The sequence below is a fragment of the Allocoprococcus similis genome, from assembly GCF_054660775.1.
On sequence record NZ_BAAHSG010000046.1, the window covers coordinates 1 to 46869 of the forward strand.

46 protein-coding genes are annotated in these 46869 nt (G+C 41.1%); all 46 read right to left on the reverse strand.

Annotation, left to right across the window (positions count from 1 at the left end; genetic code table 11):
• Positions 1 to 191: 191 nt before the first annotated feature.
• On the reverse strand, positions 192 to 848 hold the full coding sequence (locus ACYQ5K_RS15565; RefSeq protein ID WP_459777891.1) for a hypothetical protein: 657 nt from the start codon (positions 846 to 848) through the stop codon (positions 192 to 194).
• 10 nt (positions 849 to 858) lie between these two features.
• Entirely contained in the window at positions 859 to 1311 is a 453-nt protein-coding gene (locus ACYQ5K_RS15570; RefSeq protein ID WP_459777892.1) for a hypothetical protein, read from the reverse strand.
• Between the two features lie 4 nt (positions 1312 to 1315).
• Positions 1316 to 5737 (reverse strand): AAA family ATPase, encoded by a 4422-nt coding sequence (locus ACYQ5K_RS15575; protein WP_459777893.1) that lies wholly within the window; start codon positions 5735 to 5737, stop codon positions 1316 to 1318.
• Positions 5738 to 5759: 22 nt separating this feature from the next.
• Positions 5760 to 7271 carry a DUF4236 domain-containing protein gene (locus ACYQ5K_RS15580; RefSeq protein WP_459777894.1) on the reverse strand — a complete coding sequence of 504 codons (1512 nt, stop codon included), beginning with the start codon at positions 7269 to 7271 and terminating at the stop codon, positions 5760 to 5762.
• A 1-nt stretch (position 7272) separates the two neighbouring features.
• Positions 7273 to 7491, reverse strand: a complete 219-nt coding sequence (locus ACYQ5K_RS15585; RefSeq protein ID WP_459777895.1) for a DNA-binding protein — start codon at positions 7489 to 7491, stop codon at positions 7273 to 7275.
• 169 nt (positions 7492 to 7660) lie between these two features.
• The gene (locus tag ACYQ5K_RS15590) at positions 7661 to 9160 is read right to left on the reverse strand and encodes a glucosaminidase domain-containing protein (RefSeq protein WP_459777896.1); all 1500 of its coding nucleotides are present in this window, start codon (positions 9158 to 9160) and stop codon (positions 7661 to 7663) included.
• On the reverse strand, positions 9147 to 9575 hold the full coding sequence (locus tag ACYQ5K_RS15595; RefSeq protein WP_459777897.1) for a phage holin family protein: 429 nt from the start codon (positions 9573 to 9575) through the stop codon (positions 9147 to 9149). Before ACYQ5K_RS15595 ends, ACYQ5K_RS15590 begins: the two co-directional genes overlap by 14 nt.
• Before the next feature lie 77 nt (positions 9576 to 9652).
• Positions 9653 to 11050, reverse strand: a complete 1398-nt coding sequence (locus ACYQ5K_RS15600; protein WP_459777898.1) for a hypothetical protein — start codon at positions 11048 to 11050, stop codon at positions 9653 to 9655.
• Positions 11051 to 12949: a hypothetical protein gene (locus tag ACYQ5K_RS15605; protein WP_459777899.1), complete on the reverse strand. Its 1899-nt coding sequence runs from the start codon at positions 12947 to 12949 to the stop codon at positions 11051 to 11053.
• A 15-nt stretch (positions 12950 to 12964) separates the two neighbouring features.
• On the reverse strand, positions 12965 to 13327 hold the full coding sequence (locus ACYQ5K_RS15610; RefSeq protein WP_459777900.1) for a DUF6711 family protein: 363 nt from the start codon (positions 13325 to 13327) through the stop codon (positions 12965 to 12967).
• A 1-nt stretch (position 13328) separates the two neighbouring features.
• Positions 13329 to 15998 (reverse strand): phage tail tape measure protein, encoded by a 2670-nt coding sequence (locus ACYQ5K_RS15615; RefSeq protein WP_459777901.1) that lies wholly within the window; start codon positions 15996 to 15998, stop codon positions 13329 to 13331.
• Between the two features lie 53 nt (positions 15999 to 16051).
• Entirely contained in the window at positions 16052 to 16657 is a 606-nt protein-coding gene (locus tag ACYQ5K_RS15620) for a class I SAM-dependent methyltransferase (RefSeq protein ID WP_459777902.1), read from the reverse strand.
• A 143-nt stretch (positions 16658 to 16800) separates the two neighbouring features.
• Positions 16801 to 17295, reverse strand: a complete 495-nt coding sequence (locus tag ACYQ5K_RS15625) for an AAA family ATPase (protein ID WP_459777903.1) — start codon at positions 17293 to 17295, stop codon at positions 16801 to 16803.
• Between the two features lie 241 nt (positions 17296 to 17536).
• Positions 17537 to 17914, reverse strand: coding sequence for a hypothetical protein (locus tag ACYQ5K_RS15630; RefSeq protein ID WP_459777904.1), 378 nt, complete (start codon positions 17912 to 17914; stop codon positions 17537 to 17539).
• Entirely contained in the window at positions 17914 to 18507 is a 594-nt protein-coding gene (locus tag ACYQ5K_RS15635) for a major tail protein (protein WP_459777905.1), read from the reverse strand. The genes ACYQ5K_RS15630 and ACYQ5K_RS15635 overlap by 1 nt, the downstream gene beginning before the upstream one ends.
• Positions 18508 to 18511: 4 nt before the next feature.
• Positions 18512 to 18829, reverse strand: a complete 318-nt coding sequence (locus ACYQ5K_RS15640; RefSeq protein WP_459777906.1) for a hypothetical protein — start codon at positions 18827 to 18829, stop codon at positions 18512 to 18514.
• Positions 18830 to 18832: 3 nt separating this feature from the next.
• Positions 18833 to 19213 (reverse strand): HK97 gp10 family phage protein, encoded by a 381-nt coding sequence (locus ACYQ5K_RS15645; protein ID WP_459777907.1) that lies wholly within the window; start codon positions 19211 to 19213, stop codon positions 18833 to 18835.
• A 2-nt stretch (positions 19214 to 19215) separates the two neighbouring features.
• Positions 19216 to 19548: a phage head closure protein gene (locus ACYQ5K_RS15650; RefSeq protein WP_459777908.1), complete on the reverse strand. Its 333-nt coding sequence runs from the start codon at positions 19546 to 19548 to the stop codon at positions 19216 to 19218.
• Positions 19548 to 19823 (reverse strand): head-tail connector protein, encoded by a 276-nt coding sequence (locus ACYQ5K_RS15655; RefSeq protein WP_459777909.1) that lies wholly within the window; start codon positions 19821 to 19823, stop codon positions 19548 to 19550. The genes ACYQ5K_RS15650 and ACYQ5K_RS15655 overlap by 1 nt, the downstream gene beginning before the upstream one ends.
• Positions 19824 to 19967: 144 nt before the next feature.
• Complete coding sequence (locus ACYQ5K_RS15660) at positions 19968 to 21161, reverse strand: phage major capsid protein (protein WP_459777910.1); 1194 nt, start codon at positions 21159 to 21161, stop codon at positions 19968 to 19970.
• Between the two features lie 6 nt (positions 21162 to 21167).
• On the reverse strand, positions 21168 to 21920 hold the full coding sequence (locus ACYQ5K_RS15665; protein ID WP_459777911.1) for a head maturation protease, ClpP-related: 753 nt from the start codon (positions 21918 to 21920) through the stop codon (positions 21168 to 21170).
• On the reverse strand, positions 21814 to 23163 hold the full coding sequence (locus tag ACYQ5K_RS15670) for a phage portal protein (protein WP_459777912.1): 1350 nt from the start codon (positions 23161 to 23163) through the stop codon (positions 21814 to 21816). Before ACYQ5K_RS15670 ends, ACYQ5K_RS15665 begins: the two co-directional genes overlap by 107 nt.
• Before the next feature lie 90 nt (positions 23164 to 23253).
• Positions 23254 to 23625, reverse strand: coding sequence for a DUF4180 domain-containing protein (locus ACYQ5K_RS15675; RefSeq protein WP_459777913.1), 372 nt, complete (start codon positions 23623 to 23625; stop codon positions 23254 to 23256).
• Positions 23626 to 23640: 15 nt separating this feature from the next.
• Positions 23641 to 24063 (reverse strand): helix-turn-helix domain-containing protein, encoded by a 423-nt coding sequence (locus tag ACYQ5K_RS15680; RefSeq protein WP_459777914.1) that lies wholly within the window; start codon positions 24061 to 24063, stop codon positions 23641 to 23643.
• A gap of 96 nt (positions 24064 to 24159) precedes the next feature.
• Entirely contained in the window at positions 24160 to 25761 is a 1602-nt protein-coding gene (locus tag ACYQ5K_RS15685) for a terminase large subunit (protein ID WP_459777915.1), read from the reverse strand.
• The gene (locus tag ACYQ5K_RS15690) at positions 25739 to 26842 is read right to left on the reverse strand and encodes a DNA cytosine methyltransferase (protein ID WP_459777916.1); all 1104 of its coding nucleotides are present in this window, start codon (positions 26840 to 26842) and stop codon (positions 25739 to 25741) included. The genes ACYQ5K_RS15685 and ACYQ5K_RS15690 overlap by 23 nt, the downstream gene beginning before the upstream one ends.
• The gene (locus ACYQ5K_RS15695) at positions 26793 to 27308 is read right to left on the reverse strand and encodes a ParB/Srx family N-terminal domain-containing protein (RefSeq protein ID WP_459777917.1); all 516 of its coding nucleotides are present in this window, start codon (positions 27306 to 27308) and stop codon (positions 26793 to 26795) included. Before ACYQ5K_RS15695 ends, ACYQ5K_RS15690 begins: the two co-directional genes overlap by 50 nt.
• 15 nt (positions 27309 to 27323) lie before the next feature.
• Positions 27324 to 27863 carry a P27 family phage terminase small subunit gene (locus ACYQ5K_RS15700; RefSeq protein WP_459777918.1) on the reverse strand — a complete coding sequence of 180 codons (540 nt, stop codon included), beginning with the start codon at positions 27861 to 27863 and terminating at the stop codon, positions 27324 to 27326.
• A gap of 159 nt (positions 27864 to 28022) precedes the next feature.
• Positions 28023 to 28397, reverse strand: a complete 375-nt coding sequence (locus tag ACYQ5K_RS15705) for an HNH endonuclease signature motif containing protein (RefSeq protein ID WP_459777919.1) — start codon at positions 28395 to 28397, stop codon at positions 28023 to 28025.
• A 131-nt stretch (positions 28398 to 28528) separates the two neighbouring features.
• Entirely contained in the window at positions 28529 to 28951 is a 423-nt protein-coding gene (locus ACYQ5K_RS15710) for a DUF1492 domain-containing protein (RefSeq protein WP_459777920.1), read from the reverse strand.
• A 2-nt stretch (positions 28952 to 28953) separates the two neighbouring features.
• Positions 28954 to 29196 carry a hypothetical protein gene (locus ACYQ5K_RS15715; RefSeq protein ID WP_459777921.1) on the reverse strand — a complete coding sequence of 81 codons (243 nt, stop codon included), beginning with the start codon at positions 29194 to 29196 and terminating at the stop codon, positions 28954 to 28956.
• Complete coding sequence (locus ACYQ5K_RS15720; RefSeq protein ID WP_459777922.1) at positions 29189 to 30541, reverse strand: SNF2-related protein; 1353 nt, start codon at positions 30539 to 30541, stop codon at positions 29189 to 29191. Before ACYQ5K_RS15720 ends, ACYQ5K_RS15715 begins: the two co-directional genes overlap by 8 nt.
• Complete coding sequence (locus tag ACYQ5K_RS15725; RefSeq protein ID WP_349143142.1) at positions 30522 to 30803, reverse strand: PDDEXK family nuclease; 282 nt, start codon at positions 30801 to 30803, stop codon at positions 30522 to 30524. The genes ACYQ5K_RS15720 and ACYQ5K_RS15725 overlap by 20 nt, the downstream gene beginning before the upstream one ends.
• A gap of 144 nt (positions 30804 to 30947) precedes the next feature.
• Positions 30948 to 33194, reverse strand: coding sequence for a phage/plasmid primase, P4 family (locus ACYQ5K_RS15730; RefSeq protein WP_459777923.1), 2247 nt, complete (start codon positions 33192 to 33194; stop codon positions 30948 to 30950).
• Positions 33184 to 33615, reverse strand: a complete 432-nt coding sequence (locus ACYQ5K_RS15735; RefSeq protein ID WP_459777924.1) for a DUF7768 domain-containing protein — start codon at positions 33613 to 33615, stop codon at positions 33184 to 33186. Before ACYQ5K_RS15735 ends, ACYQ5K_RS15730 begins: the two co-directional genes overlap by 11 nt.
• Before the next feature lie 151 nt (positions 33616 to 33766).
• Complete coding sequence (locus ACYQ5K_RS15740) at positions 33767 to 35707, reverse strand: DNA polymerase (RefSeq protein ID WP_459777925.1); 1941 nt, start codon at positions 35705 to 35707, stop codon at positions 33767 to 33769.
• Between the two features lie 59 nt (positions 35708 to 35766).
• A complete protein-coding gene (locus ACYQ5K_RS15745; protein ID WP_459777926.1) occupies positions 35767 to 35958 on the reverse strand; it encodes a hypothetical protein in 192 nt (63 codons plus the stop codon).
• Positions 35959 to 36032: 74 nt separating this feature from the next.
• Positions 36033 to 36581 carry a DUF2815 family protein gene (locus ACYQ5K_RS15750; RefSeq protein WP_349143147.1) on the reverse strand — a complete coding sequence of 183 codons (549 nt, stop codon included), beginning with the start codon at positions 36579 to 36581 and terminating at the stop codon, positions 36033 to 36035.
• Between the two features lie 5 nt (positions 36582 to 36586).
• Positions 36587 to 37717, reverse strand: coding sequence for a DUF2800 domain-containing protein (locus ACYQ5K_RS15755; protein WP_459777927.1), 1131 nt, complete (start codon positions 37715 to 37717; stop codon positions 36587 to 36589).
• Complete coding sequence (locus ACYQ5K_RS15760; RefSeq protein WP_459777928.1) at positions 37710 to 38042, reverse strand: hypothetical protein; 333 nt, start codon at positions 38040 to 38042, stop codon at positions 37710 to 37712. Before ACYQ5K_RS15760 ends, ACYQ5K_RS15755 begins: the two co-directional genes overlap by 8 nt.
• On the reverse strand, positions 38035 to 38247 hold the full coding sequence (locus tag ACYQ5K_RS15765; protein ID WP_349143150.1) for a hypothetical protein: 213 nt from the start codon (positions 38245 to 38247) through the stop codon (positions 38035 to 38037). The genes ACYQ5K_RS15760 and ACYQ5K_RS15765 overlap by 8 nt, the downstream gene beginning before the upstream one ends.
• 87 nt (positions 38248 to 38334) lie before the next feature.
• Positions 38335 to 38973 carry a sigma factor-like helix-turn-helix DNA-binding protein gene (locus tag ACYQ5K_RS15770; protein ID WP_459777929.1) on the reverse strand — a complete coding sequence of 213 codons (639 nt, stop codon included), beginning with the start codon at positions 38971 to 38973 and terminating at the stop codon, positions 38335 to 38337.
• Positions 38974 to 39596: 623 nt separating this feature from the next.
• Positions 39597 to 39836, reverse strand: a complete 240-nt coding sequence (locus tag ACYQ5K_RS15775) for a hypothetical protein (protein ID WP_459777930.1) — start codon at positions 39834 to 39836, stop codon at positions 39597 to 39599.
• A 408-nt stretch (positions 39837 to 40244) separates the two neighbouring features.
• Positions 40245 to 44228 carry a type I restriction endonuclease subunit R gene (locus ACYQ5K_RS15780; protein WP_459777931.1) on the reverse strand — a complete coding sequence of 1328 codons (3984 nt, stop codon included), beginning with the start codon at positions 44226 to 44228 and terminating at the stop codon, positions 40245 to 40247.
• A gap of 15 nt (positions 44229 to 44243) precedes the next feature.
• On the reverse strand, positions 44244 to 45473 hold the full coding sequence (locus ACYQ5K_RS15785) for a restriction endonuclease subunit S (protein ID WP_459777932.1): 1230 nt from the start codon (positions 45471 to 45473) through the stop codon (positions 44244 to 44246).
• Positions 45473 to 46774, reverse strand: coding sequence for a hypothetical protein (locus tag ACYQ5K_RS15790; protein WP_459777933.1), 1302 nt, complete (start codon positions 46772 to 46774; stop codon positions 45473 to 45475). Before ACYQ5K_RS15790 ends, ACYQ5K_RS15785 begins: the two co-directional genes overlap by 1 nt.
• Between the last annotated feature and the right edge of the window lie 95 nt (positions 46775 to 46869).

A 46869-nucleotide genomic window follows, 5' to 3' on the forward strand; every position in this document is an offset into this window, starting at 1 on the left:
CTTCATATTATCTATCCATTTCCCTGTCATACTTTTCTACAACTTCTTCCGAAACCATAGCCAGTACCTCCATAACATAGTAAGGAGTTCTCTCCTTCTATGTTACAGGCAAAGGAAATGATACGAATTTAAACCTCAAAATAAAAAATAGAGAAATCGTCGCATTGTACGTTTTCTCTATTTTTTATATCTTATTCTCTTATTAGCGTATATATATTACTTCCATTTTCATCTACGCCATTAAAGTATGTAGTGTGATTCATTTCATAATACACCGCATAAGTGATTCCACCGCCACCATCTCTTGTTCCAATAACTTCCACTTCACCAACTGTAGGAACCGTAAATGTAGCTGGAGTGTTTGTAATCATAAAAGGATCACCTAATGGTGTTCCATTCACAACAACCTGTACATAATCTCCGTCCTCTGCTGCATAATCCCACACATAAAGTGTAGTTTCTTCATCATCTGAATCATGGGTGATTGTCATATCCCCGCCGATATAATTATCATCGGAAGCAAGTAATTTAGTTCCTGCTGCCAATGAAGTTGAAACATGACTTTCCAATGCATTTGCAGCTTCATCACTTGTATCAACGGACGAACTTGTTGCTCCCATGCTATAAATAATCATGGAAATAACACCTACAGCAAATACCAGCCAAGCACTTTTCTTTATCCTTTTTGTAAAAGCTGATTGCTCTTTTTTTACATTTCCGCCACCTTGCTGGTTAATGTTCGGAATATACTCCCTTTGGTCTTCTAATGGAACATATTGATTGGATGCATCTCCTTGTGGCACATTCATGCCAGCTGTAGTCTTTGATTCTTCTCTTATTTCTTTCATTGCAACACCCCTATTCTACTCTATCATACTTGTGGAGAATCATCGGATTCTTCTTTAGGTATACACACATCACAGCACGGCAGATTATCACCTGAAGTATCATAATAATAATCGTTGCCATATGTCTAGGTGCGCTAATCACTTGAAATCCTTTTGCTAATATTGCCTCTGCAATAGAAATAATCAAAAGATCCATTGTCAACATCATGCTTAATGGATAAAGCCAAGGCAATTTATAATAACATCTTCTGAATGCCGGTACCCACCCCGTAATTCCAAATACTAGTCCAGTTAAAAAGAGAAATACAAAGCCAATAGTAGATGATGAAAAACCAGTTTTTAACATAACGACAATATCGCCAAAGATAATCCCCAATATCACGAAAACCATCAGAAGCAGCGTCCATATAACTACACCAAAGAACCATAAGACTGCAAATAAATTCGCTATTTTATTCTTCATTTTCCTATGCCTCCTTTATATCTGCTTCAGTGATAACAGTCAAATCTTCTCTGGTTAATTCCGTTACACTACTCAATCTCAATGCCTGGTTATTTAAGGAACGTTCAAAAACGTTACGCACATAACGACCATTTCCAAACTGTTTATCCATTTTAGCAATATCAATCTTGTCTCTAAGAGCCGACTTAGCTTTATCACTTAGAACATAACCCTGTTCCGAATATAATCCATCTGCAATTTGCAGAAGTTCATTCGTTGTATAATCTGGAAATTCAATGATATTGGCAAATCTTGATTGCAATCCAGCATTTGAGTCTAGGAATCGCTGCATATCGTCGCTATACCCTGCAAGAATAACAACTAATCTTTCTCTGTTATCATCCATCATTTTTACAAGAGTATCTATAGCTTCTTGCCCAAAATCATTTTCTCCGCCCTGCGCAAGTGCATAAGCTTCATCAATAAACAAGACTCCACCCAAAGCAGTTTCAATTACACCCTTAGTTTTTATTGCAGTTTGTCCAACGTATCCCGCAACAAGACCTGACCTGTCTGTCTCAATCAGCTTGTTGGTCTGAATAACATTCATATTGTACAGAACATCTGCTACTGTTCTAGCCATCATTGTCTTTCCGGTACCCGGATTACCTGCAAATATCATATGCATAGTTTGTGTTGTATCCGTTTTTAAGCCGGCTTTTTTTCTTTCTGACTGCAACTTTAACCTTGCATTCAGGCTTCTGATATATCTCTTAACCGATTCCAGACCTATTACCTTCGACAGTTCTTTCTCTAAATCAAATGCTGTTGTATGGGTAACATCAGATTTGATGTCAGCTGGAATTATTAACGTTAAATCTTTTTCTTCTACATCAGATGTCGCTATTCTAGAACTTTGTCGGCGTATGATTTCCTCAACAAAGTTACGCACCATACGTCCATTTCCAGATGATGCATTTGCATGACGTTTCAATCTAATAATTTCCTCGTCCAGCAATCTATCCGAACCCTCTGCCAGAGAAAATCCACGTCCAGAAATCATCTGTTTACTTATCTCAAATAATTCTGTAGAAGTATAATCTGGAAAATCAATTCTTAAAGGGAATCTGGATTCTAATCCAGAATTAGCTTTCATAAAATCACTCATTTCCTTGCTATATCCCGCAAGGATTACTATAATTTCCCCCTTATGATCTTCAATAAGTTTAACCAATGTATCAATACATTCCTGCCCAAAACTTCCGCCAGCATTTGTTATTGAATACGCTTCATCAATGAACAAGACTCCACCAATTGCAGATTTAAATACCTCTTCTGTTTTCTTAGCAGTTTGTCCTACATATTCAGCAACTAATCCAGCCTTATCAGTTTCTACCAGCTGACCTTTTTTCAAAATGCCCATAGACTTAAACATGTCTGCTACAACTCTGGCAATCGTCGTTTTACCAGTACCCGGATTACCCGCAAATATCATATTTAATGACTGAGTTGTATCAACCTTAAGATCTGCTTTTCTTCTTTTTTCTGTGGCAAGACACATCCTGTATTGCGTACGTACAAAGTCTTTAACAGACTTCAATCCGATTATACCTTCTAATTCTTTCTCAAGATCAAAGTTTTTCAGCTTATCCTCTCCCTGAATATCTTCCGGAATAATTAAGTTAGTATTTTCTTGCTGTACATCTTGCTCAACTACTCGCACTGATTGTCTTCTGATAATTTCATCAATTAGATTACGAACCATACGACCATTACCCGCATTTATAGAAGCATATTGTTTCTGGTCTGCAACCTCATTTCTAAAAGCACGAACTCCATCATCTTCTAATCGGAATCCCCTTGCATCAATCATCTTGAGACCAATCTGATACAATTCGTCGGCTGTATAATCAGCAAATTCAACAAACAAAGGGAATCTGGATTCAAGCCCTGAATTAGACTTCATAAATCCCTTCATTTCTTTACTATAGCCCGCTAGGATTACTACTATTTCACCTCTATAATCTTCAATAAGTTTAACAAGTGTATCAATACATTCCTGTCCATAGCTACTTCCATCATTGGTAATTGCATATGCTTCATCAATAAACAATACACCACCTAAAGCGGATTTAAAAACTTCTTCGGTTTTCCTTGCTGTTTGTCCAACATATTCTGCTATAAGACCGCCTTTATCCACTTCAACTAACTGACCAGATTTCAAAATATCCATCGAGTGGAACATTTCCGCTACAACTCTCGCCATTGTTGTCTTTCCCGTTCCCGGATTGCCCGCAAATATCATATTAAGAGACTGGGTTGTATCAACATTGATATTAGCATTTTTACGTCTCTTGTTTGCCTGAAGCATTGTATATTGAGTACGTATGAACTTTTTAACTTCTTCCATTCCAATAATCTTGGACAAACTTTCTTCCAAATCAAATTCAACGATTTGATCGAAACCAAAATCAGAATCAATAAGTTCTTCCATATCTGCTGATGCATTATTAACAATTCTTTTTGACTGATTTAAAACAGCGGCTTCTATTAAATTTCTCACTAATCTACCATTACCGCCGTCATTTTTTCCTTTTATCTGGTGTTTTTCAAATTGATGACGCAAGCCTTCTTCACAACTGCTATGAAGCTTATAGCCCTTATAGGAAGCTGTTATTTTTGCAATTTCATACATTTCGTCAACGGTATAATCTTCAAAATGCACAAGGTTTGGAAATCTTGATTTAAGACCAGAGTTGGCTTTCAAGAAATCCTGCATTTCGTCTTCATAACCTGCAAGAATCACAACCAAATCATCTCTATTGTCTTCCATCCCCTTTACTAACGCATCTATAGCTTCTAAGCCAAATGCATCATTCTTATCACGACACAATGAATATGCCTCGTCAATAAATAACACACCGCCAAGCGCAGCCTTGATTACATCTGTCGTTTTTACAGCTGTATGACCTGCATACTGTCCAACTAAATCTGCTCGTGTCACTTCGTTTAAATGCCCAGATGATAATACACCTATTGCTTTCAGATATTTTGCAACAATGCGGGCGATTGTAGTTTTACCTGTTCCGGGATTACCAACAAAAATCATATGCATAGAAACATCTGATTTTTTTAATCCTTTCCCTTCTCGCATCTTCTGTACTTTGAAATTGGTTTCCAAATTCCAAACGTACTCTTTTACTTTTGCCAACCCAACAACTTTTTCAAGTTCTTTGCGTGCCTCTTCCAACTCCATTGCGTTGTAATTCTTCAGATACTGCGAAGTTTTTATTATTTCTCCGCCTTTAAGAACAACACAATATCCGTCATTGTAAGTTAAATTTGCACTTTCATCATCCCACAATATCTCTTGCAACTTCATCTCTGCTAGAGTTCCATATATGTGTTCATCAATATGATCTTCTAATCCTTTTACACCTTGAACCGGACTATATTTGCTTCCCAATGCTTCTATTATCAAATCATCAAATTCTATCTCCACTCGAAGATTCTTCTTACACTTAGCAACTAAATTTACACAGAGTGTGTATGCTAAATCTTTCACTTGACTGCTTGCAATCGTATCCAACTCAATTATATCGCCAATTTCTTTCACTATTTTATTACCAAGTACCGACACAATTTTTGCCTGTGATACTGTAGATGTGAAAACCAAAAACTTTCCATTGGTTGATATCTCAGAAATCAATTCTGTATTCAATACGCCTGTAGCTTCCATTAAGCTACCATTGCTTACCATATATCGCTTTGATAACTTATAGACACCCTCTGTTAGCAACTGATAAATAATATCCAGCTGTGTCAAAGATGCCTTCTCGATATTCTCAAATACTACACTTTCTGTATTGGTATTTAATGATTTATATAAATCACTTAAAAACAACGCATTGGATGAATCGGTCGCATAATCAACCATGTCCATATTTGCTATTTGATTATAGCGAAACACCTTCTTCTCTTTTAACAATTCTGTAATGCAACGTACCGCATATACCTTACCCCTGCTTTCTGAACCAAGTATCAAGATTGCATTCTTAGGTTTTGCATTATCAAACCCACGAACATAAGGTCTCTGAAATGCCTTACATAGGGCAACCTTATCTTTATCAGAACCAACCCAATATTTTGTCAACTCACCTGGCAGATTTTCAAACGCATTATTAGCTCGATTTACCACTTTTACATCTTCCTTAGAAGGTGTATAATTTTTCACTGGGGTTCTAGCAGTTTGTTGAGGTGAAGTTTGTACTGTTTGCATCACTGGAGCAGTCTGCTGTTGCATCGTTCCTTGTGTATGGACTTGCGATGTGACAGATGCATAATTTCGCTTTTCAGATTTTGCAATAAACCCTCTCTCATCAACGCATGCCTTTATTTGATATTCCGGAAATAAAAATTTCAATAATTCTTTTGCCTTGTTTGTCATGTTTTCTCCTTTTAGAACAGAACTACAAGTAATTTATTATATATCTTAGCCAATTACTTACCTTGCCACTCAATTCTTCTGCTGTTCCTTCTACCTTTTTAAATTTCCCACTATTACCCATAAGGTAACACATCCATGAATTACCATTTCTGAAGTTAAAACTTCCAATCAGTATTCCTTTATATTCCACATTAACGGTACCTGTGCTAAGACGCTGAATCTTACATGCTGTCGATAATTTATTTTCTAATAGCCCATTTCTAAAGTTTTCCAACAACATTCTTTCCTGAGAATTTGCATCATCTGGAATAAAAGATTCCTCACCACTTAACTCCTCGTCCTCTTTTGTTTCCCTTTCCACTTTTTCCTGAACTTTTTGCAAAACCGAAGTGATAACATTATGTTTCTCAGATTTAACTATTTCTTCGTTTATCGGAGCTGACTCTATCTGTTTACGCTCTTGCTCAGCAATAGCTCTAGCCTCAGCAGCTTCTGAAATCATCTTCTGTACCACAGTTGAGAATTGTTGTGCATTCTTTATATTGGATATGTAAAGTATCACATCTAAACCTGTTGGCGATTTAAAATTCAATGTTCCATAATGACATTTTGGCAACTGTCGATTATTACTGTATCTTTTATCAGGTGAACCATTTTTATTAACATACTGCCACGTATGCCCCACTACTTCTGCATCCCTTGGTGTCACTCCACTCTCAATAAACACAACACTCCCAACATCTATATGCATCTCTGAGTATTCAACACACCCCCAACTTTTTTTGCCTTTAACAATCAATCTATCAGGAAGGATGTACACTTCATCATTCAGAAGTTTTATATAATAGCAAGTTGCATCCGTCTTCAAAAAGAAAGGTTTCTTTTTCAAGAACTTAACCGGTTTCTTTTCAACACTTCTTGCTGCCCCTGCATTAACTTTTGTTGAACTGTTTGCCTGAATAGTATTTACTTGCCACACACCGTTATTATTTATAAGAGAAGCCATTGCTTGATCCATCATTTGGATTCTGCGCATTCCGTATTCATCAAATTCATATTCTACATTTATTTTTTTAGCCGTAGATAAATAAATCAACCCTGCGATTCCTGCCATAAAGAATACGACAAAAAATGGTGTACCCGGAGTAAGCAGTAAAAATATAACACTACTCCAAATTAATAATTTCCTGATTTTGGAATACTTTTTTATTGCCTCAATAAAATCTTGAGAATTATCTGTCACAAGCTGATTAACATCCGTTTCAGAAGCTTGATACAACAGATTGTGACTTTCTACTGTCACAGCTTGTGCCGGAGTAACACCTCTATTGGATGTACCTCTTTTCTTACTGCTACTGTCATCAACCCATGACAAACCGGTTCCTGGAATAGAATAAGTCTTTCTTACTCCACCACCAGCCTTCTTAGTTACACGATATCCTTTAGTTCCCCAACTATAACCAACGCCTGATTTACTAAAATTCACTCTAAAACCGCCACCAAGATTGATACTTTTCCTATACCTTAAAGCCATATTATTTCACCTCGTCATTATTTTTCTTCCGCCAATTTTTATATACACCAGAAACCACGCGGTTGTCTGTCGGCTTTTCTGCATTTACTGGAATAGCCCACACGTTACCAAATTTTGTAACACCCTCTATTTTTCCTTCTGCACACATAATTTGTACTGTCCGTATAGATATTCCCCATTTATCTGCAATATTCTTTACTGTTGTATATCCTTCTATCATGCATACCTCTCTACATCTCTTATAACTACTAGTTAAATTGTCATACAATTTATTATACTCGTTCTTGCGAAAAATGTCAATTTGCACCATTCACGTGATGCGTTATTTCTAGAAATAAAAAAAGACCTGCGAGCACCTTATCAGTACCCACAGGTCAATCCGCTACATCTTAAATTTTTTTCGCATAATCCAAACTAATCCATCCGACTCCGCTTTTCAGCTTGCCCCACTTCGTTGCACCCATGCCATCAGCTTCTGCAACAATAGTGAACACGCCGATATCGGTATATTTTCCAACCTTATCATAATTCGTTCCAGGTCCTTTTCTGATATTCAGATTCTTGATACTGACACGCACACGATAAGAAACCTTTTTCTGCTCCGGCTCAGATGATTTTGATGGTGTGTACACCACATTACCATTCCAGTCATAAACAGAATATCCCTCATTCTTATCTGCACATGCCTTTGCATTCTTGAGTACCTTATAAGCGCCCTTCTGGCTCTTAGCATCTGCCCAACTCTTACGGACTCTGTACCATTTCTCCGGTTCTGCATCCGTCTCTTTCACATCATACTGCGTCAGGTTCCACTTCTCGATGATGGAACACAGTTTCTCAACATAAGTAAGGGAAGTCGCATATCCACTATCCTTGATAATCTGTACCACCTTCTTGTAATCCGTCATTCCTGCAATGCCCTCATACCTCTTCTTACTACCATTCATGGCACCAAGAAGATAAGCACTGTGGTCTGCAATGGAATCTTCCACACACGCATATTTACGAAAATCTGCTGTGATGGTCTCATAGGAACCATCCGGATTCTGTTCTTTCGTTTGTTTTGTGTACACCGACTTTCCATCCCAGACAGAACCACTCCATGTGTTACCGGATAAGGATTTCTTCATTCCAAAACAGTTATTGGCATTCTGGGCAAGTTCACTCTTACCATATCCACTCTCCAGAATAAATTGTGCCAGAGAAACAGATGCCAGAATACCGCTTTTCTTCTGATCAGCAGTAAACAGCGCCCCTACCTTTGCAATCACATCTTTTTCAGAAAGATTTGCAAATACCGTTGCCTGTGTTCCTGATACCTTTTCTTTCATGGCAGCTTTTACATCCTTACGAAATCCATCCATAGTATAACCCATACTAAGCTGTCTCCAGAGATGTTCTGGGTCTCCGTGATTGCTTGCAATCCCCCTCTTGTGACCCTCTGCATGGCTGATGATGACTCCATCCGCTGTCGGATTCAGGTCATACTCCTTACAAAGCATTGCAAACAGTTCCACAGCCGCCTCATAGGTTCTCTTCGCCACAGCTTTTGCAGTCACCTTATCGGAACAGGTAAACGTAGAACCACCGGTGTATTTGATACAAGCCGGTTCGCACATCTCCACTCCGATATGGGTATTGTTGCATGAACCGCCACCATGCCAACCTCTGTAATTCCACGGAAGTGTCTGGTACACAGTACCATCATTGCCATCAATGAACGCATGAACACAGGCATTGTCATAATCTGCCCTGTTCCAACTGTTAATAAAAACGGATGCCCTCGGCTGAGGACACCCTACACTATGGAGCATAAGCCCCTTTACTGTAATTTTTTTCCCTGCTGTATAGCAAGGGTTCTTTGTCATAATCGAATTAACCAGCTTCATTTCCACCATCCTCACTTTCCGCTTTCTTGTGAAGCTGTGCCAGAACTGCCTTTAACTTCTCTGGAATTGGCAAGCCAAGATGTGCCGCATTCTCCAGTAAAGACACACCCTCATTGGACAGATAGAAGAAAATAACCGCAGTTCTTAATACTGCTCCTGTTCCAATCACTTCCACATCCAACAGATTGGCAATCCCCACAAGCATTAAAATAAGTACCTTCCTGCAAATTCCTTTAAATCCCACCGCACTGGATAACTTCTTATCAGAAATGGCACACATCACTCCTGTGATATAATCTGCTACCATAAACACAACCAGTGCATAGAGAAGACCATCATAACCGCCCAGAAAATATCCGAGCCATCCACCCACCGCAGTGAACACCATCTGAATCACATTCCAAAATTCTTTCATAACCTTTTACCTCGCTTTCTTTTTTGTGCATATGAAAAGGAGCCTTAGCACCATTGCCAAAGCTCCCTGTGATTAAATTATTCTGTTACCTCTGTCAGTTCATAGGTAATCTTCATTGTCTTATCCGTATTCTTGATGACCGCCGAATCCAGATTGTTGATACTTGCCAGATATGGAGTCATCAGAAATGTACTGTGGTAATCTGAACCATAGTTTCCGCCCCATGTGGTCACAAATTCCTTATACTGGAACAAAGGTGTTCCCGCATAGAGAAATCTCTTACTTCCGGCTGTCTGTATCACTGTATCATCCGGCTTAATCTGATAATCCCAACCGATAATCAGGTCATTTACCAATACAATATATGTTGCAGCGGTACTGGAACCGGACAACGCTGTCCCGGCTGATGTAAAACCAAAATCAATAAAAGTCACATCCGCTGAATTATTCAGATTGATCTTATAAATTCCGGTAAGTTCATAAGCCGGAACATACAGATAACCATTTCGGATGACACCCCTGTTTGTCCTTTCCACATAAGTATCCACCTTAAAACTTCCCACAGCCTGTAAGTGTGCATTGGATAATGTCCATACACCTTCCGTAATGGAATAATCATCTTTTTTAATCTTAATCCAGTACATGGTAGCATCACCGGAAGAATTACCCTGATTGGCAAATCCATACCAGTATCCGTCATGACCATCAAAGAAATTTCCGTATGGAGTGTAAGTTCCAAGAAAAGCAAAGGTCTTACAAGTAATAACCTTTTCTTCAATCAGCGTACAGGTCATGTCATTCAGCCTGTCATTGATGCCCAACGTAAACACCGGAAGTTTTTTCTTACGGACAATGACGGATGCATCCTGAAAACGGATACTGTACATCACATTATTCTCAAAATCCACTTCTACGGCACTGTAAATACTGGCCATTTCCTCTTGCTCCATAGCATCCAGAGTTACCCTCTTAAGTACAAGAAATGAATCCGCTGACCCTTCCATGTCTCCGTACACGTTCTTTCCACCCTGGGCAGAAGTCAGTGCCACCGCTGCAATCGTTCCATTTCCCTGGCTCGGTGTAAACTCCCAGACAAAACGATACCCATTATCAAGCACCTTGCTCTCCGTCAGGTTCATGCTTCCCCTTGCCACACTGGCGGTGGCATTGACATCATTGCTGGCATACGCCACTGGCAGTTTAGCCGTGGTCGGATATATATTTTCCACATCTTCTGTCAGTCGTTCAGAATAAAGAAGAATACCGCCGATCATGTTCGGGCAGATGGGCAAGAGTACATCATTCCACAACACATGTTCATCATATTCATCACTGGCCGCATAAAAAATCCCCATTGGATTTAACCCCAAAATATGGTTTACCGCATTGGTAAGCATGTTGGTTTCTTCCACACGCTCCACATCTCCTGTATTCGTATCGGTCAGTTCCAATACCATAGTTCCTTTTAACTTCATTTAGACCTCCGTTTCTATCGGCATTGCAAAAGCACCGATTTTAATTCTTTCCGTAAGCACATCTGCGTATGCTCTTCTCATAGTTTCATCAATCTTGAAGCTGACGCTATCGCTAAGACCAACCGCCTTTGTAACCGTTCCCACAGAGAATGCAGTAATCTTTTCTTCAATCCTGATTTCTCCATCCCATGCTTCTCCGGCTCCCATCGACTGTCCGGTAATGGCTGCCAGACAATTTCCTGTCTCCACACTCCCCGTACCGCATTCCATCCTCATGTAAACATTAAAGATGTTCCTGTAATTGGCGATTACATGGTCAATGGGATAATAAAGCATGATGGTGTGTCTCCCGGAATGCCATGTTTCTTCCGGCTGATGGATGTCAATGACCACATCATTGAGTTCAAATACAAAATGGGCAACTGCCATACCATCCTCATTCCACGCCACAGGCACTTCCAATTCTATGGTCTGCTCTTTCGTGTTTCCAATAACATCCGGTTCTGTACCTTCTTCCGTTATACCCTCTTCTGCTTCTTCGCCCTCGGTCTGTGTAACAACTACTGTTACATCTACAGCCGGAATCACCAGACTGGTCTTTGCTGTCACGCTTTTTTCCACAGGATCTGCTTTCACATCCACGATTACCGACCCGAAGAACTGCGCCATGACTTCCTCACTGGTTGCAAATTCAATGGAAATAATCTTTGTATCTGTATCAGAGATAGAAAAGGCACTGGCATTGGTAAAAGTATGGATGCCGATTTTTCCCGCTGTCTTATTTTCTTCAATCTGATTCAAAAGCCCAGAGATATTCTTGTCGTTCTTACTCTTTGCCCTTGCCAATCTCGGATTCTTACCGACACCTTTCAGTGTCTGTTTTCCTCCAATCTTTATCTGCATGGACATCACCGCAGATAGCTTTGCCCCGTCCGCATGACCTCCGGAAAATTTCAGTACATCCCCAAGGTCTAATGCCGGATTGCCAATGGTTTCAGAATCAAATGGTACATAATTGATAACTGCAAGGTCATTCAGGATATTGGTACAAAGTTCCTTTCTGGTCTCATCCACACCAAACTGTAACAGGGGATTTGTCCCCAGATTCATGGTAAGACCATCATCCGGCTCCAGTGCATAATACTCTGACATCTCCGTTTTTAAATTCGTAGAACTTACCGCTGTATATCTGGTAATGAAATCAGAAAAACTGGAAGTGAATCTGTGTCTGCTGCCAATCTCCATGACCGGCTCTGCACCGTACTTTCGTAGTTCCAGTTTCCCAAATCTGTTGATGCAGAAAAATCCACCAAGCACCTGCCCAATGTAATAGAGCATGTCACGGTAAGTTTCAATGTCATTTTCCGTATAAACAGAAAGCACCTCTGCCCCATTTGGCATTGCTTCTATTTCTTCCCTTGTCTGGGCGAGTTCCACACGACACGCTTTACTGCAAAGTTCCATAAAATCATAAGCATTACCAACTGTTTCAAAACCATTGAATGCCTCATCAAATCGGAGCATGTAATCATACGCCTTTATCTCCAAGCACTTGATTTTCCGGTTCGCTTCGCTGATTTCAAAAATCCCCATCGGTACTTCTTCCCATGAGCCATCATCCAATTCCAGATGATAGAACAATTCCACCAATGCATCTTCCAGTGTATACCTGTCTACATCCAAAAATAAGGTAATCCCCATCTCTGCAGCATACACCGTACCAAGTTCCATTTCCGTACTGCCACAGCACTGGGCGGAAATATATCCGCTTCCTTTTACAATCTCTTTTTCGGAAAACTCATGTACCACGCCTACCTTTGTGGTAATCTTTCCCGTCCAGTAATATCTCCTTGTGTTCTCCTGCACCGCTGACAGGAATGCTTCACTTACCGGGTACATTCAAACACCGCCTCCCTAAAATTCTTTCAAAGTAAAAGAAACTGTCCAAAGACCTTTGTAAGAAGTGTCTTTTTCCAGTTTCACCTTAAATCCTTCCACATACATTTCCGTATTCTTCATGTCCGCTGTCTCTGTATCAAAATAGTCCACCGACAACTTATCCCGTTTGGAATAAGCAGTCAGTGCTTTCAACCACTTTGCAGTCACAGAGAAAGAGACAGAAATGTTTACCACACCCTGACGTACAACATCCCTCTGTGTAGTTCCCGCTTCTGTCTCTCCGCTGCTGTCCGCTTCCACCGCCGTCAAGGACACATCATAAGAATCCGGCAGAGGAAGGACAGTTCCGTCAAATTTCAAATATTCAAAAAATGCCATCCTACCTTCCTCCACTTCTTAAATTCATTCTCTGCTGGGCATTTACAATGATTTCATCCAGCATGGTTCCGCCCAGATAAATCGGAATCACGATATCCCCATTCTGCCCATTTATCTGCGAAAGTGCATCTGTGATTGCAGACATAATACCGGATAGATTTTCCTGTGGAATAGTCGTACTACGACTATTCTCATATCCAACTCCGACCATAGCCATCTGTGGACTAATAACCATATCCCCGGCAACACCTTCCACAGCTTTTGTAACCATTGCCTTACTCTGCTCAATTCCCTTTGCCAGACCACTCATAAAGTCAGGCATCCAACTTTCATAATCTGTAAGTGGTCCTTCATCCGGAACAGAGAAATGCAAGAATGAACGGATTGTCTCCGCCACATTTGTTACCGCATCTTTTACCTTTCCAATGCAACTCTTAATACCATTCACAATGCCCTGAATAATATCAGCTCCCCACTGGAATGCGGAAGATGCCAGGTTCTTGATGAAGCTGACGGCATTGTTGAATCCGGTCTTGATGCTTTCGACAATCTTCGACACTGTACTTTTAATGCCACTCCACATGGAATTGAATGCACCTGATACCACCGACTTGATGGTGTTCAATACCGTAGTAAACACATTCTTAATCGTATTCCATACCGTTGTAATCACGGTCTTAATTGCATTCAGCACGGTTGTGATGACCGTCTTGATGGCATTGAACACCGTTGTAACAATGGTTTTATAGATATTGAAATAGGTGGTCACTATCGTACTGATCACATTCAGCACTGTGATAAATATGGTTTTGATGCCCTCCCAGATTGCAGAGAAGAAATTCTTGATTCCGTTCCAAATGGTCTGTGCCGCATTGCTGATTGCTTCCCATGCAGAGACAAAGAACTCTTTAATCGCAGTCCATACCGCAATGGCAACTTCTTTGATGTTCTCCCACAAGTCAATCCAAAACTGCCTGAACTCCTCATTAGTATTCCACAGATAAATAAAAGCCGCTACCAGTGCGGTAATGGCTGCAATAACCAGGAATATCGGATTGGCAAGCATGGTTGTATTCAGTGCTGCAAAAGCAGTCTTTATCGTATTGATAACTCCGGCAAGTTTTGGAACAACCGTCATAATAGTACCCACTGCACCCATAATCTTACCCACAATAATGAGCACGGGACCAACTGCTGCCACCACCATTCCAATAATGACAATGAACCTCTTTGTTCCATCACTCAGTCCGGAAAACCAAGCGGGCAGTTTGGAAATCGTTTCCGCCAGTGACATCAAAAGCGGTGCCAGTACGGACATAATCGCATTTCCCAATTCAATGGCTGTATTTTTAAGCTGATTGATTGCCACCTGAATGGTATAGGAATTGGTCTTTAGTTTTTCAAATGCGGTATCCGTTGCACCGGTGCTGTTCTGCATTTCTGCAAGAGTTCCATTAAAGGTTTCCACACTGTCTCCCAGTAAGATAAGACCGGCTTTTGCAGCCTCGGAACTTGACCACATATCACCAAAGGCAAGCCCCTGTTCTGTAGCAGTTCCCTCAATGACTGCCAGGCATTCCGATAAACTGTAACCACTGTTCATCAACTCTGCAAAGGAACTTCCTGTCTTTTCTTTCAGAATATCCGATACCTTTGTACTGGACTTTCCAAGTTCATTCAGCATGGAGTTCATATAGGTTGTGGATTCCGCTGTGGCAACACCGTTTGCAGTCATAATCGCATAACCGGCACAAAGCTGGTCTAACTGTACCCCATAGGCATTGGCAGTCGGAATAACCTTACCCATTGCAGATGATAATTCCGCAACCGTGGTCTTACCTAAATTCTGTGTCTGGATAAGCATATCAGACACATTTGTTACCTCACTTGCCTCCATGCCATAGGCATTTAAAATGGTTGTCAGAATGTCCAGTGCATCTCCGGCTTCTGCAAAACCGGCTTTCGCAAGTTTGGTGGAATTGGAAACAAAATTGACCGCATCCCCTGTGGACTGTCCTGCTGAAATGGCATTATACACGTTATCCGCAATCTCCGTGGAACTGATACCTGTCTGATTGGATAAATCCAAGATAGCCTTTTCCAGTTCATCAATCGGAACTTCCGTGGCATCTGCAATGGTGGATACCTTTGCCATTGCATCCTCAAAATCTAACGCTGCCTTTGTACTGGCTGTGCCCGCTGCCACAATACCGGCGGATACAACGGACATCTTCTTACCCACATCCGTAACCTTATCCCCGGCAGACTTTAAAGACTCTCCGGCATTGGCAATCTTCTGTAATGCCACCGCAGACTGTTCCGCCTGTTCCTCCAAATCTTCCAATGCCTGCTCCGTGGCAATGATTTCCCTCTGGAGTGCATCATACTGGTCTTTGCTTATCGCTCCCTGTTCCAAAGCGGCATTGGCCTGTTCACTGGCAGTCTTTAAGGCTTCCAGTTTTTCCTTTGTCGCCTGAACCTCTTCATTAAGAAGTCTCTGCTTCTGGGATAAGAGTTCCGTATTGCCCGGATCTAATTTCAGCAGTTTCTCCACATCACGAAGCTGCGACTGGGTATTACGGATTTCACTGTTCACACCCTTTAATGCTGTTGTAAGTTTCGTGGTATCGCCACCGATTTCCACGGTAATACCCTGTATTCTGCTTGCCATTTATCCTCTCACCTCCCGTTTTTAAGCAAAAAAATAGAAGCATTACTGCTCCGTCAATTTATCCATTTAATTTCTGGATTTCCTTTATATCCTTTTTCCCACACAAACCAGGCATAAGCCACCGCACTGGACGGGTACTTTTCAAACTCCCCATTCATGGCACATATCAGTCTGGATGAACTGACATATACCGTCTTTGGCGGATGGTTCAAAAAGAACTGCTTTCTGCTCTTACCCTCCAAAAATTGCAGTTTCAAAAACATGGCAACCTTTCTGCCTGGTTTCACTCTCTCCAGTGCTTTCTCCACAAACAGCAATGCATACTTATATGGCGGATTTGTAATAATATCCCCATCAAAATCTGCTATCGGCTCATGCAAGAAATCTACCGGTTCCTCATTTCCGTAGCCACGATAAATCAGATCCGTACTGATGACCTGATATCCATGCTCTTCCATAACCTTTGCCATGTGACCTTCCCCACAGGCACACTCCCAAATGACAGGAGCAAAGGTTTCTTCTGCCAGAAGCAGCTCCGTTGCCTTCGGCTCAGTCGCATAATAATCATGGCTCTGTCTTTCCTTATCAGAATGATTGGACGCTCCCAGTGTGGTATAAATACTGTTCCTGTTCCCCGTCCAGTCTTTATTTACATTCAAAATTCACCACCCGCTTTCTGTTTTTGGGTATAAAAATGGCACCTGCCATTTTCTGACAGATGCCGTAAATAACTATATTTTCTTTTTTGATTGTCTCCGTAGAACTGAAATTTTCTATTTTCTACAAATGGGGCTTTGTAGCATCATAACTGCTTGATTTCATTTGCAATCATGGACACCGATTTTTCATTGGTATCGATTTTTATCGTGTTGAGTGTTTCATACATCAGTATTCTTGCTACGCTTCTCTCAATTACATCTTCAGAACGAATACCATTTTCCACATCTTTAGCTAATCTCCTACGCAAATTGGCTTCATCAGCAATAAGTGAAACACATTTCACTTCACAGTTTTTTGTATCCAGTTTTTCCAAGATAGAATCTATGATAGGCTGTTGGTGCATTACCCAGCAAAAAATCACATTCGCATAAGCAGAGCAATGCAAAAAGTTATTTAATAAGTAGCAAATATTATCTGTCACCATTGCTTTGGTTTCGTTAGTTACTTGGAATGGGTTTGCATCCCAACACCAATCCCCATCAAGAAATACGCTATTGGGCAAATCAGATTTTAGTTGCTGGCTAACAGCAGTTTTGCCGACTCCCATTGTTCCGCCGATTATATATAAGTTTTTCATATCCACTCACCTAAAAATTCAAATTCTCGTGAGCATCTACCCACGAGAATAATCATACTACAAAAAGACATTTTTCTCAATTAGAAGCGGTCAAAATCTTCCTGTGTGGCAAATTGTGTATATTGGCAGTCATCATTTCTGCTCTCCGCATACATATCATTGATAAGACCTATCGATAACAGTTCCAAATCTGCCATCGATAAGCCTAACTGTACACACCTTAACAGGAATAAGGGTGTTGTCATTTCACGGTCTGTCTGACGAAGTTTTTTTTAGCTTCCACATCCGTTTTTACATTCAGTCCCCAGAGTTCAATGAGCTGCGGCAGTACCTGATAAATGGAAAAAGTATTGAACCCATCCAGCCACTCTTCCGGCGTGTTCGGAATGGACGCATCCGCATGTTTTGCCATGACAAATGCGATATTTTCAAACATTTCCAAAGAAAACATATCCAGATTGGAACTTTCCTCACTGTTATCTCCAATGGATTTTTCCAGTGCTTTCAGGTCCTTGTAAATATCCCTCTGGAACTTCATGCGGTAAATTCTCGGAATGGCAGCAGATGCCTTAAAGGACACCTGCTTACCATCAATTTCAATCTGCTTAATCATGCTCATTATGCCACGCCTCCTTCATCTTCTTCTGCAACTACAGGCATGTACACAGCCTTATACCAGTCATTGTAAACGGTTGTGTCTGTGGTATTTCCTGTCTTTGCCTTCACAAGCCCACTGGAAAGCGGTGTTGCCTTAATGGTCAATGTTTCTGTCTGTACCTCTCTGGTATCCTCATTGGTCTTGCCCTCGATGCCCGGTCTGGATGCGGCACAATTATAAAGCACATGACGGATGTGTCTCTGGTCACCGTCAAATTCAAACAGTAATGCAAAGGACTCCAGTTCCACCTGTGCGTTCTCAATCAGAACACCATTATCATCTAACTCTTCCTTCAGGATTTCTGTACGAAAATCTTCCGGAATGAGTGCCAATTCCAAATCGCCTTCATAACCCATGTTGTTATTGATAACATAGTAGGCGATACCATCTGCATAAAAGTTTTCCGGTTCTCCATTGGCATCCAGAGAAATAGACACGGAACCCGGAATGGATTTCGGATCTCCATAAGAAACCGTTCCATCCTCTGCAATGGTAAGTAACGCATAGTGCGCATTTTTCAGATTATATTTTACTTTGTTATTCTTATCTGCCATTTTACTAAACCTCCCATTCAAATGTGTAAAGGACTTCATAGAGCTTTTCGCTCTCTATCCATGTTTCAGATTTGTTGTAAAAGATTCCGTGTTCATCAAGCACGTCCTCCAACTGCTGTTCCACCGCCAAATCTTTCAAATCGGTGTACAGTTCTATATGAACCTCATTTATCTTGTAATAGACCTTGCCATCCGCTGAGAAGTTATTGCTTCCCGGAAGCAGATAACAGATAAATGGTGGTTTCGGTGATTCCCCTTCCGCAAAGTGATGGTATGCATAGGGAATCTGTGTTTCATTTAAAATCTGCAATAATTCTTCCATCTTCTAACCTCTCAGTGCTCTTTCAATCTCTTCCTGTAGCTGTCGGATTCCGTTCTGCTCTGCCGGTGCGATATGGGCTTTTCCTTCCACTCTTCCGCCATTTCTCTTGGCATGACCAAATTCCAGAAGATGGGCAAGCTGATAACGGTTCTTTGAGTGAACCACCATATGAAGCTTCGTAGAAGTCTCACTGACCTTCTTGGTTGTCCAGCTTTTCTGATAGGCACCCGTATCCTTCGGAGCATTTGACTTAATCTCTTTCTGCACCGTCTTACTAGCACTCTTGACTGCTTCCTTCATATCATCAATGGCAAGTTCTGCATATTCCGTCAGACCTTTCATGATCACATTAGCCATGTCATCAATCCTTACTGTCGAAGCCATGATTACCGCCTCGCTTTCTCACATCGGAACTTCAAAGATTTCTTCTTCCAGTTCATGTGATCCACGGAAAGAATATTGTAAATCTCCCCACGGAACAAAATGCGGAAACCTGTGGACACGATGTCCACAAGTTGATTGCAATATCTGACGGTAAATGTAATACTCGCACCATCTACTGTCTGACTGGCTTCTGCTTTTTCACTTCCACTTTCTCCACCAATCGTGGCAAAACAGGAATAGTAGTCTTCCCAAGCATTCTTTCGATTTCCGATGCTGTCCGATTGAACCACCGATTTCTGAATCATAATCTTTTCATTCAATAATGAAATCTTCATCAGAATCCCTCCTGTCTGCATCCAAATAACAGAGAACGGAGTGATAAAGTCAATGCATGATGGTCAGCCTCTTCCCGGTGTTCATACAGGTAGGCAACTGCATACATCACCGCAATCCTCGCACAAGGCTCTTCCTCAAAAGTATCCTCATCCACAATCCTTGCCACATCCATGCATAAAGTCTGGGCGGATTCCATGATATTTCGGAGCAGAACATCATCATCCTCAAAGTCTACACGAAGATATTTTTTCATCTCATCTAACGTTACTACCACGTTTCCACCTCCGCATGATGTGTCACTTTTCGACATTTTTCGACTTTTTTATGTTCCGGTTCGGAACATTCTGCTTTGTCAAGCAACATTTCGTTGCATTGTAAGATGGTGCCGGACTAAGCCGACACCACCAAACTTTTAGGATTACGCACCCATCTTTAAAATCTGCACTGCTTCAGGAAGCACTAACTTACCATCCACACGTTCCTTGGCAACAAAGCCGACCATACCATTTCCGGCAAAGAGTTCCTTAAGTTCTGCGAAAGAACGAACCCCACGGTCACCAATGTTGTAGTAGCTGAAATCACCGAAAGCAATGACAGGCTTACCAGCTTCAATTACAGGAACATAGGCAGAAGTCATTACCTCATAGCCAAAGAGTCTGTCCGGTTCTCCAGCCTGTAAAGAAGGCTGCCATAAATACTGACCGTTTTCATCTTTCAGCTTACGGAGTGCCGCAATGGTTGCGTCATTCATAATGAATTTTGCTTTCTTACGGTAAGGTCTCTTAAGTGCATACACGAGATTGATGATCTCATCGGCTGTGATTTCTGTTGCACTTGCAGCAGTTACGCCGATTTCTCCACCACCCTGTTCCGCAAAGATACCAAGAGGCTTGCCTGTACCATCACCATTGAGGAACGCATCCTCTTCTGCATTTGCCAATGCTCTGGAAAACGCACGAATCAGATAGTTCTCAAGACCAAATGCATTGTCATAAAGCAACTCTTCTGTAACCTTTACAGCCACATGGAGTTTGTGCGCATCCAGATTGATCTGGTCGAACTTCGCATCACCAAAAGTTAATGCCTCACCCTCATCAATCCATGCTGCAGCCGGTTTAGAGCCCGCAATGTTAATTTTGCGTTCTCCACTGGTTGTGATAGTTGTACCAAGTCTACGGAAGATATTTTCCTCTTCCAGACCTTCAATCAATCTGGAATCATACTCTTCCGGCACTAAGTAACCACCGTCAGTGTCAATACCTTCAGAAAGAACATTTCTGATGTTACGGAAATTATTGCGGATTGCATGGAGCATAGCATCCTTATACTCATCGGAAGCACGGCCTGTCTTCTTCTGAGGTTCCTGACCACCATTCATAGGTTTACCGGTAAGTGGAGTATTCACAGGCTTATTAAGTTCTGCTTCCATAGCCTCCATCTCTTCCATACGTGCAATCTCAGCAGAATAGTTCTGCACTTTCTGCTCCATTTCAGCGTAAGTTGCTGCATCCTCAGCGGATAAAAGCCCATCCTTATCACGCTTTGTTTCCACGAAAGCCTTTGCAGCTTCCCATGCTTTGTTTCTCTTTTCTCTTAATTCTAAAATAGTCATTGTAGATTACCTCCAATTTTTCATTAAATTAAGCCGACTCATCAGCGAATCGGCTTTGACTTTGTTTGTTTCTGTAGTTACTTCTTTCTGCTCTATTCGACACTTTTCGACAATCTTATCCTTTAAGGAATTGACTACCGCTGTTTTTGAATACAGCATGGAAACCTGGGGAACTTCCATATCCACAGCACCATTTCTCTGGATGATTTCATCCGCAAATCCAAGCTCTATCGCTTTGTTTGCGTCCATCCAAGTTTCTGCATCCATGAGATGTGCAAGTTTCACTCTGGAAAGACCTGTCTTAATCTCATAGGCATTGATGATGGAATCTTTAACACCGGCAAGCATGTCGATTGCCTTCTGCATTTCAGAGGAATCTCCAAAAGCAATGGTCATCGGATTGTGGATCATCATCATGGACACCGGAGACATCAGCACTTTATCCCCGGCCATTGCAATGACCGAAGCGGCACTTGCAGCAATGCCATCAATCTTAACCGTGACATTCCCTTCATACTCACGGAGCATGTTATAAATCTGTGCTGCAGCCACACAATCACCGCCAGGTGAATTGATCCACACCGTAATGTTTCCACTTCCGTCCATCAATTCTTCTTTGAACATTTGCGGTGTGACATCATCATCAAACCAACTATCCTCTGCGATGGTGCCGTTTAGGAACAGTGTTCTCTCCACCGTTTCCGTCTGTGTCTCCTGATTCAGAACCTTCTGGTTCTTCCACTTCCAAAACTTCTTCATTCGGTTCGCTCTCCTTTCCCGCAAATATTCCTGCGTCTTTTAACTTGGTCATATTTCCATTGATAAGGTAAAGGTCTCCACCTTCCTCTTCTGGAATACGGTCAAGATTTTCAAGTTCCCTGATATCATTGGCACTCATCCAGCCATTCTGTCTGCCGATGGCATACCCATTCATACGGCTCTGATAATCGCCACGGAGCAACCCGTCCACATTGAACTTGACAAAGTATTGTGTTTTTTCATCCGCAGAAAATAAGGAACGGACAATGGCCTGTTCCCACCTTGCAACCCAAGGGTCTAAGGTGTATTTCACGAACTCCAAAGACTGCTGCTCTATATTAGAAAAGCTCGATTTCTCCAAATCCCCGACCATGTGTGGCGGAACTCGGAAAATTCGAGCTATTTCATTTATCTGAAATTTTCTTGTTTCTAAAAACTGTGCCTGTTCCGGACTAATGGAAATCGGTGTGTACTTCATCCCCTCTTCCAGAACCGCAACTTTATTCGCATTGGAACTTCCACCAAAGGCAGATGTCCAACTATCCCTTACCCTCTGTGGGTCCTTTACGGTTCCCGGATGTTCCAGAATACCACCAGGTGTGGCACCATTTGCAAAGAACTTGGCTCCATACTCTTCACAGGCAATTGCCATGCCAATCGCATTCTTCGCCATTGCAATCGGAGAATACCCAACTAAGCCATCAAACCCAAGACCAGGAATGTGCAATACATCCGATGGTTTCAGATTTACCATGCTACCTTTCATAGTGGGTGCATCATCCTTACTGGTATTGTACTGATAATAAAGCTGACCTTTATCATCCCTGTCCACCGTCATTCGGTTCGGCATCAGTGGATACAATGCAATGATCTCTCCCTTGCCGTTACGGATAATCTGGGCGTATGCATTTCCCCACAGAAGCAAATGCGTCATTAATGTCTCTCTGAACACAAAGGAAGTCATTTCCGGATTCGGTTCATCATGGAGCAAAAAATAAAGCGGATGTTTTACCGCCTTTTCCTTACCACCATCCCCGTTATATTTATAAACATGAAGCGGAAGACTTGCCACCGCCTCTGATAAGATACGCACACAGGAATAAACCGCCGTCATCTGCATGGCAGAACGCTCATTGACATTCTTGCCACTGGAACTGCCGCCGATAAAGAATCGGTATGCACTGCCAGATGTTGCATTCTGTGGCTTGTCTCTTGATTTGAAAATAGATTGTAAAATTCCCATCTTCCTCGATCCTCCCTAAAAATGAGCATAAGAAAAGCATCTACCATTTCTGATAAATGCTCCCAACTTATAAAACCATATTTGTATTTCTTAATTAACTGCTTTTTCTAATTTCTCCAATGCTTCTTCTCTGCTGCTCACAAAGAAAAAATCTTTTCCTTTATTCGATTCATAAATGAAATCTTTTAACGGTTTACTTGTATAATGTCCATATTCACCATAGATTGCAACCTTCACATGATAATTCATGAATTTTTGAAGAATTTCACCTGCCATTCCACTGCTTAATATGAAGAATTTTTCATCAACAGTTTCTTTATTCAACAGGATTCGCTCTGCACCTGTTTCATATTTTACTGTCATGATCAAATCAAGGGCAGACTGCGTATCAACAATCAACAGTTCATTGCTCTCAATCTCTGCAATTTTTACATTATTTCTATTTAACGTTCTAATATCCATACTTTTTCATCCTTCTCATCTTTTTTCTGTTGCAACCACAAGTAACTCAAACATTTTTTGCATAAAAAATACAGTTCCCCATAATGTGACACGAAGTTTACTTTCATACTCCAGATATTGCGTATGCATAGTTGCTCTCCCCAAACTGTCAGCTTTACTGTTCATTGCCGCCACAAGCATTTTTTCAATTTCCATCGCTTCCTCAAAACTATAAACTGCAATATCAACCACAGAAGATACAACGGTCCTTTCCTCTGCATTATGCTGATCATCAGAGTCCGTATCTTTCATGTAATTTTTGATATCCCACTCGTATATCCTCCAGCTTTTCCCAACCTTTTTTGCAGGCAATTTCCCTTCTCTGATATACCTCTGAATTGTTTTTGGATGCATAGATAACATTTCAGCAACTTTTTCAACTGTATAGTATTTCTCCATCTATATACTCCTTATTGTTACTTATTATTGCAATATTAGTAATTATAAGAAATATTTTTGCTTCTGTCAACACAATAATGACCTTTTCAAAACTGATCAGATAAACAAAATGCCACGAGAATCGTAAACACTCTCCGTATTTGTATTCCCACATCTTATTGCTCTATCAAGTCCCATGATAGTTGCAATAGCACCATCAATCTTTTCTGTGGATTTCTCTTTATCTGCCTTAATATTTCCCGCCGGATCTGTTCGGATAAAAATGTTGTCCATCATCCAACGAAGCACCGGATGTCCACCATGTGCCAGTTTCTTTTCCAATGTCAGTTTCATCAGTTCTTTGGTAGGTGGACTCATATCTTTGAACCCCTGTCCAAATGGAACAACGGTAAATCCCATGCCCTCAAGGTTCTGCACCATCTGTACAGCTCCCCATCGGTCAAATGCAATTTCACGAATGTTGAAACGTTCTCCCAATCTTTCTATGAAATTTTCAATAAATCCATAATGCACTACATTTCCTTCTGTGGTCATAAGTTTCCCTTGTCGTTCCCAGACATCGTATGGAACGTGGTCTCTTCGGACTCGTAAATCCAAAGTATCTTCCGGAATCCAAAAGTAAGGAAGAATTACAAACTTATCATCCTCATCCATTGGCGGAAACACCAATACAAAAGCTGTGATATCCGTGGTGGATGATAAGTCCAAACCACCGTAACATACACGGCCTTCCAAATCTTCTTCATTTACGTTGAAATTACAGGCATCCCATTTGTCCATCGGCATCCAACGGACTGCCTGCTTCACCCACTGGTTCAATCGAAGCTGACGAAAAGAATTTTCTTCTCCCGGATTCTGCTTCGCAGATTCACAAGCAGCCTCTACCTTATCAATTCCAACGGTAACACCTAAGGATGGATTCGCTTTCTTCCACACCTCCGGATCAGTCCAATCATCGGATTCATCTGCACCATAGATAACCGGATAAAAGGTCGAGTCAATCTTTCTTCCCTCTAAAATATCCTTTGCCTTCTGATGTGTTTCATAACAGATACTGTTCGTATCTGTACCGGCTGTTGTGATTAAAAAGTACAGTGGTTGCATTCTGGCATCCCCGGAACCCTTGGTCATTACATCAAATAATTTCCTGTTCGGCTGCGTATGTAACTCATCAAACACAACTCCGTGAATGTTAAATCCATGCTTACTATACGCTTCCGCCGACAACACCTGATAAAAGCTGTTGGTCGGCAGATAGACAATTCTTTTCTGAGATGCCAGTATTTTCACTCTCTTATTCAGAGCCGGACACATACGCACCATATCTGCAGCAACCTCAAATACAATGGAAGCCTGCTGCCGGTCTGCTGCACATCCATAAACCTCTGCTCTCTCTTCTCCATCTCCGCATGTTAAAAGCAGGGCAACCGCAGCCGCAAGCTCCGATTTTCCCTGCTTCTTAGGAATCTCAATATATGCTGTGTTAAACTGACGATACCCATTTGGCTTAATCGTACCAAAGATATCCCGGATAATCTGCTCTTGCCAGTCAATCAGTTCAAATGGCTTGCCAGCCCATGTTCCTTTTGTATGACACAGGCATTCAATAAAGGAAACTGCATAATCCGCCAGTTCCTGGCTGTAATGAGAATCCTTTGCCATGAACTTTGTTGGCTTATATTTTTTCAGTTTCCTCATCACATACACCACCCTTCAACCACTGCTCATACACTGCCGAAGCAATATGCGCCATCATTACCGGTGGAACACTCATACCACATACATACTGGACAGATTCCTTTCCGAAATCATAATCCTGTGGAAACGTCTGTGTTGCAATGTAATCAGCATCGGAAAATTTCTCTCCGTCAGCATATCTCACATGCATTCCTCCGGCTGTATTTGTCGGAGCAATCACATGGTCTTCCACAATCCTATCTGTAAACATAGAACGTTTACCGCGCACACGCTCGGAAATATCAGAAAAACATTTATCCCCTGGCTTTCTCTTTTTAATCAGACTCGCCATCATGCAGTCTTTTAGTGGAATACCGTGTGGACTTCTGACCTCTCCGAAATGGATTGGCTTCTCATTAAAATTCAGAACCAGTTTTGGAAGATTTAAGTCATCTCTTCTGGCAATGAAAAACACTCTTTTTCTCCTCTGCGGAACACCCATTGTCTGAGCATCCAAAAGAAAAATCTGCACGGAGTACCCGGCAGACTTAAATGCTTTGATGATTTCATTGACATATCCCTTTGCGTTACCGGCCACCAGACCTTTTACATTCTCCGCAATGATGACCTTTGGCTTCAATATTTCTGCTGTATGAATGAAATGCAAAAACAAGTCATCCAACCTCTGTTTCTTCTGTCCTTCACGGAATGTCTTTTCTGTACCCCAACCTTTTTCTCTTGCACCTGCATCAGAGAACACACTACATGGTGGTGAACCATCCAGAATATCCAGATTCTTTAATTCATCCGGATATGTTCCCAGACGGTTGAAATCACGAATATCCATGAGATAGGTGTGTTTTGGATGATGGTTCTGCTTATAAATTGCTTCCATGTCTGCATCAATCTCACAGTTCCCTACCACAGTGAAACCGGCAAGTTTATATCCCATTGTAGAACCACCGCCACAGGAGAAGCAACTAAACACCTTTTTACCATTCTTCTCCACATTGCTTAGGTCAGACAATCTCCATTTCCACGGGAAGCAGTGCTTAGTTGTATTTGAACCCACATCTTGGGCATTCATGTTCAAATTCTTCATCCCCAAACACCTCTTCATCATATTCTTTATTTTTTACAACCTTTTCCGTTGTCGGCTTTTCCACTGCAAATAAATCCGTGATTTCATAATCTTCAAAACCGGTAAGCGCTACATCAAAATCAGAGCCTTGCAAATCTGCAATCTCTACTTTCAAAAGTTCTTCATCCCATCCGGCATTCTGGCTGATTTTATTATCTGCCAGAATATATGCACGCTTTTGTGCCTCGGTCAGATGGTCTTCCTGAATGCATGGAATCTTTTCAAGCCCCAGTTTCTGAGCCGCATAAAATCTTCCATGTCCACACAGGATGGTGTTGTCCTTTGAAATGATGACCGGTGATAAGAAACCAAACTCCTTAATACTTGCCGCAATCTGAGCAATCTGCACATCGGAATGTGTTCTGGCATTTCTCGCATACGGAATCAGCTTATCGACTTCCACCATAAAATATTTTATTTTTTCCATAATCTGCTCTACCTCCTATGATCCGTTCCTTGTCCTGAGCAGTCTTTCCATCACATCATCCTGTGGTGTCGCCCCTTGCCATTCCACGGAACAGTTTTCTTTTACAATCTGGTAAATCTGATACCAGACCTGATTGACCTGTTTCATATACTGCTGAGACATGGAAACATATGGAGAAGCAATAGCATTCCCGGTTGTTGGATGCTTCGCAAGGAAACCAAATTCTGATATGCATTCCTCACACTGAATCCAACGGGATACCGACATGGCATACTGTTCCACCAACTGTGTGCTGACCAGTCTGTCACACCCTCTCTCTTTCAGCCATTTCCATGTTTCTTCAAAGACCTCTGCCGCACACAGGTCTTTTCCATTTTTCTGTTTTGTTTTCAGATAATCTTTTACCGGAGGCACATCAACACCTTCCATTGTCGGAGTCTCCGGCAGTTCAATAATAGTAGCGCTGATGCCCTCATTGATTTTGTCTGCCAATGCCTTGGGTTTTCTGCCCGCACCGGCTCTGGCACCGCCTCTTCGCGTACCATCCTTGGCCATGTCCCTCACCTTCTCTCGTTCGATTTCTTTGATTTCGTTTGAAATCGTTTGATATACCCTGTTTGAAATCCCATTTTTGTGCGTGATACCCCCGCCTCGTTCCCCTATAGGCTAACCTGTAGAGATTTTGCTACCCCTACCCTACACCGACCTGCACCATCAATAGGTATACTCTCGGTTCTGATTAAAACGGTCTCCACGCTCGGCATGAATTCTTGAGTGACACGACTTGCACAATGCAATCAGATTCTCTCTGTCATGTGTACCACCTTCACTCAATGGTTTCTTATGATGAACTTCCTCTGTCTCCACCAAGATTCCATTCTCATAGCAGACCTCACAGAACGGATGTAGCGAAACATACTTATCACGAATCCTCTTCCATGCTCTGCCATATCTTCTCTTGCTGGATTTATTACGATCATACTTCTCGTAATTCTGGTTCATCAATTTCTCATGCGATTCACAATATCTTCTGTCCGTAAGTTCCGGACAACCAGGATAAGAACAGGGATGCTTTGGTTTTCTCGGCATATGTTCCACCTCTTTTTCTGCATAAGAAAAGCCCGATAAGATTTCTCCTACCAGGCTCTCCGTCACATTCTTTTGACAATACCATATTAACACATTTGCTTGTGCCATGTTGGGACATTGTGTGCCAACTTTTAATTTTTTTCAGGAACTTCAAAATTCTTCAAAGCTGAAGCATGGATTCTATGAACGGTTCTGTACGAAACTGCTAGTGCCTGGGAAATATCAATCCATTCCATACCATCAAGGTATCTGTATTTTAAAAGCAATCTCTCCGCAGGTTTTTCCAGCTTATTGATGGCTTCGCCTATCTCCACCTTCAACTCCACCAGTCTGTCTATCTCCTGATTAATGCGGTCTTCCAGAAGCATAATCTTTTCGATGGTTTTAATAAATGGTGCTTCTATATTTCTGTTCCCGCTACTGCCAATACGTTCTCCATAGGTCATGCCCTGAACAATACCACGCATACTTTTATAGGATTCCAAACTTCGCATCTGGGAGTTGATCTGGGCATCCAATAAATATGCCTGTTTTAAATATTCTTTCGATGTCATGCTTATCTTCCCCCTTTCTCAATCTCATCACGGAGCTTACGGATTAAAAACTCTCCATCTACATCCGTCAATACCTGATACCACTGTGAACGAAAGAATCTCTCCAAAGATAATGCTTCATCTATGGCATCCCTGTTCTTCGGATTGTGTTTTATTTTCTTTAGCGCCGCACGATAATCCTCGCAAGCCTTCACGATAATGGCATTCGCCAGATTCTCATATGGATTTCCAACTGTTTTAGCCATGTCCGTTCACCTCAGCTTTCACAGCATCTATCAGTGCTGACTGTGTATTATTTTTCTGCTCCAGTGCCTTCATCACATTCTCATCAATGGTATCCTTTGTGATGATGTGATGAATGACCACGGTTTCATTCTGTCCCTGTCTCCAGAGTCTGGCATTGGTCTGTTGATACAATTCCAAGCTCCATGTAAGCCCGAACCAAATCAAAGTAGAACCACCGCTTTGGAGATTTAATCCATGACCGGCTGAAGCAGGATGTATCACAGCAACCGGAATCTCTCCATTGTTCCAATCCTTAATGTCCTGAGAGGACTTAATCTCTCTGACAGAAAATCTGCTCCTGATTCTTTCCAAATCATGCTGGAACCAATAAGCAATCAATACCGGTTTCCCGTTGGCACCTTCAATCAAATCTTCCAGTGCATCCAGCTTTCTGTCATGGATATGAACCACTTCCTTTTCTTCTCCATAAACAGCACCATTGGACATCTGCAAAAGTTTTCCGGAAAGTGCTGCAGCATTGGCGGCATCAATCCCCTTCCCATCCAGAGCAAGTACCATTTCTGCCTTTAAGCTGTCATATAAGTTTCTTTCCTTTTCCGACAGTTCCACTTTCACTTCATTCATAATGCATTCCGGCATTTTCAGATAATCCGCCGACTTCATGGAAATGGTAATATCGGAAATCAGTTTATAAATGGCTTCCTCTGCTCCCGGTCTTGGCTTGTAGGAGAAAATCATCTGCTGATTTCTCTTATCCGGAACAAAGAATGCATTTCGGTATCCGGTAATAAATCTTCCAAGTCTCTCTCCCATATCCAGCAATCGAAACTCTGCCCACAAATCCATCAAACCGTTAGAACTTGGAGTTCCCGTAAGACCAACTACCCTTTTTACTTTTGGTCTTACTTTCAGTAAGCTCTTGAATCGTTTTGCTGAATTGGATTTAAAAGACGAAAGCTCATCAATGACAACCATGTCAAAGTCAAATGGAATGCCGCTTTTCGTAATCAACCAGTCTACATTCTCCCTGTTAATCAGATAGATATGTGCCGGCTTATTCAGTGCCGCAATCCTTTCACTCTCCGTTCCAATCGCAACCGAATAGGTCAGTCCTTTTAAGTGGTCCCATTTTTCAATCTCTGCCGGCCAGGTATCCCTTGCCACACGAAGAGGACCAATCACCAACACACTTTCCACCTCAAAACGATTTAACATCAATTCATAAATTGCAGTCAGTGTGATCACGCTTTTTCCAAGTCCCATTTCTAAAAGGACTGCTGCCACAGGATGTTTCAATATAAAATTTGTTGCATATTTCTGATACTCATGAGGCTGATACTGCATCTATCACACCTCCAATCCCATCCTTGTTATCAATCACAAAGCACATAAACCCCAGTGCCGATAACTGTTTCATTCTTTTTATCTGTAATGCTCTTGGTTTTTTCCCCGGAGCCTTTAATTCGATAAAGGCAATCTTCCCACCGGGAAGCAGCATCAATCTGTCCGGTACTCCTGCGAATCCGGGACAGGTGAACTTAAGACATCTTCCGCCAGCGTTCTTTACTGCTTTTACCAAAGCTTCTTCTATTGTCTTTTCTCTCATTTTCCACGCACCTCCATCACGCTTTTGAATCAGGTGCAAGGTAATGAACGCCATTTCCTATACTTTTTTATATATTTAATTTTTTTAATCCTATAAAAAAGTTATATAAATGACCTACTCAGCCTTGCACCTTTGGAATCACTCTTAATCTGAGAACTCTGATTTCAGTCTTAAGCCTTTTACAACGACGCCTTTATTAGTTCTCTTACGGGTAAACTCTTCTCCGTCCAAAGCAGTATAGAAGTCTGCCGTACTTCTAATGAACTCACCCACACGGATACAGAACGCACGGTATTCGTTGTAGACCTCACCGGATTTTGCCGTATAACTCTCATCAATCTCACAACATTCATCCAAGAAATGCTGCATCCAGTCATTGTTGTCTCGGTATGCGGCAATGGCCTCCTTCACCTTCTCCGGAGCTTCAATATGGAACTGTTCCTCAATAACTTTTTTTGCACCTTCCATAATCCAGCTAAGAATCGCACCGCCTGCATTCTCATACAGATAATCCGCATAATTCTTGATGTCGGAATTGCCCTCAATCTTGGCATTGAACGGAATCACAATCAGTCTTCGCCAGGTACCTTTGTCAATAGCACCCACCTTTGGAAGATGATTGGTATAAAGCACCAGCGTATGGGTCGGTGTATAGGAAAACGGGTCTTTGTATTTCTTCTCCGCATAGATTTCATCCGTAGAACAGAGCTGTTTTACATTGGATGTGTTCAGTCGCATTCCTTCTTCCAATTCTGCAGCAATCAGGAGTCTCTTTCCTTTTGCTTCTGCCAGTTCCGGCTTCACATTTCTTCTGCACCCAACGGTCAGCATATCCGCAGAAATATTTCCGCTGTAACTTCCAAGCACACGGGATACCACATTCCAAAAGGTTGATTTGCCGTTACGCCCTTCTCCGTATGCAATAATCAGTGCTTCCACATATACCTTTCCGACTGATGCAAGACCTACAATCTTCTGCACATATTCAATCAAATCCTTATCCTTCTGGAAGAAGGTATCCAAAGCACTTTCCCAGATTTCCTTTCCCTCTGTTCCCGGAGCAACACCTGTCTGCTTTGTAATGAAATGCAGCGAATCATGCACCATCGCCTCTGCTCCGCCTTTTCTCAAATCATAGGTCGCATCCGGCGTATTTAAGAAAAACTCATCTGCGTCCAGTAACTGCTGAGAGATTTCCAACATCGGTCTTGCTTCCTTTAGAGTTGCCGTGATGTTTTTGGTATCCCTGCGCTTGATGACGTATTTCTTGTACTCCACCGCCTGGGCATATCTTTCATAAGAATGTGCCTGTTCTTTATTGAAACTCTCTGCCGCCTTCTTCGGTCCCAATGCTGCAAGTAATGCCATGGCTCCGTTTTTCACCATCACATCCATTGCCTTTTTCAGTTCTGCTTCCACTTCTGCAAGCTGTCTGTCCGTCAGTTCCTGGGAAATCCCCTGAGACTTCGGTTTGGACTCTTCCCAAAAGCTGCCGTTATAAACCATGTAATCCGTGGATGGAGAATAGCGAAGTCTGTCCATATATTCCTGTGCCAGAACCGTAGCCTGTCCCACATCCGAGAAATCTTCCGGTCTTAACACACACCCGCTGTTATACTGTTCCGGCGGAATATAGCCGTCCTGCTTGGAAACCTTATTGCCAAATCTCTTGGCACTGTTCCAGATTTTTTCCAATTCCTCATCCGGCAAAGGCGGATTGCATTTGGCTGCAGTTTTTAAGAACAGCTCATAAGCAGACTGGGTATCCCCATATCGTTTGATGAGCTTTCCGGCCACATGGCTCATAGTCGTGTTGCGACTGCCTTCTCCTATCTGTTCCAGTGCTTCTTCCCATTTTGCAAAATCATCTTCTTCCAGAATTTCTAAAATGGTACTGTCGCCCTCATACACTTCCACCTGTGGGTTCTCCACACCGAAGAAAAATCTGGCTCCATCCAATGCATTGCTGTCAAAGAACGGATATGCCTGATAGAATTTTTTCTTAAACTCCGAATAGGCTTTTACATCGACAAACTTCGACACAGGGAAATAGGCATGAAACTTCGGTCTTGCAGCAGCTCCATTCTTTTCTTTCATGTGATTTCTACTGAATACCGCAATGAACGATACGCCCGGAAATTCCATTGCCACATCAAATGGTGTTACCCAGTCTTCTTCCTTCTCCGAATGGGTGTTATCAAAATCCAACATCAGACAGTCACTTTCCAAGAAAGCATCGTTACTACGTTTGTTATCCTTGTAGAGTGCTCCTACATGGTCAAAGGAAACTGCCGCTTTCATGCTGTCTGCGTCGGTAACCACTACCCTTTTTGGATAAATAATGTTGGATGCTCTGCCAATATCCGATGATGTAAACAAACTAAACTCCATACTCTTCTACCTCCTCCAGACTGGCATTGAACCATCTGATCTTCTGTCTGCGTTTTTTCGCTACACGTATTTCCTGCTCCATGCCCTTTGTGATAATGCCTCCGAACACCCAGACCTCCTTGCATTTCCCTAAAAGCACATAGTCAAAATGCATAGCCGCTTCTCTCTCTTTTGGATTCGTGTCATCCAAAAACTGAGGAAACAATAAATGGGGAGCAATCGGAATCGTCTGGTTCTCAAATGCAAATCTGCTGTACTTTCTTGCCTGCTCCGTGTTGTATTCAACATCTCCGGAGAATGGGGAACACACATAGACAAGGGGCTGATATGCTGCCTGCTTTTCTTCCCTTTCCACTTTGGACAATGCCTCATAACAGGTCGGATCATAATAGCCTTCTGCATTAAACTTGTTGATGCCCATGGCAAAACACCTCACTTCCAAACACTGCATGATAAAATTTCTGTAATCCTGTCATCTGAATTACCTCCTGCGATTATTTTTTAGGAAGCCTTTGCCTCCTATGTCACAGGCAAAAAAATGGAGCAGGATTTAAACCCTGCTCCGAAGAAAGTTAATCTTTTTTATAAAATTCACACTCATATCCATCGGCATTTAAGATAAGCCCCTTTGCCCAGGTCGGTGTCCTTCCCATCTGCTCACAGACTGCTTCCAAACTCATCCCTCTGTCTGCTTCAATGATAATTTCATCATGGACATGTGCCACAATCGAACAATTTCTTAATGTCTGCATGGCATAAATCAAAACATCCCTGCTGATCGCCTGCACAATATTTTCCACAAATTTTGGTCCGTAGCTTTCCAGTCTTTCCCACTTTTTAGTAGCACCAACACCCTCATAGGTCACGGACTCCCCACCAAACTTATTCTCACCCATTCTTGGTTTCACATAGGCAAGTTTTCTCCCGGATGGAAGCACAATAAAAAGAAATCCGCTTTTCCAGTACATCTTAATCCCACACACTTCCGCTGGGATTCTCTGTTTTACAACCATCTTTACAGCCCTGTCTACTTCCCACCAGAAATCCACGATATGCGGATTGGCGGCTCTCCAAGAATCCACCAGCGGCTGCAGTTCTTCTTCCTGCATTCCCATAGCCAGTGCTCCCATGGCTTTTAATGCACCAACCGAACCTCCATACCCACAACTTAGTTCTGCCTGCTTGCCCTTCTGGCGCAAATGTCCGTTAAGTCCATGCTTTTCTACCGGTACTCCAAACATTCTGGAGGCTGTTTCACAATAAATGTCCCCATTCTTTGCAAAGACTTCCATTCTCCACTTCTCTCCGGCAAGCCAGCTTAACACTCTCGCTTCAATGGCACTAAAGTCTGCCACAATAAACTTTCTTCCATTCTGAGGAACAAAGGCAGTTCGGATGAGCTGCGATAAGGTATCCGGAATATCTTCATAAAGCATATCCATCACTTCATAATCCCCGCTTCTTACAATGGCTCTTGCCTCAGCCAAGTCAAAAATATGGTTCTGCGGAAGGTTCTGCAACTGGATCAAACGACCACTGAACCTTCCCGTTCTGTTTGCTCCGTAAAACTGGAACATTCCTCTGGCTCTCCCGTCACTGCACACTGCATTCTGCATAGCGGTGTACTTCTTTACGGAGGATTTCGCCAACTGCTGTCTCAGTGATAAGACTTCTCTCAAATGCTCCGGTGCAACCTTTAGGATTTCCGCCACTTCCTTCTTTCCCAGACTCTCCATTTCCAATCCGTTCTCGGCCAGATAATTCTTCATCTGCTGTACCGAATTTGGATTGTCGAGATTTGTCATATCCTGTATGGTTTCCGTCAGATTCTTCTTGCTTTTGTCATCCATGGCAATGGCACCTTCCACAAATACCATATCAATGCCAATCCCCCTGTCATTGATTTCTTCATTCAGATGGTACTCATCCCAGATTTCATTCGGAACCGGAAATCCTGCCAGTTTCCGCTGTATCCCCATTTCCGTTTCTACATCTCGCAGATTGTATGCCTTAAAACTGTTCCATTTCTCCATATCATGCATTGGAAGATTTCTAGTACGTCCGCCATTTGTTTTTGTGGCCGCACACGGAACACAGAAATACTTAATCAGGTTCTTCCCTTCCGTCAGTTTCTGCTTCTCCAAGCCAAGCACTGCACCAACACCTTCCAATGATAACGGAAGCCCCAGCGTTGCAGACCATATCATGGAACATCTCCAGCTCTTTGGATTCATATACTCGCCCACCGGCAAACCAAGAAATGCAGATAAACAGATACGTTCAAAGGAAGCATTAAACGCCCACTTGATGACTTCATCGTCTTTTAAGGCATCCAAGATTTCCTGTGGAATTTCTTCTCCCAAAGCCAAATCCACCACCTGCACATCCCCGCCATCCACGGAATATCCAAACAACAGTATTTCAAAATCATCCGAGGACGCATACTTATACACACCGGACTTCTGTAGATTCACTGATGAAAACGATTCAATGTCTATACTAAGAGTTCTCATAAAATTCATCCTTTCTATGACAAAGGCGACAGAAGAAGTTCCTCCGCCGCCTGTCATTCCTATTCCTTCACTTCATCATTCTGATCATCTTTTTTCTGCTTACCTTTTGTAATAATGGATTTTATCTTCTTTACTACAAATCGGATAAACTCCATTATGCACCAAACAATGCCGTTAATAGCAAACCCATAAATAATGCAGAAAATCACAATCACATCAACCTGCTTCATAAATTCGTATAAATCGTTCATATCGTTTACCTCGTTATTTCGTATTTTTCTTCTGGCAGACGATGCTTTTCACATCGCCCGCCATCAGGTATTTCCTATGCTAAGAAATCATCATCCGCTTCCGTCTTGAAATCATCTGCTGCAGAAGTTCTGCCACCTAAAGATTCTCCGTCACGGATCTTCTGGATGTTACCAAGACCACAGGCAACTCCCTTGTTTCCGTTAGAATTGAACGCATAGAAATTTAAGGATACTCTCGCATAACAGCCGCTGTACACTTCATCACGATCCAAGATAGGTTTTACTGCCTTATCTACAATCTGAGGAGCTGTTGTACTGTTTGCATTTACAAAGTAATGGCCTTTGTATGCCTCATCTTCTCTTTCCAAATCGCCATCTCTGAGCGGAAGTTTTAAAGAACCCTTTGGAGGTTTCTTGCCACCGAACTTCGCAATACCATCTTCAATCGCCGCATCCACTGCTGCATGAATGGCATTGATGGTTTCCACATCATCCTTTGGAATCAATACGGACACGCTGTATTTTTCAGGACCATTGTTGATGCTGACTGGTTCCCAACCGTGGAAATAAGAAAGTCTTGTGTTTTTACCTGTTACTACCTTTGTTCTGTTTACGTTTGCCATAATTTTTAATCCTCCATTTTGAAATCATTTTTTACATCTGCTACATTCATTGGCTGGCGCTTATCGGTAACCGGAACCAGTGTCGGTTTCCCCTGCGGTTTGATAAGTAAGCCGCCAATAATCTCCTCAAAGTCCTTCTTACCCATGAGCTTCTGCATCTCGGTAATGGTAATCAGACTCTGTTTATAAATATCCGTGTATCCATACTCTTTCGCAGCTTTCGCCACAGCATCCTCATCGGAATATTTACGGTTGCTTCTGCCTTCTACCACCTTATATCCGTTCCACTCTTTTCCGTGGCGGACTGCGGATTCCAGTGCGTAGGCGGCAATGTCATTTGCCCATTTTGTAATATCCGGTAAGATTGGAAGCAGTTCTTCAATCTCTTCATCCGTCAGAAGCGGTGGAAGTTTAAACTCTTCCTGGGCAATCTTTAATTTTTCTTCAGCTCTCGCCCTGCACTTCACAGCGGCTCTGCAAAACTGACACCATTCTCCGGCACAGAAAGCACCTTCTCCACGAATGGCCATTTCAGCCTTAGGTTTCAATTCTTCCTCAGCCCATCTTCTAAGGTCTTCCACAGGAACTGTCCAAGTGGATACATTTTCCCTTCTTGGCTGGAAGATGGACATGGATACTTCCGCAATGTCATACAAACTGTCATAAATTGCAAGTGCTCCAAGTGCATAACATTTCATCTGTGGATTTTCTTCTGCCTCCACCAGAACCCCAAGACCATACTTGAAATCAATGATGTGGAGCTTATCATCAGAAACGATTAGGCAGTCTGCCGTTCCAAATCCATCCGGAACATAATCCGAAAAATCAACCTTCTGCTCAATCAGGATGATAGGATCTTTGCAGGTCTGCTTTGCAATTTCCAACTGTTCCAGCACAAATTCCACATAAGCGTCCGTGTGTTCCTGCATTTCATCACTGTCATAATCAGAAACCGGTCTTTTACTTCTCATACGGAGAGCCTTCTTTAATTTGTGTTCACAGAATGCGTGAGCTGCTGTTCCTTCTTCTGCTGCCTGACTGGACTTGTTTTCAAATTCAGCCTCAAGCATGGCACTTGGTGTGCAGTTCATCCATCTGTGGGAACTGGAAGGACTTAATAATGCGTGTTTACTCATTTCCAAGTTCCTCCGCATCCCTCATAAGGGCTTCATAGTGTTCCGGTGCAACATCGGAAAGTTTGGAAGCACCATACTTCGTAAGAAGTGTCTTCACATCCTTTGTGAAACCAAGCTGTGTTTTCTGTGCCAGAACTCCACGAACCTGTTCCAATGTGACAGCCTTCTTTTCCGGAAGTGCCTTTGATGGCTCTGCCTCTTCAATCACTTCTGCATCTGCAACCAGTTTCACATCCGCATAGGTGTCTGCAATGGCAGCCAACACATCCGCCAGAGAATGCATTAGTCTTGCCGCATCCATCAGTAAGTTGTACTTGTTACTCATCTGCGTCGTCTCCTTTTGTTGAAATTTCTTTTATGCCCACTGACTCAACGGTCTGGCCGGGAGATAAAAGATAAATCTGCTGATAGTCGCCAAATAACAGGCGGACAATCCTTGCAGGAAGTTTCATGTTCGCACCCTTAAGAATGGTCTTTGACTTTCCCTTCGGGTCAGAAACATGGATGGTGATTTTGTGCTTGATTCCCATCTTTTCTACCTCGCTTTCTGTAAGTGTTCTTCCTTACATGTCACAGGCAAAGCAAAAGGGCAGGTTTTAAACCCGCCCCGAAAAATTTTAAAAATAATTTTTATAGAAGTTTTCTTCGATATACTTCTTAGCCTTGTCCACATGTTTCTTCACATTCTGAGGACTTGTACCCATCTGTTCTCCGGCTTCCTTTAATGTATAGCCTTCCAACTCTACCAGTCTTAATGCCTGCTGCTGTAATTCCGTCATCCCTGCCATCACTTCATGGAAACGCTCCACCACAGGATTATCCGATTCAGGTACATATGCAGTTGCCGCCTCCACAGAAGACTTTCCATCTGTGTTCTCATCATCCATCTCCCAGTCTAATGAGAGATTCCAGTTACTTGGGAATCTTTCCTTTAATTCCTCTTCCACATCAAGTGGGTGTGGCTCATAGCCATACTTGTCCACAAAGTCTGCAATATATTTTCTTTTCCATTCTGCAATTTCCGCTTTCATGGAATCACTGCGCTGTGGACGCATGTTTTTGGTGTTGTAGTAGACCTCGCTGTCATCTAAGGAATGCATTGTCTGGATGTGCAATTCTGTTACAATGTCCTCTCCGTCACCATCACCGGGACGGATTGTGTGATACACCACACGATATCCGCCTTTGCCGTCTTCTACCTGTACCGGATAGCGGTACTCTGTTCTTTGATCCTGTCTTGTTTTACGAATTTTCATAAAAATCCCTTACCTTTCCGCCCGAATCTGGCGTTAAGGCAAGGGATTCAAAAGATAGTTGGTGCTTTGGTCTGGTACCCAATGCTCCGAAAAACGTGTATAGCAAACAAAGGGTACTCTACATGTCACCTTCACAAAATTTCTGTGAATGTAATCTGTATGTATCCGCTTGCCGTATTACGTAATTCGGGCCAACGATTATTTTTTTACCAGTCACTCCAAGGCAGACTGTTCGCCTTTGACAGAGCTTTAATGCTCAGAAGAAAACTGTTTGTCTTACAATTTTCTTCTCAATATTAAGTTCTCTGTTTGCTTTACTTCTTACTTCTCCTTTAGAAACTGAAATTGCACCGATTTTGTAAACCAGACAACAGAAAAAGGCCTGACAAAATACAGGTGCTATTAACACCTATACTTCGTCAGGCCTTGCTCACTACTTACTGTGTGGCGATTCGCTCAGTACGAATTTTCTTCTTATGAAAGCTGACTGCTACAACACTTCTACAGATGGGACACTTGATTTTGATAATGCCCTCTGTATCTGGGTCTGCGTCAAACAATCGTTTATTTCTGCAACATGGACAAGCTACGTGTATTTCTTCCTTCATGATTCCACCCTCCCATCACATACCATAATCATATGGAGAGCGAAATCTGCGATTCCCTTCCGCTTTGACTGGAATTTTTGTTTCTGCCTCTTCCCTTGTAGGAAAGATTCGGCTTCGTCTCAACTGAATAGCGCCGCCATTCAAAAATCGTACCGTATAAAAATCTCCTCGTCTTGCTGCTACCACCACTTCCGTGATGGTACGATTGCTTTCAATAATAAAAACGTGTGAGCCAACTTCTAATCTTTCTTGCATCTTTACGCCTCCTGTACTAAAGAGGCCAGCCAAAGGGAAAGTCAAACTGACCATACACTGATTTATTACTGTTGCTGTTTAACATTTTTCCTAATGTAGCGATGCAATAATTATATCGAACATTTGTTCTCTTGTCAATTAGAACCTGACGTTATTGTTTAATTATGTGCCAAGCATACTACATCCGGAATTTTTACCCGTTGAAGAAAGTTCAACAAAAAAATATTCAATATATGCTGTTTTCTATATTTTCCCTGATGTTTCTTCTCTTTTTTCCCAAAAAACAAGAAACATATGCCATTTGGTGTTGGATAAAGTTCAACACTTAATTTTAAATTTTTTAAACAAAAAAATAGACTAGATTTTCTCCAGTCTATTTTACACTTTGTATATAGTTGAATTTATGCTTTATAATGGCGGCTGATGTATTAAATATTCATAACCATCTATTTTTAGTTCATCATATGTATCGGAATAATCCATTGCCCAATTTAAATGTAGAATACGAGAATATATATCATTCTCCTCACCTTTCTTACCCGGCAGTGTAACATCTAACGTAATCTCTGCCAATTGCAATAGCTTTCTACTAACTCTAGATGGGATGTGGATTCCAAGACAAGCTGATACAACATTTGACTTGTTGAGATTTTGACCTTTCTTCATATTGCTTATGGTAGTATTATCCAAACCAGTCTGAGATTTCAGCGTACGAACACTACATCGGCAAATATTATCGCTCATAAGTTTTGTCAATGCATCTCCAAATTCTAAACCACCAATTGCAGTAAGCATTTCTCTTGCAATTTCACTTACTAAACCAAGTTTAAGCATTTCATTATCAGATAGTTGTGATAATTCATCATAATACTTAAATGATATGCTTGCCATAGATTTAGGTAACGTTAAGTAATGCAATTCCCCTGTTTCATTATCTATAACAAACTGCAAGAAACATTCTTCCTCATGCTCTTTTGCATACTGAGTAAAGAAATATTTTCCCTTTTCATCCGTATCCAAATATTTCTTATCCAGCACACACAATTTATTGTCCACATAAGCAAAGCAGTCTGTATCAATCATACATGCTAATGCTTTGCTTTCGGTGTACCACTCCTTCAATTTTTGTTTCTTAACGGTCGTTGTAGTATGCTTTCCTTCTAATTCACTATCCGTCAAAACAATTCCTACAGATTTCTTATCACCATCCTGGCGCTCTGTTGATTCCTTTGCTTTATGTTTCTTATCAAACTCGTTTTCAGGATATGGATCTTTACCTCCTGATAAAAGGAAATACCTCAAATAAGCATCCACCAACATTGCTAATCTGGATTGTCTAAAGTTATTGCGCTCTATACAGATGAAAAATTCTGTAGCCTTGTCATTATCCACAGATGCTTTTAGCTCATCAAACTTTCCGTGCGCTTCAATAGTTTCTTTAGTAACCTTGCGTGCCAACATCTCCCTTAACAATCGTTCGTAACAGCCAAGCCTTCTTACAACTCTTCTGATTCTAGCATCTTCTGCTCCCTTCATCAGTTCAGATATGTAATCACGGAATGATTTTCCGGGAACAATTTTTGCATTTCCGGCCTGCACATCATGAATGAAAACATTAGCATACTTTTGTTCCTCTTGAGAAAGCATCGAAAACGATTTATGTAAATCTTTTAAGGTTCTGTCTAATGCTTCTTGATCATACTCTCCCTGAATAAGTTTCAAAAACTTTTCAAATCTGGAGTTCATGTAATCAGCATCAATCTTTGCTGTGTCATATTCTGTTATATGTATTTCGATATCATAAGGAGAATCTCCACTTCGACCGCCACCGCCACCACTGGCTAATTCCTTATATCTCGCCAATAGAATTAAATAAGTCATCTCATCAAATTCCATGACGATATCTGTACCATCTTCCGATTGATATACAGTTTGTTCCCATGTAAATCCTTGTATTTTAGCAGCTTCTAGGTACACATCAAATTGCTTAAACAATTTTGCAAATTTCTTTTTTTCAGCAACTTCATCTGGCAGTCTATCAAAGTCCGGGATTCCTGCTGCCTCAAACAATTCTGCAATTTCTTGATATGTCCTATTAAGGCTACGTAGATTCTTAGGAAGTTTATCTACAAAAAGCCCCATCGGAATATTGCCTGAATATGCCTCTACTGCAGCCTCAATATTCTTAGCCATGGTATTTGGTCTTCGATAATATTTAATGATTCCAAACGGTTTTTCTGATACATTAAACAGTCGATTCGTTCTAGAAAATGCCTGAATAAGATTTTCGTATTGCATAACCTTATCCAAATAAAGCGTGTTCACCCATTTTGAATCGAATCCGGTTAGCATTTGATTTACAACTATCAGAATATCAATCTGCTGCTCTTTTTCCAGTCGGTCATATGGTTTTTTATGTGCAAGACGCAAACTGACATCTTTTCTGAATTTATCATATGTTGGAATAGTAAAAGACTGTCCAAACATCTTTTTATAATCGTCCAACATATCCACAATACCATCTTCTTTTTCAAGAGAACCTGTTCCACCTTCGTTATCAATACTAGGGTCAAACATTGCTGTAATATGAAGATTCGGCATTTCCTTCTTCATCATATAATAATATTCTACTGCCTCTGGAATGCTAGATGTAGCGAATATCGCATGGAATTTACCACCTCTACTATAAATCAGCCATTTTTTCTTAATATCAGCTATTACACCTTGCTTATATTCCTCTGTTTGGTACTGCTCATTTGGTATATAATCTTCTATACCTTTTATCCATTTAGTACCAACCATTTCTCCTTCCATTTTTACCTGTGCAGAGTCCATAAATTTGTAAAATATCTTCTGCTTTTTCTTGCTTTTCATAACTTCTTCAACAGATTTTGCTTTTGCACGCTCAAGAGCAACTTCTAATCGAAGGTCACTATCATCATAAATTTTAACCATATATGGATCAAATCCCAATACATTCTTATCTCGTATCCCATCAGCTAATGTATATCTGTGAATTTCACTACCAAATATAGTTGTGGTCGTACTATCTTTTTTAATATTGACATCCTGTATTGGTGTACCTGTAAACCCAAAAATGATAGAATGCTTAAAGGTGTTTTTTATTGTTGTCAGCATCTCACCAAATGTAGAACGGTGACATTCATCAATAATTATGACCATTCTCTTTGAGCGAATTTTTTTAATATCTGCTTCTTTTAAACACTCCGCATCCTCGGATATATTGCTGAGTTTCTGAATGGATGTAACAATAAGTGTATTATCCGTATCATCACTCTTCAATTTTGATATTAATACATCCGTATTCTCTGTCGCTTGTATGGATTCCGATTCTGTTGCGAACGAACGGTATTCTTTGAGTGACTGAATCCCCAATTCTTTTCTGTCCACCAAAAATACAACTTTATCCGCATCATGTGAACTTGCTATAAGCTGAGCCGACTTAAAGCTGGTCATTGTTTTTCCAGAACCTGTTGTATGCCAAACATGACCACCCCTTTGTGTCTCAGGCGTATCTTCTTTCCAATTCCTTTTTGTCACACGATCCGCAATTCCAATTGCAGCATAATATTGATAGCTCCTCATAACCTTTAAAACACCATCATCTGTATCTGCAATAGTATAGAAACCTATCAACATATGTGCCATTGGAATATTAAGCAAACTGGCTGTTACCTTGTCCCATTGATTAATCGGTACATTGTCAAAATCTGCCCAATGGAAAAAGAACGACTTATTAAACTCACCATCTTCTCCAGGATTCGCAAAATAAACGGTTTCTTCTGGCTCCATTGCAACAAACACCTGTACCAATGAAAACAAGCCTCTAAATACACCTTCATGAGAATACTTAATAATCTGGTTACATGCCTCGCTGACCGGAACATCACTACGCTTTAGTTCAATATGAATAACCGGCATTCCGTTTATAAGCAGCAACAAGTCTCCACGCCTATCGTTCAAGATTGGTGATTTGGTGCTAAAATGAGGTTGCTGTACAATTTGATACCTGCTTTCTCCATAAGCTATTTCTTGACGGTCATAAATTTTTAAACTTACTTCTTTGCCAAAATGCAATGTATCATCTGGATTATCTCTTCTGATAGATACACTTTTTCCATTTATAAATCCATTTAACTTGAGTGGCGTATGCAGATTGATAATCTGCTCCATAATCTGATCCATCTCACTATCAGTTAATGGACATTCATTCAAGCAGTCTTTGTGTCTATTGTTATTAAAGAGGATATCAGCCCAGTTTCTGATAAGATCTTTTTCCGTTGGATGTCTTATTATATCTGGCTCCCAACCTCTATCTACAAGTATACCTATAACCGCCTCTTCAAAATCTGCTTCTTTAGTAAATATCACACACATTCACCTCCGTTAAACAAACATTTTATCCAAACAAGCGCTCTTAATATGCTTTAATTTTTCTACTTCCATTGTTTCGATTTCGATAAGTTTATCAAGTTGTGTAAAAAGCTCTCCTATTTTCTTCTGTTCTTCCAATGTAGGAGCAATATATGCTTCCATGCCTAAAAAAGCCTTTGGTTTCAATGTTTTCAGCTTTTTAACTGTACCTTCCATACTTCTTGATATCTCATTTATAAATCGTGGATGACGGACTATGCATTCCATAAATGTTGAATCCTGATCTGTATAGAAAATTTTATATATAGGAGATACACATCCCTTGCCTAATGCATTTCTATGAATAGCACCATATATAACATTTGCAGGATTATAAATGATATCATCATACTCTGTCTGCAAATACTTCTTATTCTCTTTATCAAGAATAAGAAAATCTCGCTTATTCGTCTTCTTATCCTCTGGTCTGATAACACCTTCTTCAATCGTAAACGAAAGCTGCGGATATTCCTCTGAAATAGTATCAATTACATGTCTCTCTTTAAATATTTCTGTAAACGGCTTCAATATCCAAGGTTCTGTAAATTCACTAAACCTTACTAATGGAACATTTGTCCCATTTTGCGGAAACATTTTGTCAAGCATAGCTTTTTTCACACAAATTAACCTATCATACTCTTGTTGATGAAGGGTGATAAGATGGTCAAGGTGTGAAAAATATAACCCTATTTCCTCTTGTTCTCGCAATGTTTTTGGCATTAACAGCTCCATATTTGCCATCTGCTTTCCAGATACCTCTACGAAGGTTGAACCAGCACCGACAATTTCTCCATATCTTTTTAATTCATTACTGCGAGAAAAAATGAAGTATGAATCAAGCTTATTTTTATGTGGAACAATAGATTGAAAGCCTTGATTCGTGCACCCTTCTTTAGATAAAATCGCTGTTTTCCCTATTCCTGCACGAGAAGTAAACAAAACTGTTCCCCTTGGTAACATCTTTGCAGAACTGTGGTTATACCCTTCTTCTGTTATCTTTCTTTGACTTGAAGATAGATAAATTTGGTCTGATATTTCGGCTGGAGCATACCAATCAATATCTCCATCCCAGTATTCAGAAATACTTGTACTCGGTGTTCCACCTCCAACAATATCACAAAGTTCGCCCAACTTAGACTGTTCCCAGTCGTCAGAATAGCCCTTCACTCTTATTTCGGGTGTACAATTACTTAACTTACGCATTATTGACCTCCCAAAATTTCTTTGAATTTTTTAAGACCGTCCATATCCGACTCTGGTCCAATTAATGTTTCTATAATTTCCGAAAGACTGCTACTGGTTTTTGACTTTTTCTCTTGTATATCCTGCATCGTTGTTGCATATTTACCAGATAAATACAAAATATCATCTATCATTGTTGATAAGATATTATCGGAAATTCCGATTAAAGATTCCACGAGTGGCCTTATCCATTTATACTCCACTATTTTCAACGCTTCCTCTTCTGACAGTCCCTCAATTACTTCCTTTGTCTTAAGATGTAAAGCATCTTTCTTTTGCTTCATATCCTTCTTAATTCTACTCTCTTCATCCATAAGATTTATTGCGGAAACTATCTTATTCTCGAAAGAATTTTCTGGAAATTCATAAATTGATTGCAACTGCTGAATCCTATTATTTACTGATGTCTTTTTACAAGTTCCATCATTTCCTTTTTCAATAGCCTCCCAATCCACCTCTTTACATGTGAGCATATATTCTATTTTTTCTTTCTTCTTTGACAGAGACAAATATTGTCGCAAAGCACTTATTTCAGCACTATCCACATCTTTTAAAATTTCATCTGCGGTTGTTTTCAACTCCTTAGCGACAAAAGCATCATTCGTATCATTTAGATATTTTCCTTCTTTCTCATCTTCTTCCATAGATTCGATTATTTCCGCATATGCCTCACCAATCTCAGCAAGTCTTTCTTCAAGCATTTCCACTTCATGCAGATTCTCCGGTAACAATTCGCGCTGGATTAAATCAAAAGGTAGAATATGCCCTTTCCATCCATCTTGTACCTCTGTTACATCGTCATCATCACTATCTTTATTCTTTTTCTTAATGACCATGTTCGGATCCACCTGTGTAATCACCTCGAAACCTTCTGTTTGAAGCATTTCAATATCAGCTGCAATAACATCCCAATATTCGGCAAATACTTGATATGCAACATATCTGTCCGCCAACTTAACCGAATCTATTCTCTTGAATATGTCACCTGTAATTTTCTCTTTTTCATGTTCTGCAATAACATCTAATACTCCCTCTATTAAATCTTCCTGCAGTGTTTCATAAAAACCATTGAAAGCATCTATAAATTCTTGCCTATACCTTTCAACAGATGCAAAATTTGCTATCAACTGCTTGATTTCGTTTATTCTAGGTTGAACATATCCTTCCAATGTCTCTTCAAACAACGCTTCCTTTAATCCCGGAAAAGCGTCCCAGTAACACTGGTAGTCACTTACTTCCGTTTTCGGTATGCCCCCAAACATCGTTGCTCTGAGGTCCCATCGTTCCGGTTCATCCGTCGAATCTACATAACGAAGAATATTAAGATTATAATCATTAGTGATATGCTACCCTCATA

Coding starts and splice junctions, on each gene's coding strand:
- ACYQ5K_RS15565 (WP_459777891.1), bottom strand. CDS start 848: ATGAAAGAAATAAGAGAAGAATCAAAGACTACAGCTGGCATGAATGTG.
- ACYQ5K_RS15570 (WP_459777892.1), bottom strand. CDS start 1,311: ATGAAGAATAAAATAGCGAATTTATTTGCAGTCTTATGGTTCTTTGGT.
- ACYQ5K_RS15575 (WP_459777893.1), bottom strand. CDS start 5,737: ATGACAAACAAGGCAAAAGAATTATTGAAATTTTTATTTCCGGAATAT.
- ACYQ5K_RS15580 (WP_459777894.1), bottom strand. CDS start 7,271: ATGGCTTTAAGGTATAGGAAAAGTATCAATCTTGGTGGCGGTTTTAGA.
- ACYQ5K_RS15585 (WP_459777895.1), bottom strand. CDS start 7,491: ATGATAGAAGGATATACAACAGTAAAGAATATTGCAGATAAATGGGGA.
- ACYQ5K_RS15590 (WP_459777896.1), bottom strand. CDS start 9,160: ATGAAGCTGGTTAATTCGATTATGACAAAGAACCCTTGCTATACAGCA.
- ACYQ5K_RS15595 (WP_459777897.1), bottom strand. CDS start 9,575: ATGAAAGAATTTTGGAATGTGATTCAGATGGTGTTCACTGCGGTGGGT.
- ACYQ5K_RS15600 (WP_459777898.1), bottom strand. CDS start 11,050: ATGAAGTTAAAAGGAACTATGGTATTGGAACTGACCGATACGAATACA.
- ACYQ5K_RS15605 (WP_459777899.1), bottom strand. CDS start 12,949: ATGTACCCGGTAAGTGAAGCATTCCTGTCAGCGGTGCAGGAGAACACA.
- ACYQ5K_RS15610 (WP_459777900.1), bottom strand. CDS start 13,327: ATGGCATTTTTTGAATATTTGAAATTTGACGGAACTGTCCTTCCTCTG.
- ACYQ5K_RS15615 (WP_459777901.1), bottom strand. CDS start 15,998: ATGGCAAGCAGAATACAGGGTATTACCGTGGAAATCGGTGGCGATACC.
- ACYQ5K_RS15625 (WP_459777903.1), bottom strand. CDS start 17,295: ATGAAAAACTTATATATAATCGGCGGAACAATGGGAGTCGGCAAAACT.
- ACYQ5K_RS15630 (WP_459777904.1), bottom strand. CDS start 17,914: ATGAGCATGATTAAGCAGATTGAAATTGATGGTAAGCAGGTGTCCTTT.
- ACYQ5K_RS15635 (WP_459777905.1), bottom strand. CDS start 18,507: ATGGCAGATAAGAATAACAAAGTAAAATATAATCTGAAAAATGCGCAC.
- ACYQ5K_RS15640 (WP_459777906.1), bottom strand. CDS start 18,829: ATGGAAGAATTATTGCAGATTTTAAATGAAACACAGATTCCCTATGCA.
- ACYQ5K_RS15645 (WP_459777907.1), bottom strand. CDS start 19,213: ATGGCTTCGACAGTAAGGATTGATGACATGGCTAATGTGATCATGAAA.
- ACYQ5K_RS15650 (WP_459777908.1), bottom strand. CDS start 19,548: ATGAAGATTTCATTATTGAATGAAAAGATTATGATTCAGAAATCGGTG.
- ACYQ5K_RS15660 (WP_459777910.1), bottom strand. CDS start 21,161: ATGACTATTTTAGAATTAAGAGAAAAGAGAAACAAAGCATGGGAAGCT.
- ACYQ5K_RS15665 (WP_459777911.1), bottom strand. CDS start 21,920: ATGAAGAAGTTTTGGAAGTGGAAGAACCAGAAGGTTCTGAATCAGGAG.
- ACYQ5K_RS15670 (WP_459777912.1), bottom strand. CDS start 23,163: ATGGGAATTTTACAATCTATTTTCAAATCAAGAGACAAGCCACAGAAT.
- ACYQ5K_RS15675 (WP_459777913.1), bottom strand. CDS start 23,625: ATGGATATTAGAACGTTAAATAGAAATAATGTAAAAATTGCAGAGATT.
- ACYQ5K_RS15680 (WP_459777914.1), bottom strand. CDS start 24,063: ATGGAGAAATACTATACAGTTGAAAAAGTTGCTGAAATGTTATCTATG.
- ACYQ5K_RS15685 (WP_459777915.1), bottom strand. CDS start 25,761: ATGAGGAAACTGAAAAAATATAAGCCAACAAAGTTCATGGCAAAGGAT.
- ACYQ5K_RS15690 (WP_459777916.1), bottom strand. CDS start 26,842: ATGAAGAATTTGAACATGAATGCCCAAGATGTGGGTTCAAATACAACT.
- ACYQ5K_RS15695 (WP_459777917.1), bottom strand. CDS start 27,308: ATGGAAAAAATAAAATATTTTATGGTGGAAGTCGATAAGCTGATTCCG.
- ACYQ5K_RS15700 (WP_459777918.1), bottom strand. CDS start 27,863: ATGGCCAAGGATGGTACGCGAAGAGGCGGTGCCAGAGCCGGTGCGGGC.
- ACYQ5K_RS15705 (WP_459777919.1), bottom strand. CDS start 28,397: ATGCCGAGAAAACCAAAGCATCCCTGTTCTTATCCTGGTTGTCCGGAA.
- ACYQ5K_RS15710 (WP_459777920.1), bottom strand. CDS start 28,951: ATGACATCGAAAGAATATTTAAAACAGGCATATTTATTGGATGCCCAG.
- ACYQ5K_RS15715 (WP_459777921.1), bottom strand. CDS start 29,196: ATGGCTAAAACAGTTGGAAATCCATATGAGAATCTGGCGAATGCCATT.
- ACYQ5K_RS15720 (WP_459777922.1), bottom strand. CDS start 30,541: ATGCAGTATCAGCCTCATGAGTATCAGAAATATGCAACAAATTTTATA.
- ACYQ5K_RS15725 (WP_349143142.1), bottom strand. CDS start 30,803: ATGAGAGAAAAGACAATAGAAGAAGCTTTGGTAAAAGCAGTAAAGAAC.
- ACYQ5K_RS15730 (WP_459777923.1), bottom strand. CDS start 33,194: ATGGAGTTTAGTTTGTTTACATCATCGGATATTGGCAGAGCATCCAAC.
- ACYQ5K_RS15735 (WP_459777924.1), bottom strand. CDS start 33,615: ATGGGCATCAACAAGTTTAATGCAGAAGGCTATTATGATCCGACCTGT.
- ACYQ5K_RS15740 (WP_459777925.1), bottom strand. CDS start 35,707: ATGAGAACTCTTAGTATAGACATTGAATCGTTTTCATCAGTGAATCTA.
- ACYQ5K_RS15745 (WP_459777926.1), bottom strand. CDS start 35,958: ATGAACGATTTATACGAATTTATGAAGCAGGTTGATGTGATTGTGATT.
- ACYQ5K_RS15750 (WP_349143147.1), bottom strand. CDS start 36,581: ATGGCAAACGTAAACAGAACAAAGGTAGTAACAGGTAAAAACACAAGA.
- ACYQ5K_RS15755 (WP_459777927.1), bottom strand. CDS start 37,717: ATGAGTAAACACGCATTATTAAGTCCTTCCAGTTCCCACAGATGGATG.
- ACYQ5K_RS15760 (WP_459777928.1), bottom strand. CDS start 38,042: ATGAGTAACAAGTACAACTTACTGATGGATGCGGCAAGACTAATGCAT.
- ACYQ5K_RS15765 (WP_349143150.1), bottom strand. CDS start 38,247: ATGGGAATCAAGCACAAAATCACCATCCATGTTTCTGACCCGAAGGGA.
- ACYQ5K_RS15770 (WP_459777929.1), bottom strand. CDS start 38,973: ATGAAAATTCGTAAAACAAGACAGGATCAAAGAACAGAGTACCGCTAT.
- ACYQ5K_RS15775 (WP_459777930.1), bottom strand. CDS start 39,836: ATGCAAGAAAGATTAGAAGTTGGCTCACACGTTTTTATTATTGAAAGC.
- ACYQ5K_RS15785 (WP_459777932.1), bottom strand. CDS start 45,473: ATGCGTAAGTTAAGTAATTGTACACCCGAAATAAGAGTGAAGGGCTAT.
- ACYQ5K_RS15790 (WP_459777933.1), bottom strand. CDS start 46,774: ATGTTTGGGGGCATACCGAAAACGGAAGTAAGTGACTACCAGTGTTAC.